Raw genomic sequence first — 54769 nt, 5'->3', positions numbered from 1 at the left:
CATTGCATCATTTATTTTAGAGATATGCTCTAATTGTATCGCCCCAGACATGCAGAATGGAAACCCTGATTACAGCGCAGGGCTGATTGACTCATTGATTGATCTTTTTGCTGTGTACACTTGTAAAAATAGTGATTTAGGAACGTATTCAGGGATCGTGATTGCTGGTTTTGGTGAAGATGAGTATTACCCTGTAGTTCAGTCACATCATGTTTATGGTATTTTCAATAACAAATTAATGATACCTGCAACATCCAATCAAAATAACTCTGGCACTCTTAGTGGAATCATGCCGTTTGCTCAGGATGATGAAGTACATACTTTTATGAGAGGATGTAGCAAAGGAATAACTGGGTGCATACATGATTCGCTAAATAATGCTTTCTCTAATATGAAAGTTGAAGTGACTAACATTATAGCAAGCCAAAATCCAGCAATGAGCAGAGTAAGTATCGAAGCAGCTTTTGATGCTGTTATTCCTAGTCAAATTGCGTACACCAATACAATGATAGATAACCATGCCACACAAAATCATATCCAAAAGGTTTTATCTATTCTTGACTCCTTAGCTAAAGTAGACTTAGGTTACATGGCAGAGTCCTTGGTCAACCTGACTGCTTTCAAGCGCAAAGTCTCAAATGACAGTGATAGCGTTGGCGGCCCAATTGATGTTGCTGTATTATCTAAGGGTGATGGACTTGTATGGTTAAAAAGAAAGCATTATTTTGATAAAGAATTAAATTATAGATTCTTTAATAGAAAATGAGAGGGTGATTAATGAGTTTACAACAAGTGGTTGATAATGCTTACAAGGCGCTTGCAGCAGCACGTTTCCCTATTCAAAATGGCTCAGCTCATCAACAGGCAGCATTAACGCAAACTAAGAAATGATGTTTAACCCGGCCAACGAGCCGGGTTTTTAATGCCCGCTACTTAATCGCCTTACTACCTTTCCTCACTATCTCTGCCGCATCCCTGTTAACTCCCTTACCTATCACGTTCCCTGTTTCCTTACGGCATTTTTCCAGCTTGTCGATGATGGACTCCTGCGTTACTGGCTGATTAGCTAACGATAATTCCATTACCGCCTTACCCATAGCACTAACCATCATGTTTACGCGCTCTTCATCCAGATCCATTGCCAATCCCTCGCTTAAATTTCGACCACTCAAACCTATCACATAGCCATTGATTTGGCATTTACAAAAATAAAAACCATCTAAAAACATACGCATATGTATACATTTCAATTTTATGTATACATAACGTATTGCATCAAATGAATACGATACGTATACTTCATTCCATCAGCAGGACGCTGGTAAGCCACAAGGAACAGAGTGGCATGCTCTTTAACTTAACTGGAGCGCTGTTGAAGCGCGAAAACAACAACCAAACGAGATGGGTTTGGGGTGAAGCGGCGTGGAAAGTCGAAGACACGCAACGTGGCACACGAACACAAGCAATTCGTGATTGGGTAGGAAGGTGGCCCAGGGTAACGGCTTCATCCGTTCCTAAACACATCGCCGGTGTAGCGCCCGGCCTTCACCACCAAAACCATTTCAGGAGGCAAATATGACAACTATCACCTACGGCCAGTCTGTATTTGCTGGCAACGCTAAAACACGTCGCCATGAGCGCCGCAGAGCAGCAGCAATCGAGCGCGACACCATCGGCAATATCATCGACACAGTTTTCGGTATCAGCGCTCCAGAGGCTTCTGAGGAGCCTGGTATTACAGGCTGCAAGAACAGAGTTGAGCAAGCTCTTCGCGCTCCAAACTGGCGTGAGCCTAAAGAGACGGCATTCGTAACGCTTGAGTGCCAGGAGTATCGCAAGGTGCGCAATCCAGACGGTCAGCAGGTTAATGCCCGCCAGAAGATGCGCGGTCACAGCATTCCATTAATTTGAGGTGAAGCATGGAAACGTTAATTGCACTGATCAAAGAAATTGCAGATGAAAAAGGCATCAGTTTTAGTGATGCCTGCAAAGAAGCTGTGCGTGAGATAAACCAGTATCAGACTAGCAGCCCGAAGAAGGTAGAAACCGGAACGAGCTCGGCATCAAGCCTTCGGTAAAGTCCACGCCCAGCGCACAGTTTCAGACACCAGTACATGCGGGTCGATATTGTGCTGATTTGCAATGCGCAAGACTTCGTCATGAACCTGCTGAACTGTTGCATTTTTTTCTGCTGCATATTCAGCATCTGGTAACTGGAAGATGACGCCATTATCTCCGGTAACACGACGGTAATAACCAACCGTGTTCATGCTTTCATGTAAGCGGTTATAAGTCTCCCAATCGGCACCGCGAAGTTCAATGCGCACTGTAAATAAAGCCATTTAATAAATCCTTATTTTGACTGTGGAAACATCAGTCTATCCATTTCCTTTGACTGTGGAAAGCAGGGAAACCACGCGCCGGGCGTGGATAAATATCCCGGCATAAATTACTGGAGAGCCATGATGGATAACGTAGTGCTGGCGATAAAGATGATCGCCATGTTTTACATTTTTATGCTTCTGCTTCCCGCCGCCATAAACATGGCAGACACGAAAGCAAACCGCCCTCCCTGGAAGCGGGTGTACGCAACAACATTCAGGATGCTTGCATGCATGACGGTGCTGGCACTCGTATGCGCGGCAATCTCATATGTGATTTTTTAACGCCAGCCTAAAGAAGAGTCAGGCGGTGCTTGCTTGCCACAGGTGGCGATTTTTAGCGCCGGGCATCGCAAGTCAGAGAACATTACAGCGAGGTAGAAGATGAGTTTGGATATTAGTGCATACAGCAAGATTAAGAAGCTGGACGCTGTTCTTGATGAGAATGGCGAAGCAGTAAACCCGGAAACTAACGAGCCAATTGAAAGCCCGCATTGGTTTTCAGTCTGGAAGAATCCCGACTTCCCTGGTCGCGCCGATGACATTGAAGATGATGCCATTTATGCATACGACGATAGTACCGGTCATCGCACTGGTTATGGCGGTCACTTCTTCTGGCGTGAGCAACTATCGAAAATGGCTGGCTACCCAATGGCTGAACTAGACATGGGATATCGAAAAGAAAAGAACCACTTCGCTGGAGCGCTGAATTCTGGTGGCGGCCCATTCTACGAACTGATTAATTTCAGTGATAGCGAAGGAGTAATTGGAACTAAGGTCAGCCAAAAATTGCTCTCAGACTTTAAGGAGCATGACTCGAAAGCATCTGCAATTGGCGGCCAATTTTACGAGCAGTTCCAGCACTGGAAGGCAGCATTTGAAATGGCATCCGATAACGGCTGCGTGATATTCCATTAGGTCTCCTATCTGCTTTCAGCTTTCCCTGAGAACAGATACTGAAAGCCCTCGTTGTCCTTATTGCCGTCCATTGTGGCGGCATTTTTTTAACTGGAGAAAAGTATGAAATTCGGAAAAACAAAATCTAACCCTGGAACTGATTCTGGTGAAGCAACAAGCGTAACGATTGGCGAGTTCACAATTAGCCAATTTGGTGATGGCAGCGTGTGGATTGAGGATGGCGAAGAAGATGCCGGCTCATTCGACGAAGCGCTGCTGATTCAGGCGCTGCGAAAGTTCTACGACGAAAATTTCTAAACAACTCAGCCACCTTCGGGTGGTTTTTTATTGTGCCCATCCCTGAGCGTCAACGCTGATGAATGAACACAAACCTAACAGGAGTTAACCCATGATGTACGCCATCGCGGGTAGCGGCATCATGTCCGCTTATTACCCGCCAGAATCCGAACTATCCCGTCGTTTCAAACAAATCGTTAAAGCAGCCCGCAAGCACCTGGAGGCTTTATGCAGAGTTCACTGAGCATCAACCACAACAAGCTTAAAGCAGCGCAGAACAAAGCTGTTATAGCTCGCTATCTCGGCGACGGGCGCATGTGGTTACAGGCCAACGAAGAAATGAAGTCGGCAATTAACCACCCGTGGTACCGGAGGGGTAAATGAGCCAGCAAGCCCCATCCAAACAATGGTCAGACGAACAGTTTGTCCGACTCATGAAAGACATGGGCGTACCGGTTAAGTTGCCAGAGCCGCAGAAGGAGGAGGCATGATCCCCGTTGAGTTAGCTAAAACACCAGAACTTAGCCGGTTAAAGCGTAAGTACCACGTGATTGAGGCGTTGTACTGGCGCAAGGATGGCAACAAGCGAATGAAGAATCATTGCCTGTCTATGGCGAAGGTTGAACGCATCAACAAGTGTGAATTTCTCGGCGACGAACTGCCGTTCTGAGGTGATCGATGGAAATGAAACCAACTTTGCCAAGCAAGAGGAAATCACTCAAAGATAGGCTGCTTGCCGGATGCGTCAAAACGGGTGAGTGCTGGGTGTGGAATAAATCAGTGGCCTCTAGTGGATATGGTCAGATCAGACTGAACTATAAAAATCTGAGAGCCAACCGAGCATCCTACATGGTCTTTAAAGGTGAAATAGCGGACGGGATGGTTATCAGACACACCTGCGATAACAAGCTATGCATTAATCCTGAGCATCTCATTTTGGGTAGTTGCAAGCAGAACTCACAAGATATGGTGGAAAGGGATAGGCAGGCAAAGGGCGAGCGTAATGGACGCTGCAAGTTATCGGAATCTGACGTGCAAGCGATTAAGGATTCAAAGCTTTCCTATAGCCAATTGGCTAAACAATTTGGAATCAGTAAAGGCCATGCTCATCGAGTTAAAAATGGTGTCGCTTGGTCTTTTTTGAAATGAGGGCATAGCTATGAGTAAAGAATTTTACGCAAAACTGGCAGAGATTCAGCGAACATTGAACGCGCCAAAGAATCAGTTTAACTCGTTTGGGAAATACAAATACCGGAGCTGCGAGGACATCCTCGAAGGTGTTAAGCCGCTTCTCGGCGGTCTGTTCCTGTCGATTAGCGATGAAATCGTGCTGATTGGTACACGTCACTACGTGAAAGCCACAGCGCGGATTACAGACGGCGAAAGCATTCATGAAGCGACAGCGCTGGCCAGGGAGGAGGAATCTAAGAAAGGGATGGATGCCGCACAGGTTACAGGAGCAACAAGCTCATACGCTCGCAAATACTGCCTGAATGGGTTGTTTGGTATTGATGACTCGAAGGATGCAGACAGTGACGAGCATAAGCATCAACAAAACTCTGCTCAGCCGCAGAAGCAGGAAAAGCCGAAGCCAACACCAGATCAGGTGTTAAAGGCATTCACCGAGGCAGCGGGACAGAAAACAACTCAGGAAGAGTTGAAGCAGGCATTCGCTAAGGCGTGGTCAATGCTCGAAGGAACGCCGCAGCAAGCAACCGCTAAGGATGTGTATGACATCAGAAAATCAGAACTTGAAGGAGTGGCAGCGTAATGGCGAGTCGTGGGGTAAATAAAGTAATTCTCGTGGGCAATCTTGGGCAAGACCCGGAGGTGCGCTACCTGCCGAATGGTGGCGCGGTCGCCAACATCACGCTGGCCACATCGGAATCGTGGCGTGATAAGCAAACAGGCGAGACAAAGGAAAAAACTGAGTGGCACCGAGTGGTGCTGTTCGGGAAGCTGGCAGAAGTCGCCGGTGAGTATCTGCGTAAAGGATCGCAAATCTACATTGAAGGGAAGCTGAATACTCGCAAATGGACTGATCAGGCTGGCGTCGAGAAGTACACCACGGAGATTCACGTCAATGTGGGAGGCACCATGCAGATGTTGGGCGGTAAGCAGGATGGTGCGGCACAAAATGGCGGTCAGGGTAACAAGCAGCAGCATCAAGGCCGCCAGCCTCAGCAAGGTCAGGCCGCTCCACCACAGAACGAGCCTCCAATGGACTTCGATGACGATATACCTTTTGCACCGGTAACGCTTCCCTTCCCTCGTCACGCTATCCACTCGATTTAAACATCTAGCAGGAACCCATCATGTTATCACCTGAGCAGATACTCGCTGCTTTACGGCGGGATAGTCGCAACCACATCACGGCATTCCACCGATTCATGGACGATATATCCAGCGTTGCCGCAGGTTGCGGAACGGTAGGCGTGACACTTAATTACCACGATTCGTATTACTCAGGATGGGCTCCTGCACTCGAGGTGCAATCGGAGTTCATTCACTTGAACTCAGTTCTGCAAATTCAGCAATACCTGGACGCCGAGACGTGGGAAGAAAAGAGCCTACATTGCGGCGGAACAATTTATCGACTTAAGGCCGAATATCGAGCCGCACAAGTGAGCAATTAACCATGAAACTCAATATCGAAATCAGTGGCAAATACGTTGTCACTGGGACTGCTAACGACCTCGTTTTGCGTGAAAAGGTAATTATTAAGACAGGCGATAACGCCGGAAATGAAACTCTTAGCGCGCCGCGTTACTACTCCAAATTTGAACACCTGGTGAAGGAGTTATGTCACCGCGAAATCCTCATCTCAGACGCGCAGACATTGCAGGCGCTCGTTCTGCACATCGAAAACCTCAGCCAGACAGTGAGCAAATCCATATCTGAATTCGTGGAGCGTGAGCATGCGCAGCAATCAGTATGACCCGGATATTACGCCGGGAGACTTAGCCATACGCCGCAGACAGCGCCCAATGCCATCACGGAATGAGCTGATGAAGCGCTGCAGCTTTCCATCGGTGAACGATAACCGGTTTCTGAATCGTATTTTACCGCGCAGAGCAGAGGTGACTGGTGAGCAATGAATCCAGAAAGGCGAAGATACAAGTTGTTAGCTTCTCAGGAGGACGCACCTCTGCATATCTCGTTCACCTGATGGAGCAGTTGCGAGTAAGCGCTGAAATGGATGTGCGTTACATATTCATGGATACCGGCGCGGAGCACCCTGCCACCTACCAGTTCATTCGCGATGTCGTTAGCCACTGGGGAATTGAACTTACATGCCTTCGGGTAAAGGTTAATCCAGAGCTTGGCCAGGGGAATAGCTATCAAATAATTCCACTTGAAAGCATTGGCCCAGACTTGCAGCCGTGGATTGATGTGACAGAAAAGTACGGCACGCCTTATTTCGGTGGCGCGTTCTGCACCCGCACAATGAAAATTGAAGTCTGCGAACGCTACTGCAAAGACAATTTCGACACATACGATTCGTGGTTAGGAATGCGGCTTGATGAACAAGGGCGTATCTGGGGTGAGCGGCTATTCCCACTACTGCGACGTCTTGGGTTTGAAGATATGGAAATGCGCGGGCTTTACGCTGAATTGCGTGAAATGGAAGATGAGAAATCATCACTGCAAATGCTCGAGCAGCGATATTTGCTGGATACAGCCACGGCGCAGCGAATCTGCGATCGAGTTAAGAAGGTCGTCAAATCGAATCAGCGCTTCATGTCTGAGATATCCGACTACCAGAAAGAGGATGTGCTGACATGGTGGAAGTCACAGTCATTTGACTTGCAGCTTGAGGAACACCTGGGGAATTGCGTTTTCTGCATCAAAAAGGGAATAAACAAAGTTGCCCTGGCTATGCGTGACGAGCCAGAAATGGCGGCCCAGTTTCGTGAAGTCATCATGTCTGAATCTGTGCGAGTAGTAGAACGCCGCCAGCAGGAAAACAAAGTCATGTACCGGAAAAGCCTTTCACTGGATGCGATTGCTGAAATGTATTCCGGCCACTCCAGGGAGGAAATAGCAGCAACGATTCGTGGCAACAAAGCTTACGAGTCCGGTTCATGCTCTGAAAGTTGCGAGGCATTTATCGTTGATAACGGGCAGATGGACCTGTTCGATTCGATTTAAGAGACGGTCTCCATGAACGCAACAGAGAGCAATGCAATACGAGCCACTGCGCGTAAATGCTGGGGAGATGTTGAATCGGCATGGAAGAAAGAAGGCGCAAGGAACGCGCAAGAACGAAAGGAAATCTATCTCCGCATCCTCAGCAAGTACGAAACGAAATACCACCCAATCTATACCAGGCGGCAACTCATTTACTGGATGGCGTCGCTAACGGAACTCTGGAGGATCGCCATTGAAACAGCGAGTAGACCGCCAAAAGCCGGTTATCGGCATCCATAAGCAGACAGGTGAGCAAGTCTATTTTCCGTCGCCATATTACGCGCCTGGATTTAAACGTGCAGGCATTAACAAAGCCATCAGTGGTCGCGCTAAGTCACATCGCGGCTACCTGTGGCGATATGCGAATAAACACGAACGCGAGCAATTTGCTCAGCATTGAGGGAAGAGAGATGACAGTACAGCGATACCACTCATGGGATTCTGAAGATGACGAAGACGGGCACTATGTTGCCCATGATGACTACGCCGCGCTACTGAAAGAGCGTGATGCTATGGCTGCGGAGAATGCCCGCCTTAAGCAGAGCATTGACGAAATATCAGAAGCATTTGAAACCGGAACTGATGGCGCGCTTGCTACAGCTGTTAATGAGGCAGTGAATCTGACCACCCCAGCTACTGATGGGGTACTGAAAAGGATTCAAGCTCAGGGAGTGGATAATTTAGCGACATTTGCGGGCAAGGAATATCAACGCTTTGTTGGCGATAAGACATTGCAAAGAAAGTGGAAAGGCATCGTCCTGCTGTGCACTGATTTCGCCGCGCAGCTGCGCAAGGAGGCCAGCAATGGATAAGGGAATAGAAGCGCTAATTGCGGATATGAAGGAGGCGGCTTTGAGGGCGACCCCTGGACCATGGCGCAGAACATCGACGCAGTTCAATGGAATTACTCACGGGCCATTTTCTTTCACTAAGGAGGATGTACTGGGGCATTTCGCTGAGAAGTGTAATGCCGAGTTTGTTTCTGGATGCGACCCTAAAAACGTCCTTGCACTGATAGCGGCGCTGGAGCGAGCGCAGCGCGCGAATGCGGCACAAGATACCCACATTAACCAACAGGCTGACCGTATCGAATCTCTGGAATCGAAAAATGCTGGATTGGGCAAATCGCTGGCTTCAGCACATAAGCACATCGCAGAACTCGAAGCCGCACCCAACGGCATGATGCAGCTATCCAATGAACTGGCAGAGATGAAGCGGAAGTGTGTTGAGCTTACTGTTTGGTATGGTGCTATGCCGGAGTCGAACGGGAAAACAAACTGGACGGCAATATTACACCGTAATGGTGAATGCCTTTCCACTGGCATCACAATATACCGCTCCGAGTATCCTGACCGCGTACGCTATGAAGCCGATCGCATGAGCCATATGATCGGAGAGTTAACCAAAGAGCCGGATATTCTGGCTTATGACGCAAACAAGCACAGTGGATATACAGCGAGTAAGGAGCATCTATGACTACCAATCGCATGGGATTAGAGCAGACACTGAGTGATGACAACCTCAAAGATTTGAGCGCATTCCTGATGGAATCGTACACCGGCTCTCTTGATACATTACGTTATGCATATGCGGCTGAAGCTATTAACGAGTTGCTGGCTTGCCGGAAGGCGAGCAAGGATCCGGCATATTTCATCAATAAAGTGACTTATGGAGATGATGTTGAGCTTAGAATTTATTGTTATGAGCTTGATGCTATGAAATCTAAAGACGATTTCGGCGGCGTTGTAATCCCGCTCTACGCAGCCCCACCACTCCAGGCTGTGACGGTGCCGGATGAGGTTACATTCGAACAGGCGAGGCTAATGGCTTATGGACTAACACCCGCGGAAGCATTTCAGAAAGCATGGAGCCATTTGCGTGGAATCATCCTGAAAAGTGCCACAAATGAACCATAACCACCAACTTACACGCAAATAAGCTCATATGTGAGCCATTACACCCGTAACGGTTTATACATGAGCTATTTCGATTAAATTTCATGATAAAAGACCATATATGACCTACCGCCGAGTGCGGTTTTTTTACGCCTGGAGAAAGCTATGAGCGAATTAATTCAACTGGTTCCAAATAAGTGGGTAACAGAAGAAAAGCTGATCCAAGTTACCGGCCTGCGCGAAGGCACGATTCGCCGCGCGCGCAAAACATCCTGGATGCAGGGGCGTCAGTATCTGCACGTGTCGCCAGAGGGTGAGCCGAAACCTACCAGCGAGTGCATGTATAACCTGTCAGAAATAAATGTGTGGATTGAACGCCAGGCATCAAATCAGCCAGGTGCCGTTGGACGTAAAAAGGCTTAACCTGTCACCCCGCTTAATCAACAGGAGTCGCCATGGGAAAGATAGTGTATCCACCAGGCGTAGAGAACCACGGAGGTTTTCTGCGTATCTGGTTTATGTATCAGGGCAAGCGCGTCCGGGAAAAGCTGAGCATTCCTGACACGCCAAAAAACAGGAAGTCAGCTGGCGAATTACGGTCGTCAGTGGCGTTCGCAATTAAAACAGGCACATTCAATTACGCAGCGCAGTTCCCTAGCTCCTCCAACCTCATGAAGTTTGGCGAGGAACGGAATGACATCACAGTTAAGGATCTTGCAGAGAAATGGATATCGTTGAAGGAAATGGATATCTGCAATAACACGATGGGCCGCTATCAGTCTGCGTTAAGAAACACGATCCCAATGATTGGTGCCAGCACTCTGATCACATCAGTTAACCAGGAGAGGATGCTTTCACTCAGGAAGGAGTTGCTAACAGGAGTGCAGAACCCAAAGCGTGGCCACAAATCTGTTGTGACCGGGCGATCGGTTGCCACCGTTAACTTTTATATGGGCGTGCTGTATGGAATGCTCTGTTTCGCAAAATCTAATGGCTATGTGAAAGAAAACCCAATGGAAGGCATGGCGCCAATGCGCCGATCTAAAGTCGAACCGGATCCGCTCACTCGCGATGAGTTTGTCCGGCTGATTGATGCATGCGCTAATCGCCAGGTGAAAAACTTCTGGTCACTAGCGGTATATACCGGACTACGGCATGGTGAATTATGTGCATTATCCTGGGAGGATATCGACCTGAAGGCCGGAACTCTTACCGTTCGCCGTAACCACACGCTGAAGAAGGAGTTCACCCTTCCAAAAACTGACGCGGGCACGGATCGGGTGATTGCGCTTATTGATGCGGCAAAGGACATACTTCGTGATCAGGCCGAGATGACCAGATTAGGAAAACAGTATGAGATTGATGTGCTGCTCAGGGAGTACAGAAAGAAGGAAGTCCACAAATGCACCTTTGTGTTTAACCCTTCCCTGCATGCGAAGAACGGTCGCTCAGGACATCACTATGCAGTTGGCTCAGTAAATCAGAGCTGGGAAGCTGCAATGCGCCGGGCAGGATTACGCTATCGGAAAGCGTATCAGTCCAGGCACACATATGCTTGTTGGTCTTTAACGGCTGGAGCGAATCCAAACTTTATCGCTTCACAAATGGGCCATTCAAATGCACAGATGGTTTATCAGGTTTATGGAAAGTGGATGGCTGATAGTGACAGCGACCAGATTGCCATTCTTAACCAGAAATTATCGTCATTTGTCCCATCCATGCCCCACGCAAAAGCGGTTTGATGATAATTTCTTTATATATCAAATAGCTTAAACCACTAAACCTGCATGTTCATTACTTCCTGGTAGGCGGACACCATCTTGTTACGCACCTGAATCCCCATTTGTAACGAAACTGACGATTTTTGCAGATCGACCATCACATCATTTAGCGCAACACCGGGAGTTCCCAGGGCAAATTTTTCAGCCTGGGTACGCGCAGCGGTTTGGGTTTCGCTGATGCGACCAAGTGCTGCCTGCAACTCACCAGCAAAACTCACTTTAGGCTCGTTATTCTGAACCGGATTCCCCGCCGACAGCGCGGTTGCCTGCAACTGCTGAAGAACGCCTTCAATGCCCTGAATTGCCATTTCCCTGCCCCAATGATTTTTAACGCGGCAAGATTAACACCTTGTCAATAGGACAAAGGCGGTAATTAGCGTCAATAAATAGAGCTAATTCAGCCATCGAAAGTTTTGAGAAAGAAAATAATGACGGTGCCATCTATGTGGAACTTTTGTTGTGGGAGCTCGTTTTGTTCACTCTTTATAGTAAAAATGATGTCTATGTTCAGCTGCGAGGTGCTCAATGACCGCAGCGGACCAGGCACAAACGTCACAAAACAAACCCCAGGAGTGGCTGACCCGCGTTCGCGCGAATCCTAAAATCCCACTGATGGTCGCAGGTGCGGCGGCGATCGCCGTTATTATCGCGCTGGTACTGTGGGCCAAAACACCTGATTACAAAGTGCTATACAGCAATCTGGCCGATCAGGACGGTGGCGCCATCGTCACGCAACTGACCCAAATGAATGTGCCTTACCGCTTCTCCGATAACGGTAGTGCCATTGAAGTTCCAGCCGATAAAGTCTACGACCTGCGTCTGCGCCTCGCCCAACAAGGGTTGCCGAAAGGTGGCGCAGTCGGCTTTGAGCTGCTGGACCAGGAAAAATTTGGTATTAGCCAATTTAGCGAGCAAGTGAACTACCAGCGTGCACTGGAAGGTGAACTGGCGCGAACAATCGAAACACTCGGCCCGGTAAAAAATGCGCGTGTGCATCTCGCCATGCCAAAGCCGTCTCTCTTTGTTCGCGAGCAAAAATCCCCTTCTGCTTCCGTAACGCTCAGCCTCGAACCTGGCCGCGCTTTAGATGAAGGGCAAATCAGCGCCGTTGTCCATATGGTTTCCAGCGCGGTTGCAGGGCTGCCACCAGGTAATGTAACGCTTGTTGATCAAGGCGGGCATCTGCTCACGCAGTCCAATACCGCAGGCCGCGACTTAAACGATGCCCAGCTGAAATATGCGATGGATGTTGAAAGCCGCTTCCAGCGCCGTATCGAATCAATCCTTGCACCTATCGTGGGTAGCGGGAATGTCCATGCTCAGGTCACCGCCCAGATAGATTTCGCCAATAAAGAAAAAACTGAAGAGCAGTATCGCCCGAATAGCGATCCTTCTCAGGCCGCCGTGCGTTCACGCCAGCTAAACCAAAGTGAGCAGGTTAATGGCCGTAACCCAGGTGGTGTTCCGGGTGCTCTTTCAAACCAACCGGCTCCGCCGAACAATGCCCCTATTGCCAACGCACCACAAAACAATGCGGCAAATGCACCTCAACAAAATCAAACGACGTCGATGGGTGGGTCTACCCCAACCGGCTCAAGCAATACTCAGCGCGACGAAACAACCAACTACGAAGTTGACCGCACTATTTTGCATACCAAGCTGAACGTCGGTGATATTCAACGCCTGTCTGTCGCAGTCGTCGTGAATTACCGCCAGCTAACCGATGGCAAACCGCTGCCGTTGACCGCCGAGCAGATGAAGCAAATTGAAAACCTGACGCGTGAAGCGATGGGCTATTCCGATACACGTGGCGATACGCTCAATGTTGTGAACTCACCATTTAGTGCAACAGAAGAAACCAGCCTTGAGCTGCCGTTCTGGAAGCAACAAGCCTTCTTCGAAATGTTGATGTCCGCAGGCCGTTGGTTGGTGGTGCTGATTGTTGCATGGCTGCTGTGGCGCAAACTGGTGCGCCCACTTATTCAACGTAAGGTCGAGGTGCAACAAACGCAGGTGGCAGCACAACGCCAGCGTGCGGAAGAGGAAGATGCAGTTTCAGTTCGTCTGACGAAAGACGAACAGCAGCAGCAACGCAAAGTGAATCAAAAACTGAGCGCTGAAGTGATGAGCCAGCGTATTCGCGAGATGTCTGATAACGATCCGCGCGTCGTTGCGCTGGTGATACGCCAATGGATGAGTAACGAACTATGAGTATTAGCGGAACAGAGAAAAGCGCAATTCTGTTGATGACCATTGGCGAAGACCGTGCGGCAGAGGTGTTCAAGCACCTTAGTCCACGTGAAGTCCAGCATCTTAGTGCGGCCATGGCCAGCATTCGCCAGATTTCCAACAAACAGCTGACCGAGGTGTTAGCTGAATTTGAACAAGAAGCCGAGCAATATGCGGCGCTGTCGATTAACGCCAACGACTACCTGCGCTCTGTGTTGATCAAAGCATTGGGTGAAGAGCGTGCTTCCAGCCTGCTGGAAGATATTCTGGAAACCCGCGAAACCACCTCGGGTATGGAAACGCTCAACTTTATGGAACCACAGAGTGCCGCCGACCTTATTCGCGACGAGCACCCGCAGATCATCGCCACCATTTTGGTTCATCTCAAACGCGCTCAGGCGGCCGATATTCTGGCGCTGTTCGACGAACGTCTACGCCACGATGTGATGCTGCGTATCGCCACCTTCGGCGGCGTGCAGCCTGCGGCCCTGGCAGAGTTGACCGAAGTGCTTAACAACTTGCTCGATGGCCAGAACCTCAAGCGCAGCAAAATGGGCGGCGTGAGAACGGCAGCAGAAATTATCAACCTGATGAAAACGCAGCAGGAAGAAGCGGTTATCTCCGCTGTTCGCGACTTCGACGGCGAACTGGCACAGAAAATTATCGACGAAATGTTCCTGTTCGAAAACCTGGTCGAAGTGGACGATCGCAGTATCCAGCGCCTGTTGCAGGAAGTGGAATCCGAATCGCTGCTTATCGCCCTCAAAGGTGCCGAGCAACCGCTGCGCGAGAAATTCCTGCGCAACATGTCGCAGCGTGCAGCAGATATTCTGCGCGATGACCTCTCCAACCGTGGCCCGGTGCGCCTGTCGCAAGTGGAAAACGAACAGAAAGCCATTCTGCTTATTGTTCGTCGCCTGGCAGAAACCGGCGAGATGGTAATTGGCACCAGCGAGGATACTTATGTCTAACTCGCTGCCATGGAAAATCTGGACACCAGACGACCTGGCCCCACCATCACAGACCTTCGAGCCGATGTTCCAGTCGGAATCGGATGGCGATGAGCCTGACCAGGCTCAGGAAAGCGTGCCTGATTTACAGCAACAACTTGCTCAAATGCAGATGCAGGCTCATGAGCAAGGCCATCAACTGGGCTATGCCGAAGGGCAAAAAATTGGCGTGGAAGAGGGTCGTAAAACAGGTTTTCAGCAAGGACTTGAACAAGGTCTTGCTGAGGCTAAGCAGCAACAAGCGCCGGTACATGCGCGAATGCAGCAACTGGTGAGCGAGTTCCAGTACACGCTCGACGCGCTCGACAGCGTAATCGCTTCACGTTTGATGCAGATGGCACTGGAGGCGGCTCGCCAGGTTATCGGCGAAACCAAAGGCATTGATAACAATGCGCTGATTAAGCAGATTCAGTCGCTTTTGCAGCAAGAACCATTATTCAGCGGCAAACCGCAGTTGCGCGTTCACCCGGATGATTTGCAACGTGTTGAAGAGATGTTGGGCGCAACCCTCAGCCTGCATGGCTGGCGTTTGCGTGGCGACCCAAGTCTGCATCAGGGCGGCTGCAAAGTCTCCGCCGATGAAGGTGACCTCGACGCAAGCGTTGCAACGCGCTGGCAAGAACTCTGCCGCCTTGCAGCGCCAGGAGTGTTGTGATGACTGCGCGTCTGACTCGCTGGCTTAATTCGCTCGATACTTTTGAGGCGAAAATGTCTCAACTGCCGACCGTGCGTCGTTATGGTCGTTTGACTCGCGCAACCGGTCTGGTACTGGAAGCCACAGGTCTGCAATTACCGCTTGGTGCAACCTGCATCATCGAGCAGCACTCCCGAGATATCGAGTGTGAGGTCGTCGGCTTTAACGGTCAAAGACTGTTTCTGATGCCACTTGAGGAAGTCGAAGGCATTCTGCCCGGTGCGCGTGTTTATGCCCGCGCCACCAGCGAAGGTGGCCTGCATAGTGGCAAACAACTGCCCCTCGGCCCGGCGCTTCTGGGCCGTGTACTGGATGGCAGTGGTCGCCCACTCGACAGCCTTCCGGCACCGGAAACCACCACGCTTGGCGCATTGGGTGCCGCCCCGTTCAACCCTTTACAACGCACCCCCATTGAACACGTGCTCGATGTTGGTGTGCGCCCTATCAACGCACTGCTAACCGTGGGTCGCGGCCAGCGTATGGGCCTGTTTGCCGGTTCTGGTGTGGGGAAAAGTGTGCTGTTGGGCATGATGGCACGTTATACCCAGGCCGATGTAATCGTCGTGGGGTTAATCGGCGAACGTGGGCGAGAAGTAAAAGACTTTATTGAAAACATTCTTGGCCCTGAAGGGCGTGCCCGTTCAGTGGTGATTGCCGCCCCTGCTGACGTTTCACCGCTGTTACGTATGCAGGGTGCCGCGTACGCCACGCGTATCGCTGAAGACTTCCGCGACCGTGGCCAGCATGTGTTGCTGATTATGGACTCCCTCACCCGTTATGCGATGGCGCAACGTGAAATTGCTCTGGCGATTGGCGAGCCGCCTGCAACCAAAGGTTACCCACCATCGGTGTTTGCCAAGCTGCCTGCGCTGGTTGAACGTGCGGGTAACGGCATTTCTGGCGGCGGTTCGATTACCGCGTTTTATACCGTTTTGACCGAGGGTGACGATCAACAAGATCCGATTGCCGATTCCGCGCGCGCCATTCTTGACGGCCACATTGTGTTATCGCGCCGTCTGGCCGAAGGCGGTCACTACCCGGCAATCGATATTGAAGCGTCTATCAGTCGTGCCATGACTTCGTTAATTACCGATCAGCACTACGCACGCGTGCGCCATTTCAAACAGCTGTTATCCAGTTTCCAGCGCAACCGCGATTTGGTGAGCGTCGGTGCGTATGCCAAAGGCAGCGATCCGCAGCTTGATAAAGCCATTTTGCTGTGGCCACAACTGGAAGCCTTTTTACAGCAAGGGATTTTTGAGCGCAGCGGCTGGGAAGAAGCTTGCCAGTCACTGGAGATTATTTTTCCAACGGTTTGATAAGCCATCGTAGGTCGGATAAGCATCAGCGCCATCCGACATAAGCTTGACGAGAGGTAACAATGAACCAAAGCACAGCACTGGATACCCTGCACGATCTGGCAGAAAAAGAGGTCGAGGACGCAGCAGTACGCTTAGGGGAAATGCGCCGCGGCTGCCAGGCGGCAGAAGAACAGCTCAACATGCTGATTAACTATCAATTTGAATATAGCTCCAGCCTCAACGACAGCATGAGTCAGGGCATTGCCAGTAACCGTTGGCAGAATTATCAGCAATTTATACAAACGCTTGAGAAAGCTATCGATCAGCATCGCCAACAGTTGATGCAGTGGAACGGAAAGGTCACTCAGGCGCTGAATGTATGGCAAGAGAAGCAGAAGAGATTGCAGGCCTGGAGCACGTTACAGCAGCGCAAAGCAGCGCAAGTCCTGTTGGCTGAGAACAAGCTTGATCAAAAACTGATGGATGAATACGCCCAGCGGGCAACACTGAGGAAAGCAGAATGATTATGCAGCCCCTGATTACAACCTCTCCCGATGTCGCAAGTACTGCGTCTGCTCCGGGTAGTGTAGTTCCTGGCGATAAAGACTTCAGTGAGGATTTCCTGAGCCTGCTGAGCAAAGCGCTGCCAGGTGAAGTCACTCTGGCAGATGGTAAAACCGTGTCTCTGGAAGCCGCTCTGGGTAAAACAGCAGGCAAAGACGCACCTGCTATTGCTGCTGATACCGCTGATGAAAAAACCACGCTTGCCGCGCTGTTAAATAAACTCGATGCACCACAGGCATTATCTGCCCTGCTCTCTAATGTGAAGAAAAGCAGCAACGATGAAAAAACGGCGCAGGTCGATGCGCAACATGAGCAAACCCACACGCTCAGCAATGCTGACATGCAGGCATTAAGCGCGTTGTTTGCCATGCTGCCACAGCAATTACCAGCAGCAAGCACACTTACCCACCAGCCAGATGGTGAGAGCAGCGCGGCGGTTAGCCTGAATACTTTGCTTTCCAGTAGCGGCATAAAAAATGCGCCGACGGTTGATGCACAAACCAACAGCACCATCGCGACAGATAACACCTTGGCTCTGGATAGCGCAGCTACAGCAAAAAATGCACCCGCAACAACCGACTCACCGGTTGAATCAAAAGCTTTCACCATAAGTAGCACTGAAAATGGCAACCGTGATGCCGCAGCGAACAACACCAGCACGGCTTCGGCACTAACCACGCCAACTTTCAGTACCGCAACGGTGGCGACACCTGCTTCGGCGCAAATTGCTGTGCCAGTCGCACCACAAATTAGCGCCCAACTTGGCAGCCAGGAGTGGCAGCAGGCAGTTAGCCAGCACATCACCCTATTCACTCGCCAGGGCCAGCAAAGTGCCGAGCTACGTTTACACCCTGAAGATTTAGGACAGATTCAAATCAGCATGAAGCTTGATGACAACCAGGCGCAGTTGCAGATGGTTTCAGCCCACAGCCACGTTCGCGCAGCACTTGAAGCGACTTTACCAAACCTGCGTATTGCGCTGGCAGAAAGTGGTATTCAGCTTGGGCAGAGCAGTATCAGTAGCGAAAGTTCTGCCGGGCAGCAGCAACAGCAATCAGGCCAACAGCAGCAACAAGCATCACGATCGGGCGCTACTTTCCCATCAATGGGTGATGCTGATTCGCTGGCAGTTCCTGCCAGCGTACAACGTTTAGCGTCGGGTAATAACGCGGTGGATATTTTCGCCTGAGCCACGTTCCCTAAGCTAAACGTCAGAGGTAACAACAAATATCACCTGTTTTCGGGCCTTTGAACGCCCGCCGACACGCGATAATTAACCGATACCCAAGCTACTTCAAGGTGCTGGTAGGCGGCAATCGAATGAATCCCGATGAGCTTACTTGTGTAAGTGATTCGGGTGAATGAGAGCAGCCAACACCCATGCAACTTGAAGGGCGATGGGTATATATGCAGTACCGATACAGGAAAGATTCATTTTATGACTGACAACGCTTTGCCAAAAAGCCGCAAGCGCTCCATCTGGATGCCATTACTGGTCCTGATTACACTTGCCGCGTGTGCTACCGCTGGTTACAGCTACTGGCGTATGCAGCAGCAACCTGCTGCCGCACAGGCGAAGGCACCAGAGCCACCGCCAGCACCGGTATTTTTCGCACTGGACACCTTCACCGTTAACCTCGGTGATGCTGACCGCGTCTTGTATATCGGTGTCACATTGCGCCTGAAGGATGAAGCCACGCGTCAACGTCTGAGTGAATTCCTGCCAGAAGTACGTAGTCGTCTATTGCTGCTGTTTTCCCGCCAGGACAGTGCAGCCCTTGCGACCGATGAAGGTAAACAGAAACTGGTTGAAGCGATAAAGAATACGCTGGCACCGCCTCTGGTCGCCGGACAACCTCAACAGGCAGTCAGCGATGTGCTGTATACCGCCTTTATTTTGCGGTAATCCCATGGGCGACAGCATTCTTTCTCAGGCCGAAATTGACGCACTGTTAAATGGCGACAGTGACAACTCCGACGAACCCAAGACCAGTGTCGTTAATGAAACCGACATTCGTCCTTATGACCCCAATACCCAACGTCGTGTGGTGCGCGAGCGCTTACAGGCTCTGGAAATTATTAACGAGCGTTTTGCTCGTCAATTCCGTATGGGGTTATTTAACCTGTTACGTCGCAGCCCGGACATTACCGTCGGGGCTATCCGCATTCAGCCGTACCACGAGTTTGCCCGTAACTTGCCCGTGCCTACCAACCTCAACTTAATGCATCTGAAACCGCTGCGCGGCACAGGTTTGTTCGTATTCTCCCCAAGCCTTGTGTTTATCGCCGTGGACAACCTGTTTGGTGGTGACGGACGTTTCCCAACTAAAGTTGAAGGCCGGGAGTTTACCCATACCGAGCAGCGCGTGATTAACCGCATGTTGAAACTGGCGCTGGAATCTTATAGCGACGCGTGGAAAGCCATTTATCCACTAGAAGTGGAGTATGTGCGTTCCGAAATGCAGGTGAAATTTACCAACATTACGACGTCGCCCAACGACATCGTGGTGAATACGCCATTCCATGTGGAAATCGGCAACCTGACCGGCGAGTTTAATATCTGCCTGCCGTTTAGCATGATTGAGCCTTTGCGCGAGCTGCTGGTGAATCCGCCGCTGGAAAACTCCCGTCAGGAAGACCAAAGCTGGCGCGATACCCTGGTACGTCAGGTTCAGCATTCTGAGCTTGAGCTAATTGCCAATTTCGCTGACATCCCGCTACGCCTGTCGCAAATTTTAAAATTGAAACCTGGTGACGTGTTGCCGATTGATAAACCGGACAGGATTCTGGCGCACGTTGACGGTGTCCCGGTACTGACTAGTCAGTACGGTACGCTTAACGGCCAGTACGCTCTGCGCGTCGAACATTTGATCAACCCGATACTGAATTCGCTGAACGAGGAACAGCCCAAATGAGTGATATTAATCAACCGTCCGACGACAATGCAGACTCCGTGGACGATCTGTGGGCTGACGCGTTAAACGAACAGAAAGTTACGACCAACAAAAGCACCGCAGACAGCGTATTCCGTGCGCTTGAAGGCAATGACATAGCGGGCGCGATGCAAGACATCGACCTGATTATGGACATCCCCGTCAAACTGACTGTGGAGCTGGGCCGTACCCGTATGACTATCAAAGAGCTGCTGCGTTTGTCGCAAGGTTCAGTGGTAGCGCTGGATGGCTTAGCAGGTGAACCGCTGGATATTTTGATCAACGGTTATCTGATTGCTCAGGGCGAAGTCGTGGTAGTGGCTGACAAATACGGTGTTCGTATCACCGACATTATCACGCCATCTGAGCGTATGCGTCGTTTGAGCCGCTAACACCATGAAAACCCAGGCAACTGTTCAGTCACAACCCACTGCCAGCACCGGCTCTCCGTTGGTGCAAGTGAGCGGCGCGTTAACGGCGATTATCATTTTTATTTTACTCGCGGCCTGGGTGGCAAAACGTTTTGGCTTCACGCCGAAAACTGGATCCAGCAAAGAGATGAAAGTCAGCGCCAGTTGTAGCGTTGGCCCGCGTGAACGTGTGGTGATTGTCGATGTGCAAGATGCGCGTCTGGTGCTCGGCGTGACTGCCGGGCAAATCACTCATTTGCATACGCTCCCCGCCGCGATAGTGAGCGAAACTGTGTCTCCAGCAGCACCTGCTGATTTCCGCGAATTGATGAAAAACAGTCTGATGAAAAATCTGCTTAAACGTAACGGGAAAGATTGATGAAACGTTGGCTCCCTTTCTCGTTGCTTGGCCTGTTGTTAGTCATGCCAGCCGCTTTTGCACAACTACCCGGCCTTATCAGCCAGCCGATGTCTAACGGCGGCCAAAGCTGGTCGCTGCCGGTTCAGACGCTGGTATTTATTACTTCGCTGACATTTTTGCCGGCGATTCTACTAATGATGACAAGCTTCACACGCATCATCATTGTTTTTGGCCTGCTGCGTAGCGCATTGGGCACACCGTCTGCACCACCCAACCAAGTATTGTTGGGACTTGCGCTGTTTCTGACCTTTTTCATTATGGCCCCGGTATTCGACAAAATTTATACCGACGCTTACCAGCCATTTAGTGAAAACAAAATCCAGATGGACGAAGCCCTCGAGCGAGGTTCGAAGCCGCTGCGTGAGTTTATGTTGCGTCAAACCCGTGAGGCGGATCTGGCACTGTTTGCACGCCTGGCAGATACACCGCCGCTGGAAGGGCCTGAAGTGGTTCCAATGCGCATATTGTTGCCGGCATACGTGACCAGCGAGCTGAAAACCGCATTCCAGATTGGCTTTACAGTCTTCATTCCGTTTTTGATTATCGACCTGGTTATCGCAAGCGTACTGATGGCGCTGGGGATGATGATGGTGCCACCGGCAACTATCGCCCTGCCCTTTAAATTAATGCTGTTTGTGTTGGTGGATGGCTGGCAGTTGTTGGTCGGCTCACTTGCGCAAAGTTTCTACAGTTAGAGGGGAAAAAGATGACTCCTGAGTCGGTCATGATGATGGGCACCGAAGCCATGAAAGTGGCTTTGGCGCTCGCAGCCCCATTATTGATGGTGGCACTGGTGACAGGTCTGGTGATCAGTATGCTGCAGGCCGCGACCCAGATAAACGAAATGACCCTATCGTTTATCCCGAAAATTCTTGCGGTGTTCGTCACTATTATCGTTGCAGGGCCGTGGATGCTTAATCTGCTGCTGGATTATATGCGCACGCTGCTAACGAACATCCCGATGAACATTGGATGATTCACATTGATAGCGGGCAGTGGCTCACGTTATTAAGTATGGGGTTCTGGCCATTTATTCGTATTCTGGCCCTGATTTCAACTGCACCAATACTCAGTGAACGCGCGATTTCAAAGAAGGTAAAAATTGGCCTCGCGTTGATGATTACCTGGATAGTGGCACCGACCCTTCCGGCAACTGAGGTCACTATTTTCTCGGCGGCCGGGTTCTGGCTCGCAGCACAACAAATTCTGATTGGCATTGCGCTTGGCTTCACCATGCAGTTTGCCTTTGCCGCCATTCGTACTGCAGGTGAGATAATCGGCCTGCAGATGGGGCTCTCATTCGCTACCTTCTTTGACCCTGGTAGCCGCCTGAATATGCCAGTCCTTGCCCGTTTTATGGACATGCTGGCCATGTTACTTTTTTTGGTGTTTAACGGCCATTTATGGCTGATATCGATGCTGGTCGACACTTTTCACACCCTGCCAATCGGTGGCAATCCGATTAACAGTAACGCGTTTATGGCGCTGACTCGAGCAGGCGGCATGATCTTCCTCAATGGCTTAATGCTGGCCCTCCCACTCATCACTTTGTTGCTCACGCTAAACATTGCCCTTGGTCTGCTAAACCGTATGTCACCACAACTGTCTGTGTTTGTTATCGGTTTTCCGCTGACACTTGCTGTGGGCATGTTGGTGATGACGGCATTAATTCCCTTAATGGCTCCTTTCGCCGAACACTTATTTAGTGAAGTATTTAATTTACTCTCAGATATTGTGAGTGAAATTCCCGCGAATTAATCCCCAGGTTTTGTGGAGTCTTACTGAGGATATTCCTAAAAGCTTTCTTGAATAACATCCACCAGGATATAACTGGCGCGGCTTATATGCTTTTAGCTATCTCACATAATGTAACATTCACTTTACTTTGAGAGCATTCTTAACAAATTATACATAACTTTACTAGATAGTTGTAACCGAAATAATCCGAGCTGAATCGCGGCTGCAAGAAAATAAGTGCCGATGAGCTTACATCAGTAAGTGATTCTGGCGAGTCAGTGCGGTCAACAAAGATGCAGTTTGAAATATGCAGGTTAGTACGCCTAAAAATACTTAATTACGGGTGGGGGGTGTTATGTCAACGATCATTATGGACTTATGCAGTTATACCCGGTTGGGGTTAACAGGTTATTTAACCAGCCGTGGCATCCGAAAACGACAGATGACCAATGTGGAGACGATTGAGGATTTAGCGCTCGCTTGTGAGTCCCAGACACCCAATGTGGTGTTTATTAATGAGGACTGTTTTATCCATGACGCTCAAAGTAGCGAGCGAATTAAGCAGATCATTAATCAGCATCCCAGTACTTTATTCCTGGTCTTTATGGCAATTGCTAATATTCATTTCGATGAATATCTTTTGGTGCGTAGTAATCTGTTGATCAGTTCTAAATCTATAAAGCCAGAGTCACTGGACGAAATACTTTCAGAATATTTAGCAAAAAATGCTCATTGCATCGGGCATATTAATTTACCCACGTTATCATTAAGCCGAACTGAGTCCAGCATGCTTAAAATGTGGATGTCTGGACAAGGCACAATTCAAATATCCGACCAGATGAATATCAAAGCAAAAACGGTTTCGTCGCACAAAGGGAATATAAAACGCAAGATAAAGACACATAATAAACAAGTAATTTATCATGTGGTGCGCCTTACCGATAATGTCACCAACGGTATCTTCGTAAATTTGCGTTAAGCCGACCAGGATGGTTTTAGGGTGGATTAGCGCAAGCGATATCCACCGCAAATATATTACTCAGAGCGTTCAACAAAAACGCCATCCGGGTGCCCCAGTTCGTTAAAGAACCAGATCCCCAACGGATACTCTTCCAGCGATACGAGGTACATCGTCCCCTCGCTAAATTGCTCGACAGCTAATACCACGCCAGGCCGACGCGGGCCGCCATCGGTTTTGACTGTCACGCGATCGTTGATATTCATAACAAAAATCTCCAAGTTTCTTTGTGCCAGTGTAGATCAAAAACGACTCATTCGCATCGCATGATGCGCAACGTTATGCATTTTGTTAAGCGTCTATACTTAAACACGGGTACAGCCTGGAGGACGATTGCATGAAGACCGCGAAAGAGCTTAATGAAACCACACGTATCGATGTCGATGCGCTATTGGCGGCCATCAATGAGATTAGCGAAAGTGAAGTGACACGTGCGAGTGACGATCCGCATCGAGTCAGTATCGATGGGCGCACATGGCACACCTATTCCGAATTAGCGGAAGCCTTTGAACTGGATATACACGATTTTAGTGTTAATGAAGTGAACCGCTGAGCTGAATAAAAGAATCCCGGCAGGAAAGCCGGGATTAAACTTGCGTTAGCAAGAAGCAATTGAAAAATTCGTTACACCAGGAAATCTGATGTGCATCCACCATACATCAGATTTATTTCAAAACAATGAAATGATTCGTTCTATGAATATTCAATTTTTCGCAACGACTTAGCTGAATCGTGCCGCCATTCCTTATTCTTAGCGGTTTCCAGCAATAATACGGATACTCATTAATGATTAGGCTGCGAATTTAATTGAGATTTATCCTACTCAACCAATCATTTAGCCTTTGGATTTCAGGAGAAGTACCATGCTGCATCTGCACGATCCGCTATTAATCATTTCAGATCTCGATGGCACACTGCTGGAACACCATTCCTACCGTTGGGAGGCCGCAAGTCCCTGGATTAACATTTTGCGCCAGAACGAGATCCCACTGATTTTGTGTAGTGCGAAAAGTGCTGCGGAAATCATTGAGTGGCAAAATGAGTTTTCATTAACCGGACAGGCGTTTATTGCTGAAAACGGGGCGGTTATCCAGCTTGATTCACGCTGGAGTGACAGCGACGATTACCCTCGTCTGATGACGGGTATTCGTCATGAAGAGCTGTTTTCTGTTCTGGATAAGTTACGGCAGAAATTTGGTTTTAAATTCACCTGCTTTGCCGACGTCGATGAGAATACCCTCTGTGAATTAACTGGCCTTACACGCAAACAGGCAGCCCTTGCAAAGCTCAGTGAAGCATCGGAAACCTTAATATGGCGCGATAGCGAAGAAATGATGGCCGCATTTAACGACCAGTTGGCAAGCCTGGGTTTAATGATGCTGCAAGGCGGGCGGTTCTGGCATGTATTAGATATGCAGGCCGGCAAAGATAAGGCGCTACACTGGCTTCAGGAGCAGTTTCAACAACGCGAAGGGAAAACCCACATCACAATAGGTCTGGGGGACAGCCCGAGCGATGCATTACTGCTTGATAGCGTCGATTACGCCGTGGTTGTCAAAGGCTACAGCCGCCAGACAGTGACGCTGCAACGGGACGACCCACAGCGCGTGTATCGCAGCCAGAACTACGGTCCTGAAGGGTGGAAAGAAGGTCTCAATCATTTCATCACCCCTGAGTAATCGGTTTAATCGTGATTACAGACCTGATTACGACCACCCTGCTTCGCTTTATACAGCCGATGGTCAGCGTAAGTTTGCAGGCGTTCGAAATCGTAATCGCTAAATTCAAACGAACTACTCACACCAAATGAGGCACTGATCCTTACCGTATTGCCTTGCTTGATGAGTAATTCCTTAGTGTTAATGCGCACTCGGATGCGTTCAGCCACTTTTGTCGCCTCTTCCAGCGTTGTTTCAGGCAGCACGATACAGAACTCCTCACCGCCGACGCGTCCGGCAATATCGCCCGTACGAAACGCATCACTGAGCATCGCTGCCGCATGGATAAGTACTTTGTCGCCACAGCTATGGCCAAACCTGTCGTTTATGCTTTTGAAGAGATCAAGGTCCATCTGAATCACCGAGAAAGGTAATCCTTGCTGCTCGCACTCCTGCGACAATTTACGCGCAATCTCGAAGAAGGCACCGCGATTGTACAAACGAGTTAGCGTGTCGTAGTTAGCCCGCCAGGTCAGGGTTTGTTGCAAGCTGAACATGTTATTGACCAGGCGGCGAATCACCATCCATGAAGCAAACAGCATAAGCGTAAACAGCATCCACAGAATGCTCAGGACAATACTGATCCGTCCAAATTCGCCCTGAACCCCTTCTTCCAGGGTATGGACTTTAACCAGCAAACCATCAAAGTTATTCAGCTTCGCCCAGGTGATAAAACGGCTATCCATACGCAACTCACCCTCTTCCCCCTGTTTTGCAGCAGTGACCACGTTGGCAATTCGCGCCAATTGGGGGGCGGTAAACAGCTCATGCTGCGGCAAACTCCTGGCCGAAGTCGCTATAGGATTTAATTCGTTATCGTAGAGCAGCACCGTGCCTTCATGGTCATCATATTTGGCTTCCCGCAAGAAGTTATGGAGTGATTCGATAGGATAATCGAGAGCCAGTACGCCATACCAACGCCCGTTAAAATCAAGCGGGACCGAAGCGGTAACAATCTGCCCTGATGTATAGTTGCCATTAAAAGTATGTGTCCACTTCAAAGACCGCTGTGGGTTATTTTGCAGCGACTGAGAGGAAAAATAGGGTCTGGCGATCAAGCGGTAGTAAAGCGAGACGATATTCGGATCGTTGGCGGGCGGCGTGTTCGTCAAAAAGAACCCGCTGCGCGAGGCATAGAACATGCGCTGTGGCATTTTCCCGGAACTGTCGGATAAGCGCATGATATAACTTAATTCCAGCGCCGAGCTTAATTCTGAGTGAAGCGTATGCTCATCTCGGTCGAGCAATGGGCTTTTGTTTACAAATTCATCAGATACGCCACTCATCGGCAAACTGCGGCTTAAATCGAGGCGCAATTGCCAGAAAGGCTGGGTACGCAAGGTATCAAAATCGGCCAGGGATTTGCGGGTTCTATCCGTTGAGATCGGGGATTGCAGCGCATACAGCATCGCATTGCGATAAAACAGCAGATTGTCGATGCTGTGCTGGAGCTGTCGGTCAAGCAAAGTGGCAACGCTATCGAGACTATTACGCTGGTTGGCGACATAAGCCCCTTCTAGTACCACTGCCTCTCGCCATGTCAACACGGTGGAGAACAAAAATACGAAGATAAAACAAAGGTTAACGACCTTTTGCGGATTTTTGAAGCGGCCGATCACGCGTTGTAATGCATTGCCTAACACTAACACTCTCCCTGAAACCGCAGTCATCTAAAATCTGTCAACACTGCCGGTGCCATGACACCCAGGTCATGGGTCGGTTCTAATATGTAGAGAATACATGACCACGCAGGATTATTACTAAGGGTAAATATATTCATGGGAATTATATTACCCTCAAAACGAAAGGTAATCAGGAAATAAAAATGCCCTATCAATGACAGGGCATTTGAGGCTTATCCTTGCGAGCCGCCCCCTGTTGCCAGTGGGGCCAAATCATCCTCTCGGAAGGCCTCGCGCTTTACACCAAAACCATCATACCAACGACACTCCACCATACCGCTGGAAAACCCGGTAACAATCATCCTTGGGCCACCATTCTTAGGTTGGACTTCATCGCTGACCATAAAGACCATAACTGCCTCCTGTATCAGGGGTGAAAACTTCTACAGTTATAGACAATGACCTGGTGTTTTGCCTGGCAAACCAGGCAAATTTACGCAAAAAATTAGTGAACTGTGCGCCCGCGCAGGCGGCTTATACCGTTAACGACTACCAGCACAATGGCGCCAATGACAAAACCGATAACCAGGTTTGCTACGGTTGGCCCAAGTAAATGAACGGCTCCACCCACCTTCTGCGCCCAGTTTTCAATGGCATGATGAAGGACCGGAATACCGTGAACCAGAATGCCGCCGCCGACCAAAAACATAGCCAGAGTTCCGACAACAGAGAGGAATTTCATCAGCCACGGTGCCAGCACTAATAACCCTTTGCCAATCCCGCGTGCGATAACCGAGGTTTTTTCAACCAGCCAAAAACCAAGATCGTCGAGCTTAACGATGATCCCTACCAGGCCATACACCCCGATCGTCACGACCAGCGCTATCCCCGATAGCACCAACACCTGGTTGAGCAAAGGCGCGTCGGCGACAATGCCTAACGTAATCGCTACGATTTCAGCCGAGAGAATAAAGTCGGTACGAATCGCACCTTTCACTTTGTCTTTTTCGTAAACCATCGGGTCTTGCGCGGCAATATCATCTAACCGCTTCTGGCGCTCTTCCGGTGTTTCCTTGTGCTTACGGGCCTGAAGCGTATGAACGACTTTTTCCACGCCTTCATAACACAAGAAAGCGCCGCCAATCATTAATAACGGCGTGATAGCCCACGGTGCAAAAGCGCTAATAATAAGAGCCAGAGGAACGAGGATCAGCTTATTGATGGCCGACCCTTTCGCGACTTGCCACACCACCGGCAATTCACGGTTTGCCCGTACACCTGAAACTTGTTGTGCGTTAAGCGATAAATCGTCTCCCAATACCCCGGCAGTTTTCTTCGCCGCCAGTTTCCCCATCATCGAGATATCGTCCAGCAAAGTGGCGATATCATCCAGCAACGTTAGTAAGCTACTTCCAGCCAAAATGAGCATCCTTTTTTGTTTGTCTACTCAATAGTATGGAACAAAACTTAGCTGGCGAAAATCAAACTCATCTGTCAATAAAAATTAACATTCTACAAACAAGTAAAATCCTCGCCAGAAAGATAGTTTTGACGTTAACTATTAGCTCTATTAGCGTTAGTTACCCTGAATAATTCGAGTTGCAGGAAGGGTAAAGAGAGGAAACATGCGCGTTCGTTCTGGTCAGTTATTGCCGCTGGTTGCTGCATTATTTGCGTTGTACATCATCTGGGGCTCCACCTATTTTGCTATCGCCGTAGGCGTGAAAAGCTGGCCGCCATTTATGATGGCTGGCGTGCGATTTATGGTTGCTGGTGTGTTGTTGATGAGCGTTTTATTACTGCGGGGCCATAAGTTACCCGCCATGCGCCCAATGCTTAATGCCGCGTTAATTGGCGTGTTGTTGCTGGCCGTTGGCAATGGTTTTGTGACCGTCGCAGAACATCAGCATGTTCCATCGGGTATTGCCGCAGTCATGGTCGCAACGGTTCCGCTCTTTACCTTGTGCTTTAGCCGACTGTTCGGCATTCAAACGCGCAAACTAGAATGGCTAGGCATTGCCATTGGGCTTGCTGGCATTGTGTTACTTAATAGCGGTGGAAACCTGAGTGGCAATCCCTGGGGCGCGTTGTTAATTCTGATTGGCTCCTTAAGTTGGGCGTTTGGTTCGGTATACGGGTCGCGTATTGAATTGCCAACCGGCTTGATGGCAGGCGCGGTTGAAATGCTTGCGGCAGGTGTCGTGTTGCTGGTCGCTTCCGCGTTAACCGGTGAACGCCTGACTGCAATGCCTACACCAGCAGGTTTTATAGCGGTAGCTTATCTCTCACTATTTGGTTCTATTATTGCGATCAGCGCTTATATGTACCTGATTCGTAATGTGGCACCTGCGGTGGCAACCAGTTATGCCTACGTCAACCCAGTAGTGGCAGTGCTTTTAGGTACGGGTTTTGCCGGGGAAAGCTTGTCGCCAGTAGAATGGCTGGCGCTGGGGGTGATTATTTTTGCGGTGGTGCTGGTGACGTTGGGGAAATATCTGTTGCCCCCAAAGCCGGTAGTAACGGCGTGTGAAATAGAGAAGTGATCTCTCATTCGGGTGGCGCTTGCCACCCGCTTTCATTTAATGCATGTATTCCCTGCGTATCAATTTGCGCGTGATTGCCACCACTACAGACCCACTCTTCAAGCCGTTCGCAAAGCGCGCTATCACTGAGTTTTTCGCGCCCACGCAATGAGCATTCCCAGACTAAAAGCACCCGCCAACCTTCGTTCAATAAAAGCTGTATATCTCGCTTATCGCGCTGCACATTTTTACCTATCTTCTCAAGCCAGAACTCGGTGCGGGTTGCCGGAACCTTGAACAGATAACAGTCGTGGTGATGCCAGAAACAGCCATGAGCAAAAATAACGCAGCGATACTCATCAATAACAAAATCCGGACAACCAGCAAGCGAGTCATCCTGCACGCGAAACGCAAAGCCACAATCGCTCAATAAACCAGACAATCGTTTTTCAATAGCCGTGTCACGCGTTGCAATGGCGCGCATGTTTTTGCTGCGAATCGCCTTACTATGCACATCAACCATTAGCGGCTCTCTTACTCGTTATTAATATACTCAGACCAATATTAGCAACAACCACATAACATACGTTATAAAAAAGAAGGGCTCCGCTGCGAATAATTAAAAATGATTTAATAGGAAAATTATTTTCGCTGCCGAAAATGAATATCGCTGAATTTAATTATGTATACTTTTGGACATTCCACGACAGCAACTATTCTCCTAACATCATGTATCAACTAAAAATACACCAATTCCCGCTCATCATTTAGCCACTTTTGAAATAATTTCAACTTTGATCTGTAGAATTAAAATGGCAATCTATATTCCGTAGCACCCATTATGAAGAAGAAAAACTCAAGTTGTTAACATCAGTGGCATTATTTTGTTGGCATGTAACAGCTCTTCATTATATCAAATATTCTAATTAACTTTTTTATGCCCGGACTGGGCTTTTTTAAGACGATAACATGAAGCTATACAAAGCATTATTCATCCCAACTTTGTTGTTGAGTGGCGTATTCAGCACATGGGCTGGGGACGTGGAAAATAATATTACTCTGGATTATATGGCTCACTGGAATGAAGCCATGGATGGACAGGCCAATCCTATCTCACAGGCCGCAATCCTCGATGCTGATATTGTGAAGAGTTGCAAAACTGTAGCGCCAAAGACTTATCGCAATGCAATGGTCAATTTGTGGCAACATAAAACCGGCTCGAAAATGACAGAGACGGCATTTCTGTCCGAAGATTTACAGCTATTTGACCGCCTGGCGACAATATCCTGCATTGAAGGTGCGAGCTATGAGCACAAAGGAAATGGCGAGTTGTTAGTTAAAACGCTAAGTGCACAGCTTCTGGATATGGATGTTAAAGATGGCAACGATGCCTTTGAGCAAATAAAAACGATGGAATTCCAGACTGGCATCGTGACCGCCAGATATGGAGTCAGCATTGAGAAACAGAGACAGAATCGCGCAAATTAATTTTCGGTGCCTAAGAAATTTGGGGTCGTATTATTGCCATATGACCCCAAAGTTAATCACTTATTATAAGTGCGATTTTTAACCGCCAATTTTATTGTGCTCTCAAGCAGTTTGGCGACCGCAGCAAACGCAGGCACCACCACTGAATTACCAAACTGTCGGTAAGCCTGAGTATCCGAAACCGGAATACGGAATGCATTGCCTTGAACCGCTTCAAAACCCATTAAACGCGCACATTCGCGGGGCGTTAAACGACGGGGGCGGTTAACCTGATTATCTGCGTTGTCAAAGTCCGCTTCCCCAAGAGATTTATCCCATCCCCGGTCGATAAGTATTTCAGCGCCATCTTTGTAATACCGGGCTGATAATGTGCGGGCCACACTTGCGGGGTTCTGGGGATCAACTAGTCCATAACCAAATCCATTACCCTTCGCCTGATGTTTTTTGGCGTAATAATAAAGATACTTCCACAGCGTTGGCGTCAGAATATATTTACTATCGACAGAAGGTTCCAGTAATTCACCAAAGGTTGGGCGGCGTTGAGGATATAGTTCACTGAGTTTAGTTAATGTGAAATCTTTATGCAGATTGAGGTCGCGTCGAAAACCTACCAGCACAATACGTTCACGGTGTTGTGGCAGGAAGTTTTTACCATCAATAATTTTTGGATCCCCCGCCCCCATTATTGCGGCATCAGCCACCTCATAACCCAGGCTATCGAGGGTTTCCATAATAATACGGAAGGTGTTGCCTTTATCATGGCTTTTGAGGTTTTTAACGTTTTCGAGCACAAAAATTGCCGGACGTTTCGCATCAATAATGCGCGCGACATCGAAGAACAATGTGCCCTGCGTTTCACAAGCAAACCCATGTGCTCGCCCTAATGCATTCTTCTTCGACACCCCAGCCAGAGAGAAAGGTTGGCATGGGAAACCCGCCAGCAAAACATCGTGATCGGGCATCGTTGCCTGAATATGTGCCGCAGCTTCTTCATCACTGACATCGTCACGATGGCTCAAAGTGACATCGCGGATATCCTGATTGAACTGATGATTCTCCGGGCTGCAATACCAATTGGCTTTATAGGTACGCACCGCGTGCTTGTTCCACTCGCTGGTAAATACACATTCGCCGCCAATTGCTTCGAAGCCGCTACGAATACCGCCAATCCCGGCAAATAAATCGACAAATTTAAATGCGTATTTCCCATGATGCGCTGGCAATGGCGGCAACATGTTTTGTAGCATTTCGCTTTCAGCAGGCGTCAAGGTACGCGGAGACGATTTACGGTTAAACCAGCGGTTTAACGATTCGCGAGTCCAGTCACCGCTCACCTGACGCAAATGGTGCGCCACTGTCTTCTGGTCATAGATTTCCAGAATGTGGCTCACGAGTGCGTAGTCTTCTTCTAGTTGTTGCTGCTGCTGGCGGAGGGATTGTTGTGAGATTTGCACGGCAATAGTGTCGAAGTCGTTCATCATGAACCATAGCAGGGAAAATAGAGTGTCACTCTATCACTGATTTGACCCAGAGAGAATCAGAACAGCCCGCAACCATTGCGGGCATCTATTTAATTTTAAGAGGGAATTTTTTGGGAAGAAAATTGATGCACAACGTCCTGCTCAATACCGCAGTAATCACCTTTCAACTCAGCACAAAGTTTGGCCATGTAATTCACCAAGAAATCTGCATTAAGAAGAGCCAGCGCACGCCCTGCCTCGGTTTGCATGGTATCAGGTAATTTCAGTAACTTTTTCTGGAAGTGATCAAGGGCATAAGTGGCATCATCCAGCTCGCGATGGCATGCCAGTGGATCTTCGCTGTCAAACAGTGGTCGTCCTAACGCACCAGAAGTATAGAAAACCCTCGCAAGTCCTATTGCTCCTAAAGACTCCAGACGATCGGCATCTTGCACAATTTTCGCTTCAAGTGTTTGAGGTGCAATCCCGGCGCTAAAGCTATGAGCGCGCACAGCATGTGCAACGGCATCGTATAACGGATGCGGAAAGTCGGGAAAGTGAGCATCCAGAATACGTAAAGTCTCTTGAGCGGCCTGTGTGGAAGCAAGATGACGTTCAGGATGGTTCTTCGGCAAGTTGACAATATCATGGAAGTAACACGCGGTTAGCACCACCAGCCTATCGGCCTCTGTGGTTTCCATGATCTGCTGCGATGTTTTCCATACACGACGAAAATGTGCCACATCATGGGCTTTATCGTCCTGCAACCAGTTGTGTTGCAAATACTCATCAAAACGTTCTTGCCAGTGGGCTATCGGCATACGTACTCCTCACTTCGCAGCTGGACCCGGTACTTAATATGAGTACAAGATCACAAAATAAGCAAGTAAAGCGCTGACAACAGACCACATTGGCACGATTTTATTCACCTGGCCCGCGTATACCAGGCCAAAGCACCTAATAATGCAGCAACCGATCCCAGAACCAATAACCCCATTAAGGCGCCAAGCAACTTTCCACCGAGCGATCCCATATCGCCACCGGTTACGTCACTGACAACCCAAAAGTAACGTACCACAGCCCAAACCGTGTACAGGCAAAATCCATAAAACAACCACAGCGCCAATTTTCCGCCCGGAGTACGAGTCGGTTTTTCGTCCATAACCTCTGACATATGTCCCTCAATTAATTAGCTGATGTATTGCGATAGGTGGAGCATCTCCATGGGTGTGATTTTTATCACATTTTCATTGTTTTTTAACAGCATGAAATAGCTGTTTTTAATCAGGATAATTCCTAAAATTGTAATATATCATGTCATTTCTCACCAAATTAACAACCCGCAAACATAAGGTCACTTATTGAACGATTTTATAAATATGTAATTTTAGACATTGTTAACTTAATATCCAGCCAGTTTTAAGCACAAACACCAAAACAATACCCAACTGAATTAAAGTCCAGTAAAAACAACAACAAAAATCATGAATGCATTCAAAAATATTAGCTCTTAGTTTATCCGGTTAGATTAAATTAGAGATATAAGACAAAAAGACATTTTGGATTATAAAAATGCAGGCAATAGATATCGATAATAATACTAATTAGACTTCGAATACCTGCGGGCTCCCCTGTCAAATGCTCAGACTATAGATGCAGTCTGGCAACTCGCACCCCCCCTACCCCAGGATCTCCCCGGAACGTGCGTTCATATAGCTGATACATATATTTCTACTGCAAACATTGAGGGGTGAAATAATTTTTTGGCTTCCCGCCCAAGCTGTGACCCGCGTCGTTGAAAGAAAAAGTGGTAAGTGTTTGAATAATGGCACAGAGATTTAGGGTGCAACCCATCTCTCGGCGGTCCTGTTCTGGTCGCTGCCATGTGCCCCACTAGTGCGGCATTTTCACAGTCACGGTATAGTAGTTTTCCGTTCAAGAGATGACTTTGCGAGCGAGTAACATGATTAAGTGGCCCTGGAAATCAAATGATTCATCCGCTGTCACGGTACTGCCGTGGGAGCAGGCTTTAGCCATTCCGGTCCTGGGAACGCTCACGACTGCTGAGCAAAAAAAACTGGTCCTTCTGGCTGACCGGTTTTTACAGCAAAAACGGCTGGTGCCTTTGCAGGGGTTTGAGCTTGATGAACTAAAAAGCGCGCGGATTGCGTTACTGTTTTGTTTGCCAGTGCTTGAGCTTGGTATCGAATGGCTGGACGGTTTTCATGAAGTCCTCATCTACCCTGCTCCATTCGTAGTGGATGATGAATGGGAAGATGACATTGGCCTGGTACATAACCAACGCGTTGTTCAGTCTGGTCAAAGCTGGCAGCAAGGTCCCATCATTCTTAACTGGCTTGATGTGCAGGACTCATTTGACGCTTCTGGCTTTAACCTGGTGTTCCACGAAGTGGCGCATAAACTGGATATGCGTAATGGCGATCGTGCCAGCGGCGTTCCGTTGATAGCGCTGCGCGATGTTGCGGGCTGGGAACACGATCTCCAGGCGGCAATGGGTAACATCCAGGACGAAATTGATATGGTGGGAGAAAACGCCGCCAGTATTGATGCCTATGCGGCATCTGAACCGGCAGAATGTTTTGCCGTGCTCTCAGAGTATTTTTTCAGTGCCCCAGAGCTTTTGGCGCCTCGTTTCCCTTCACTTTATCAGCGTTTTTGCCAGTTTTATGGTCAGGACCCGTTATTACGGTTACGTGAGAGTGAAAACTTCGAGTCATCCAATGGAAATACGGTGCATTAATTCAGCAAGCTGGGTTTAATTTAATCACTTGAATCAATGTGTTATTTTTATCATTGACTCTTTTGGAACCTGAAGCTACTATTTGCCTCGTTCAAACGATTCCTCTGTAGTTCAGTCGGTAGAACGGCGGACTGTTAATCCGTATGTCACTGGTTCGAGTCCAGTCAGAGGAGCCAATTCTAGTTCTTTGGTATTCCAGCGAATACCATAGATGTTTGAAAATCAACACATTATATAAAAATCGGGTTCTTCTCGGTTCCATATAGTGTGGTTGACTGCCAACTCATTTGGGGGCTTTATTAGGGCCTGTCCGGTTCGATTTAGTCGAGATCCCCAATGTCCCTGAATGATACTTCTATTCGTAATGCCAAACCCTGCACTAAGCCATTCAAAATGGCAGATGGTCAAGGGTTGTACCTTCTTGTTAAACCCAACGGTTCAAAACTTTGGTATCTCAAATACCGCTATGCGGGGAAAGAGAAGAAGCTCGCTTTCGGAGCATACCCCACAGTATCTCTTGCTCAGGCCTGAAAACGGCGTGACGATTCCCGTACCCATCTAAGCCTGAGTGCTGACCCCAGCAAACTGCGCCTCACTGAAAAACAAGCCCGAAAGTTGGGAGACCCGCTGGAAGAAGCCGCACGTAACTGGCACAAGAGCAATCGCACCTGGTCTGCTCATCATACGAACCGCATACTCAGAAATCTCGAAATCTATCTCTTTCCGTACCCTGGACAACAGGCTATCACCACGGCTGCTCTGATCGCGGTTTTGAAAAATGTTGAAGAGAGAGAATTTCTTGAGGTGGCACTGCGTTTAGAGCAACGGCTTGTCAGTATCATGCGCTACGCGGTTCAGAACCAGATAATCAAATACAACCCGGCTGGCCGTGCTGTTTAATCTCTATATCTTTGTGCGCTCCAGTGAGTTGCGCTTTGCGCGCTGGGATGAAATAGATTTTGATAATGCCCTGTGGACCATACCGAGTATCCGTGAATCCCTCCACGGAGTCCGCTATTCCGAGCGAGGTTCAAAAATGATGCAGTGCTGGGTAGATTATCTCGATGCTAATCAGCTGACTCACGTTGCGCCCTACCATTTCAAAAATAACTGACGTGATATCCAGAGCGTGTCATATGCAGGTCTGACTATTTTTATTTATCGCTTTGCAGGCCAGTTGAACGACCCCCTCGCTGAATATGTAAGATTTATTCTGTAAATCCAAGTGGTTAAACCAACGCACAGCAAAAACGTCCGATGCGGCAACTGGCATACCACTCTGATACATGCACAGCAGCGGTATCATAAGATAGTGGTAACGAAGATAACCGGCCCATCGTAGTCAAAAGCTTCAAGCAGGGCTTCCCTCGACTGGCTCACCACTTCCAGTCCGGTTTCTTCGTATACTTCACGGACTGCGGCCTCTTCGATAGTTTCACCTGCATCAATTTTCCCACCCGGCCCCCCCACAGTCCAGCATCAGGCGGATTGGAACGCCTGACGAGTTTCCTACTGATGTTCAAACCAACGGGATGATTAGGTTATTGGCCTAAGTAACGGCAAGCACCAGAACCTGTCGATGACGAAGGATGAAGTTGCAGTGATAGATGCACAGCTACACCGCAAGCACCCCAGCGGCCTGAATATCTGGATGTGTGACGTCACCGGACCACGTAAATCACGACAGTTGCATGGGTATTTGTTGCAGGATCCATTGGTGATATTTACAGAGCTGCCGCTTCGCAGTTACGCTGCATCCCACCCTCGCCACGCAAAACAAATGACCGTGTAATTTTACACTTGAAAACAACGAAAAACCCACACCACAACCACTAACTACAAGAAAACGTTACAATAACCACTAAATTCAATCCATCTACTCAATTTTATAAAATGATCTAAAAACCAAACATATGTCACATCATGGTTTACACATGACAAGATATAGTCAGCGCATGTAAGGAGCACAAGCAGCGAAGCGAATTATCAAAGCATCTTGAGAAAAGAAAGGAGATCTATCATGTCGAACGCTATACCCGCAGGTTACAAACCGCAGACGAATGAAACATTGCCCGATTATCTCGCCAGAAAGCTTCCCGGCGCACTTAAGCTTGGAGGAACACCCGACCAGTGGCAGGTGGAAGAAGTCGGTGATGGAAACCTGAATATGGTTTTCATTGTGAAAGGTTTAGAGAAAACCATCATTGTGAAGCAAGCTCTGCCCTGGCTACGGGCCGGAGGAGAAGACTGGCCGTTATCCCTGACCCGTGCAGGCTTCGAATACAACGTACTCTGTAATGAAGCGCAATTCGCCGGCCACGACCTGGTGCCCGAAGTGTATTTCTACGATCAGGAAATGGCCCTTTTTGCCATGGAATACCTGACTCCGCACGTCATCCTGCGTAAGGAGCTGATCGCCGGGAAAAAATTCCCGAATCTCGCACGGGATGTCGGCACTTTCATCGCCAGAACGCTTTTTTATACCTCCGATATCGGAATGGCGGCGGAGAAGAAAAAAGCGCTTACCGCTAAATTCTCCCTTAATCACGAACTGTGCAAGATCACTGAAGATCTGATTTTCACTGAGCCGTACTACCCAGCAAAACGAAACGACTGGACGTCACCACAACTTGACGCTGACATGAAGAAAGTCTGGAACGACAAAGAAATGATTCAAGTCGCGATGCGTTACAAATTCAAGTTTATGACTGAAGCGCAGGCACTGTTACATGGCGACTTGCACTCTGGCTCAATTATGGTAACCGAAAGCGATACCAAAATTATCGACCCAGAATTTGGCTTTATGGGGCCAATGGCGTTCGATATCGGAAACTATATCGGCAACCTGTTGCTCGCCTTCTTCTCACGGCCGGGTTGGGATGCCACAGCACAGGCGTGTGAAGAATATCAACACTGGTTAATCGGCCAGATGGAAGAAACCTGGGCTGTTTTTGCCACTCACTTCCGCCAGCTATGGAATGAAAAAACACAGGGTGAAGCCTGGCCTGTCGAAATCTATCAGCAGTGCCCGGATAACGACCTGGATCATAACGCACGGGAAATAGCGCAGGACCAATTCCTCGCGACACTCTTTGAAGACACCCTGGTCAATGCCGGTATGGAAATGAACCGCCGGATTATTGGTTTCGCCGGTGTAGCCGATTTCAAACTGATTGATGACGCTGATTTACGTGCGCAATGCGAACGCCGCGCACTTGCAATGGCACGCGAACTTATTGTTAACGCCCGCCTGTTTAAAAATATGTCTTCTGTTGGTCAATTTGCTAAAGCACGTTAAGAGGGAATTATGAATATAAGTGGTAAACACTACCGAACGGTCTGGGTTTCCGATAATGGAGAAGCGGTAGAAATCATCGATCAGACCAAACTTCCTTTCAAATTTGAGGTGGTAGCGCTTACTTCCGTTGAACTGGCGGCCACTGCAATTAAGGAGATGTGGGTACGTGGTGCACCTCTGATTGGCGTGCTGGCAGCTTACGGTATGGCATTGGGCATGAAAGTAGACACCAGCGATGAAAACCTGCAGCGCTGTTATGACCTGCTGATCAAAACCCGTCCTACGGCCATTAATCTCAAGTGGGCCCTGGATAGAACACTTGCCATATTGCAAAGCACACCGCCAGCAGCACGTGTGAAAACCGCCTGGCAACTGGCGGCAGAAATTGCTGATGAAGACGTCGGCCTGTGTGAAAAAATCGGGCAAAACGGTGCCGACATTATTCGCGCTATTGCTCAGAAGAAACCCGCAGGCAGCGTGGTGAATATTCTGACGCACTGCAATGCGGGGTGGCTGGCCACTGTGGACTGGGGTACGGCACTCTCTCCCATCTACAAGGCGCACGAATCGGGGATTAACGTTCACGTTTGGGTGGATGAAACACGGCCACGTAATCAGGGCGGACTGACTGCTTTTGAGCTGGGTTCACATGGCGTACCGCACACGCTGATTGCCGATAACGCCGGCGGGCACCTGATGCAACATGGTGAAGTCGACCTGTGTATCGTGGGTACCGACCGCACCACAACCCGCGGCGATGTTTGCAATAAAATCGGCACTTACCTGAAGGCGCTGGCGGCTCATGACAATAATGTACCGTTCTACGTAGCCTTACCTTCCCCCACCATCGACTGGACCATTAAGGACGGATTAAAGGAAATCCCAATCGAGCAACGCAGCGGAAAAGAGCAGTCGCATGTTTACGGCATTAATCCGCAAGGTGAATTGAGCTGGGTCGATACGGCACCGAAAGGCACGGCATGCGGGAATTACGCCTTTGATGTCACCCCTGCCAGATACATCACCGGTTTAATCACCGAACGGGGCGTGTGTACCGCCAGTGAAACCGCGCTGGCTGATATGTTTGGCGACCTGAAATCGAATTTTGCATAACAGACCAGCAGTGGGGAATTCCCCACTGCTGTAAGGATCTCAAATGGAAAGAAATTCGTTAGCGCAAAATATTATTGATACCTGTCTGGAAATGAATGCCACAGGTCTCAATCAGGGCACCTCAGGAAATGTCAGTGTCCGCTATCAGGACGGTATGCTGATCACGCCCAGCGGTATTCCATACGTCAAACTCACACCAGAAATGATTGTGTATGTGGATGAGAATGGTGTATCTGAACCCGGCAAAGTAGCGTCCAGTGAATGGTTGTTTCATCTGGCCTGCTACCGGGCCAGAGGTGAACTCAATGCCGTGATCCACACGCATGCCGTCAATTCAACAGCGGTAGCAATAATGAACCACGCTATTCCAGCGATTCATTACATGGTAGCGGTAACCGGTACCGATCATATTCCATGCATTCCTTATGATACGTTTGGTACTAAAGAACTGGCAGAAAGTGTATTTAGCGGAATAAAAGAAAGCAAATCAATATTAATGCAACACCATGGCATGCTGGCCATGGAAATTAATCTGGAAAAAGCACTGTGGCTTGCTGGCGAAACTGAAACGCTCGCCGAACTGTATTTAAAAGTAGGTGGGTTACACGCCCCTCCTCCCGTACTCCCGGCTGACGAAATGAAAAAGGTTATCGGAAAATTTAAAAATTACGGTTTAAAAACTGAGAAGTAAAATTTTAAAACTTCTATGAAGACACGACGACCACCTTAAATGGCGGATGTCACAGTTTTTATCCATAGGAAATCATTACGACTGCCACAGGGAGTTATTTATGTTTGTCGTGGGGTCTTATACCGTTGCAATAATCATGTGTTTCATCACCATGATTTGCTGGGGATCGTGGGCAAATACCACGAAACTCGTCAGCAATAAAAACTGGGCATTTCCACTTTTCTACTGGGATTATTCGATTGGCCTGTTACTGTGCTCCCTGCTTTTCGCTTTTACTCTCGGGTCGATGGGAGAGTCTGGTCGCAGTTTTATAACAGATATTCAGCAGGCGGGTGCCGGTAGTCTGTTCGCTGCATTGCTCGCCGGTATCATCTTTAATATCTCGAATATCCTGCTGGTTGCATCAATCAACCTGGCCGGTATGGCGGTTGCCTTCCCGGTGGGTGTGGGTCTGGCCTTGGCACTTGGTGTTATCACCACGTATATCGGCAACCCTCAGGGGGATGCCCAAATCCTCTTTCTGGGCGTTGCCTGTATTGTTGTCGCCATTATCCTGACCGCTATCGCCTATGGTCGTGTTACGCAGGAATCAGACAAATCCCGTCGAAACAAGGGGCTTATCACCGCAATTCTCGCGGGGATCATTATGGGCTGGTTTTTCCGCTTCCTGGCCGCGTCCATGTCGGACAACTTCAGTGAACCGGTTGCTGGTTTAATGACGCCTTATTCAGCACTGGTGTTGTTTGCTGTGGGGCTGTTTTTATCCAACTTTGTTTTCAACACGCTGGTGATGAAAAAGCCAATAACCGGTGAACCGGTCAATGGAAAAATGTATTTTTCGGGTAGCTTCCGGGATCACCTCTGCGGTGGAATTGGTGGAATTATCTGGTGTGTGGGTCTGGGCTTTAGTCTGATTGCCTCCGGCCAGGCAGGATACGCCGTGTCCTATGGACTTGGGCAAGGCGCCACCATGATAGCCGTCATCTGGGGCGTCTTTATCTGGCGCGAGTTTGCCAAAGCGCCAGCCGGTACCAATAAGCTGATCTTTGCCATGTTTATCTTATATATCATCGGGATTATCCTTATCATCGCCGCCAATCAGTAAGCATTCGGCCCCACCCTCACGGTGGGGCATCATTCAGGATTTCGCAGAGGGCAATTCACACGTCAGTAAAAATTCGGCGGTACCTTCGTCAACAATCAAGTCGGTAACATAACCGCCAAGCAATGCGCCCAACGTGGCGGCGTATCCCCGCTCACCACCCGCCAGGAAGATTTTTCGTTCAATTAACCGCAACTGAGCAAGACTGATCCCGAGTATTCGTTGATCAACATCCATCACAATCGGCATGCCGTTTTTATCGTAAAACCGCCCGCAAATCACGCCCACAGCACCTGAATCACGATAGGCTTGCATCTCTTTGGTACTTAACACGCCGACGCGAATCAGGGGGTTTTCATCCAGTGCGTTTCCAACAACAAAAAATGCTTTGGTACAATGGGTTAACACATCAAAGTTAGAGCAGATGATTGGCTCTGCCTGCAATTCCATAGCAAGCCTGGCACTCGATACCACGGCAGGCACGTGCAAAGACGCAACACGACCAGAAAGCTTATAAGCAATCTGGGAAGAGGATTCGATAATGGTGAGATCGGGCTGCGAAGGCATAGACCCCAACATCTGGATGACCGTAACGCCTTTACACGATTTTGGCGTCATGGTTTTGCTCATCTGGTGGATAGTTCTCCCCCAGGCAACACCGAGCACATCATTGTTTTCTATCACCTGATTAAGGTACATCCCCCCGGCACGTGAGAGCCTCTCTCGCATGAGCTGTGCATCGTCACGCTTACCGACGTGCTCGCCGTCTGGCACAATAATAACCTGATGCAGACCAAATTTTTCGCGGATGCGCAAAGAGGCATCGATAGACCCGAAGACATTCATATCAAGGTTAATTTGCACCAGACCGCTCTCTCTTGCTGTCTGCAGGTACTTAACCACCGTCACTCTGGACACACCTATCAATGCCGCGACTTCACTCTGGCTCTTCCCTTCTTGATAGTACAGCCACGTCGCATGCAGTACAGGGTCATCTTTGAACAAGCTGCCGTTTTGCAGTCCGATATCCACTTTTGTTATCCCAGTTTGTCTTTACTTCATCACAGCAGCGCCGGACAAAGTGCTTTCAAATATTAACCACTACTTTACAGCTGCAAACCGATTATTGGAACGCCTAATCCCCTAAAGAATGTGCATCCCGGCGGGGTTACTAACATTATTATCGACTGTTTTAAAAGGACTTTTAACGGCATCGCTATCTGAAAATTTTCTACAACGTTGCCGCCTTGATACCTCAGCAACACGGAAACAGCAATGATGAAGTGTCACTCTCTGCTGACGCAACAAAATAATATTCTAAAATTACTTTATAAAACTCATAAATATATTAATTCCGCATCGTTAATTTTAATATTAAAATATATTTTATAGAATAAGAAACAGTTATTTAACTATTAATTACACTAGTTAACCTTACTAAAACCAATGGTAATAATATAAATTATGTTACATAATGTACTATGAAGGAATAAAAGTAATATTTTAAATATATATTTAAAACTGACTCCCGGATGAGCCCATTAAAATATGTCACGAAAACAGAACACCCTAAGCATAGGTTTATTTCCTCTGGCATTGATTCTTTATGAATTTGCTGCATATCTGAGTACCGACATGATCCAACCCGGAATTATTGATGTGGTCCGGGATTTCAATGCCGATGTCAGGCTTGCTCCCGCTTCCGTTAGTTTGTACATGGCTGGCGGTATGGTATTGCAGTGGCTGCTTGGGCCACTGTCCGATCGCGTTGGCCGTCGACCGGTACTACTCACCGGGGCAATGATTTTTACCCTGGCCTGTTTTGCCACACTGTTTACCACCTCAATGACGCAATATCTGATAGCAAGATTCATTCAGGGAACCAGCATCTGCTTCATCGCCACCGTTGGATACGTATCCGTGCAGGAGATCTTTGGTGAAAAAAAGGGCATTCAACTCATGGCTATCATCACATCGGTGGTGCTCATCGCCCCTATTATAGGTCCGTTGGCAGGGGCTACGTTGATGCATTTCGTTCACTGGAAAGCGTTGTTTGGGATCACGGGGTTAATGGGGCTCATCGCATGGACAGGATTACTGTTTAACATGCCAGATACGGTAGGCGCAAAAAGCACGCCATTCAGCGTATCTGGCGTACTCCATGATTTTAGAAAGGTGTTTCGCAACAGCATTTTCCTCAACGGTGTAGTCACCATCTCGTTATGTTACATACCGATAATGAGCTGGGTGGCAGTATCCCCCGTGATACTCATCGAACATGGGGGGCTTACAACTTCACAATTTGCCTGGACTCAGATACCGGTTTTTAGTGCCGTGATCCTGGCGAATATGGTCGTGGTTAAGTTTATCGACGATCCTACCTCTGCGCGTTTTATCTGGAAGGCAGTCCCCATCCAGTTGCTCGGCCTGGCCACATTGATTATCGGCAATATCGTTTATCCGCACGTCTGGTTATGGTCAGCAGGCGGAACCAGTATCTATGCTTTTGGTATCGGGCTCATCTTCCCGACACTCTTTCGTTTTACTTTATTCTCAAACGAGCTTCCGAAAGGAACGGTATCAGCATCACTCAACATTGTTGTGTTGAGCATTTGCGCCGCGTCCGTTGAACTGGCTCGCTGGCTGTGGTTTGAAGCCGGAGGGCGTATCCCTTTTCATCTGCTGGCAGTGGTCGCGGGTGTTACGGGGGTCTTATTCCTGTCACGGTTGCTGCGTTATCAACACCTGCATAAAACTTATCTGCAAGGCGACTAAAATGGATAACGGAGCAGTTTTAAATGCGGAGCGAGCGAGGATTTCTCGCTTCAGTTACCCCTGGTAAGGAGGAGATATGTTTTCTTATATCATGCTGGGCACCAATGACCTGCCAGCCACTTTCCCTTTTCGGATCACGCATCTCTACACGCATCTCTAAGGGATAACCAAATTAAATAACCCAGTAAAAGGAACTCTGAAATGGACATCCCACGTATTTTCAACATTAGTGAAAGTGCTCACCGTATTCATAACCCGTTCACGCCCGAAAAATTCGCCACGCTCGGCAACGTGCTACGCATGGAGCCAGGTACCCGGGTGCTCGACCTCGGCAGTGGTTCAGGTGAAATGCTCTGTACCTGGGCACGTGATTTCGGGATCACCGGTATCGGCATAGACATGAGCCAGTTATTCAGCACGCAAGCCAAAAAACGCGCAGAAGAACTTGGCGTCACCGGTAGTGTCGATTTTATTCATAACGACGCCACTGGCTACGTAGCCGAAGAAAAATGCGACGTAGCAGCCTGCGTGGGTGCTACCTGGATTGGTGGAGGCGTCACCGGCACTATTGAGCTTCTGACCAAGAGCCTAAAACCTAATGGGATTATCCTCATCGGCGAGCCCTGGTGGCGTCAGTTACCGCCGACGGAAGAGATAGCCAAATCATGCGGAGCCACTTCTATCTCCGATTTTCTCACCCTTCCTGAATTTGTCAGCTCTTTCGACAAGCTCGGCTATGACATTGTAGAAATGGTCCTGGCCGACCAGGAAGGCTGGGACAGATACGAAGCGGCCAAGTGGCTTACGATGCGCCGCTGGCTTGAAGCCAACCCTAACGATGACTTTGCGAAAGAAGTCAGGACACAATTAACAATATGGCCTGAACGCCACGTCACCTATACGCGTGAATACCTGGGATGGGGCGTATTCGCCCTGATGGCACGGTAATGTCAATACTGGCGTTTATTTTCTGAACTGAGGTTTTCCTCCGGGTGGCTAACGCCACCCGCTTTCCTTTGGCGGATCACACTTTTCAGACTCCCTCATTCCTGCATAAAAATCCTGTGATAGAATTAACCGGTAAATACCTTTCAACTCAATCCGAGGCTTTGATGCTGGAGAATGTAATCATCAGATAATCAGCTTCCCGACCTTTTCAGGCCGGACTGATTATCAATGCGCCGAAATCGAATGCGGACACCGCTGTGTGTTTGCACGTTTTGCACATGATGATTAACAGGGTTTTCCAGTATGAATTTATCCCGTCAGGAACAACGCACCTTACACGTTCTCGCCAAAGGTGGACGTATTGCGCACATCCGCGATACTTCAGGCCGCATCACTTCCGTTGAATGCTACACCCGCGAAGGGCTATTGCTCAGCGACTGCACACTCGTCGTGTTCAAAAAACTTAAAACCAAGAAGCTTATCAAGTCCGTGAATGGTCAGCCGTATCGTATTAACACCACGGGGCTGAACAACGTTCGCGCCCAACTGGACAACCGTTAAGGAAAATATATGGATATCAGCTGTTGACGCAACACGGTTGGGATGACGCCACGCAAACAAGCTCAACATTATTCTGGGCCGTAGAAGAAAATGGCGCGGTAACGCGCTTCGGTAGCCAAATGACGGCATGGCAGGATAACGGATACCAGCAGCTACTGACAGAATGTGGCTTTCAAAAACCACAGCGGATAGAGACTTCAGCCTGGCCCACAAGTGACACGTTTGAAGGCAAGCTGTATACGCTTTTAGCGCATACCCAGCAGTAATCCTTCCCTTAACGCCCTCTCCCTACTGTGGAGGGAGAGGGCGAGGTGATTGCACCTGCATCTTTAAAGTGTTCGGGTACATACATCATCTGGAACAATAATTTCAGGGCAGACTAAATAAAACAATCAAGCACTTACGCAAGAAATGAATCTTTTAATTTCAGCCAGTTGGTAAGGCTCGTAAACACATTGCCCGACTTCAATTTTTGGCTTGTTACGCCCATGAAAGTCACTGCCACAGGTAACATATGCCGAACGGCTAACGGTAAAATCATATAACTGATCGGTCAGTTCCGGTGAATGGTAGCTTGAGAACACCTCAACGCCCATCACACCAATTTTCAGCATCTCTTCAATAACCTGCGTATGATCTTGCTTAACGTTAGCGCCGATATGGGCCAAAATCGGTATCCCGCCATTATGGCGAATCACATCAACCATCTCGCTCATTGGAGGAAACGTAACCGGTAAATGGCAGGCTTTGCCTGGGCCAAAGAAATCCCAGAAAAAATTAATCAGCGGCATATCCGCCCGGGCACCGCCAGTGCGATATGGCAACAGCAATGGGTGGCCGTCATTGCGTTCATCTTCGAGAATCACCTCCCCCATCTGTTCTTCTTGAGGAATGGTATCGCCACAAACCTCTGCTAAACGTGTTTCATCAAGAAAAAAATTCAACTCGCGCAGCTTTGCGAGTTTTTTCGGCGTCAATTCCCGTTGAATTGCGTTGAAATTGTTGTGGATCTCAACAAAATCATCACTGGGAGTGAAACCATAGCCCAACAAATGGTAGTTATTCCCGGCAAAGGTACAATCAATCTCAATACCGGATATCACATTCAGATCGGATGATAGCCATGCCTTAGCTTCTGCCACCGAGTGAGCGCTGTTATGGTCAGTGACTGCCAGAGTACTCACGCCATTCGCCTTACAGCGCGCGATTAACACATCAACGGGAAAATCCGCATCATCGCTATAACGGGAATGCATATGTAGGTCGATCTTTTCCATGAGTTACCTCTTCTTGATATGATCAATTACTTTCTTTATTGCATGCTGGTTTTTTTCGCAGCATTTTGCTTAGCAATCTCCAGAACCTCACCCAGCCTATCGGCTTTTGAGATTGCTTTTATTACTTTTTCGTCTGTCATAGCAAGCTGTCCATTAGAAACTCGCAGCGTATAGATTTTAAATTTCCGACCATCGAGCTTAAATTGGCAACTTACCAGTGACGTGCCCCTCAGCTGTTTACCATTATTGGTTCTTATGTCAGTAATCTTAGAAACATCGACAAGGAAAAATTGTGTCGGATTATATTTCCACACAACACCAAGGCGACCATCAATATCAATGTAGAAAACTGCATTATTGGAAACGTACTTCTGTTGATAGATGAATCCTTGTGAGGGAAATTCCTTTTCCAACGCGATAGCACTCTTCTTCATTATATTCCCCATGACCGCAGGGATAATCACTATTGCCAAAGCAAAGGAGATAGCCACTATCAAGAGCAACAAATTCATATTAATCATTTCGAAAACGAAAAAAATAATAACCGCCAACACAGCAATCGCAATGACTAAAAACCCAACAACCCATTTAACAACATAAGCAACATCAACTCTCTTCATTTCAACATCCTCTTTGACTAACATTCATTATCAACCGCAAAGACGCATTCTTACCGCGAAACAATCGTAACAGTCTGCTTTGCTTTCCGATTCTTAAAATAATACAACCCACCAAAAACGCACAAATAGAAGGCACTCGCAGAGAAAAATAAAATATATTTTAAGCGAGCACGGTTTGTATAATTCACCGTTGTTTCTTCTGACCCTACCGTAATAAAATCCTTGGTGTTTTTAAGTGAGAAAATTTTTCTTTGGATAGCAACGTGCTCACGCACAAGGTTCTGCCCGTCAGTTTTTGAATCTACTTTCACGAGATGACGATAACCGTCTTTATGCGCGCGATATTCCACGACATTCACCGATCTGGAACGTTCCTGCCAACTGCGAGAAATTTTAATTTTATATTTCTCCTGCATGGTGTAGGTTCGTGATGGCATAAAGGTATAGATTCCTTTATCCACATAGTCATCTGCAGACGGTAATGAATAATATCCTTTCACTGCAAAAAAGATAACAATCAGAGAAATAACAGCCCCCATAATGCTGATTACTTTCACGATATTTCGCAGCGAACGTAACACTCCCGCTGTTCCGATAGCCGCCCGCTGCTCTTTTCGTAGCGTAATCACATCGGTTGCCATCTTAGTCCTCTGTTGCATCTTATTCCCTTTTCTATTTTCGTCAGTAAAAACGGCACCAGGATAACAATCCCCTGATGCCTTTTTTCCACTACTTTTTATTTACCTTAATAGAAAGTAGTGCCTCACGCCCTACAGCCAAAAATGTTGAAGCCTGCACTTCAGGGGTATTAAATGTGACCATCAACAAATTTCCGTCGACGGACATTGCCAATATAAGAGAGTGTACATTTAAGCCATCTGTTGCAGGTGCGACATAGTCAATGAGCTGTGCTTGTTGGCCATTTATTTTTAACTTACTCACTTTTGGAGAATGCTTTGCCAACATCTGATTCATTTTCTCCGCAAAAGCATCAAGTTGATTGTCAGCAACCTTTCTCGTGGTGTAGCTAAAAACAAAATTAGCAGCATTTTTTACGTGAGTGTAAGCTTCCGGAGGAAGTTTATAGGTTGAACTTTTGATATCTGATTCGGGTATTTTCGTCGCCTTGAATGTCGCAGGCATCTCTATTGACACTAACTTATCTAATACCTCCACCCTTTGCGTTTTACCTTGCCCCGCCATTGCAGATGCAGCAAAAACAAGCGCAAACACTCCAAATAAAACATTTTTTAAACTGATCTTCATTTCCAACTTCCTTACTGGTTTTATAGTTGAACACAAACATTACAAATATCTTTAACCTGCAACACTTTACGCCGGGGTGAGGATGGCATCCTTAATCAAACAGGATATACACCGTACTTAAAACGTAACTATCCTTCCCAAACAAGAAAACGCTTATTGGGTTTATTTAAAAACGGGTAAAAAAATAGTATTCTTTATTTCTTCCCGGATTTCACCTTCGCCGCAGAATCAATAACCTGAATATCAACAAAGTACTCCTTACCCATAATTTTTCCGTTTCCTAACCAGTCAACCCCACGTGATACCAAAAGTGACTCCATGCTATTTTGAATAAGCCGACGACCATTACTGTCTTGTACATCATAACCACCGACGGTAATGTCCCGCGGGGTGTACGTCGCCTGATTAGCAGCAAAAATTCGCTTTATAGAACGTAAATACTCAGGCGCGTAGTCTGCGGTAATACTGGCTACATCCTTCTGATAATCTACCCACGTCATATTCTTTTCTTTTTTCAGGTTATTGGCGATCACGGCATAAAATTGTGCTGTCGCTTGGGCAATCGACATCCTCACTTTCATTTCCCGGGCAAACCCCGCCGAATCCAGTGTCGTGACGTCCTTACCCTTCTCATCTTTTTTCGTTTCAAAAAGCACACTATTATCCACAGGGAAGAATAATGATGTTGCTATAAAACTGGCGCAGGCGGCTTGCTGCTGGGGTTTATCATTGTTTACCAGCAGTGACAACGAACTGCCCTTTGCAGGAATGCTCTCTGGATTAAGGTTGTTTTCCGTGAGTATCGCATTAACCGCCTCCTGACTTTTACTGTCACGCGCCAGATCGCACACTAACTGCATCATAAACTCATTGCGCTCACCTTTTATCCGCGGCGTAATATCAATCAATGTCTCGGTAATTAAATTATAAACGGGCACACTGATGGTTTTTACGCGCAAATCTGCTGGCGCTGAAAACACCTGGTGGCTACTTAGCCATATAAGACCGCCAATGACGGCCTTTAAAACATTACCGAACGCCTTCATGATAAAACTCACTCGCCTTTAACGCTTTCAACATCCACGGTGATACGTCTGTTCGGTGCCAGGCACTCGATAACCGCTGGGGTTTTACTGCCAGGGCAATAAACACGTGGTTCGTTGGCTCCCAAACCGCGGGTATCAATCATCGAGGCGGGAATACCATTAACCACCATCTGCTGCTTTACAGAATTTGCCCGCGCCAGTGACAAACGCTGATTACTCGCGGCAGGACCAAAACGGTCTGTATGACCAACGACAGTCACACGTTTACCTGCCAGCGGTTGTGTTTGCAGATTGGCAGACAGCGCCTGAATCTGGGCAACCCCACCCGGCAGCAGCATTGCACTGCCAAAAGCAAATAACCCTTCACCGCTTAGCTCCTGATGTTGGCGCACCACTGAAGGTCTGGCAGGTTTCACGTCCAACTGCGATAAACAGTTTTCTGGTAAAAAGTAGAAACTCTGCGCTGTCATTTTGCTATCAAACAGCACTTTATACTGGCAGGTTAAAACCGACTTATCGGCTTTCGTAAAGTGGAAAATGTAGTTCCACTCTTTGACCTTTAACACACCTTCAGAGAAGTGCGGCGTACCCAGCATTTCATAAATCTGTGCTTTGGTATTACCTTTCCTCACCTGTTGCAAGTTATCCAGATTAACAAAGCTGCCTTCACGTTTAACCGCACAGTCAGGGTTTGGGAACACCGGGATCGCTGTTGTGCCGTTGTCTGCCACATCGCTTACGGAACGGGTACACCCCGACAACAACAACACGCCACCCAGTATTAATGCCCAATGTATTTGCTTCGATTTCACTAACATGATTATTCTCACTTCAATAGATTTACGGGATACCCCCGGCGAATGCCGGGGATATCGCCTGCCGATACTACGACGTTTGACGAATTACCACTGGTAGCCCACACCGACAGACACACCGAGATCATTCTGGGTATTGGTACTCCCTGAGAACTTAGTTACCCACTTGCCGTTATCAGAGATAGTGGAGACGCCTAACGCAACAGAGGACTGATTCTGGAAAGTCGCCCCGCCCATGCTCACCATGCTTGCACCTGGTGAATAAGGTTGTGGCAAACTGGCCATCGCCATGGCACCCGCAACACCGGCGCTCATTTTGTCCTTGTTATCGTCAATCATATTTTTCAGTGAGCTGAACTTGTTATCCGTGTAGTTATTCGCATTGCTAATACTGCTATTGAGTTGAGTCACGTTGACCGCATCGGTGCCCTGAGTCCCTGCTGCCACATTTGCTATCTGACGTTCTGAACCAACAGAACCAACAGAAATGGTATTTTCACGATCCGCTACAGAGTTAGCCCCCAATGCCACCGAGTTTTTCGCGGTTGCATAAGAAGAATTCCCCAGTGCGACTGAATCTACCCCGCTCGATTTCGCGCTAGTCCCAACCGCCATACTGTTATCACCGCTGGCTGCAGAACCGGCACCACCGGCCAATGCGTTTTTGCCCTCCACAACAGGTTTTGGTAAGCCATCGGTATTGTTCACCTGGAACATGCCGTCGGTACCGCTAGAGATATTGTTCACCGTATTATCGATGTTGGTGATATCTCCGGTCACCTTATTCAACTGGGCCAGGTTTACTGCATCGGTATCCCTGGTCCCTGCTGCCACGTTGACAATCTGGCGCTCTTTACCTGCCGCACCAACCGACACGCTATCAGCACGATCCGCCACCGAGTTGGCACCCAAGGCAACGGCGTTGGAGGCTGTGGCATTCGCACTGTTACCTATTGCCACGCTATCCAGGCCAGATGCTTTGGCATGATTACCGGTAGCAATACTGCCATCGGCACTGGCATTGGCTTCCGTACCCATCGCAATAGAACTCAGACCTGAAGATTGAGCACCTTTACCAGAAGCGATAGAACTGTTCCCGGAGGCAACCGCATCCGGCCCAATGGCTATCGCTTCAGACCCCGTAGCCACCGATGCGGTGCTGCTGGAGTTCACCTTCAGGTACTTCACATCTGTCGGCCTCAGATTGTTGATAACGTTTTCCAGATTGGTCACGTTATTGTTAACCGCATACAGTTGCGCACCGTTTACTGCGTCAGTACTGGTTTCACTCAAGGTCCCCTTAGCCACATTGGTGATCTTATTTGGTCCACTTCCTGTATGGTTGGCACTGAACGCACCCAGCGAGGTATCCCACAGCAGTGCATCTTGTTTCAGCCCTCTGATATCGACAGTGTGATTCACAATGTTAGTGGTATTGATATCCACCTGATCATTGGTGGACTTCAGCTGTGCACCGTTGACCGCATCAGTACTGGTACTGGTCAGTGCCCCAGCCGCCACGTTAGTCAGCGCCACCGGTGCCGTTGCCCTGCTGCCGCCCAGCGTCACGCGGTTGTGCGCACTGCTGTCATACATCACCGCATCGGCCACCGATCCTGCAGTCACCTCTCTGAGCTGAGCCACGTTCACCGCATCCGCATCTTCCGCACCGGCAGACAGCCCGGTGATCCGGCGATTGCCGACGTTCACTTCACCTGTTGCCGTACCGCCCACCAGATACGCCTGATGAGACAAGGTGCTACCATCCGCCAGTGAACCCGCCCCCAGCGCCACGCTATTGTTTGCACTGGCAAGGGCACCCATACCAATCGCCACCGCATCCTGCCCGGTCGCCGATGCAAGGGCGCCGGTGGAGTTGGCATGGAAGTACTTGATGCCCTGCCCGAAGATATTGGTCACCTCATCGCCCAGGTTGGTGATGTCATCGCCCAGGTTGCTGATATCGGTGGTGTTGATATCCACCTGGCTGTTGGTGGCAAACAACTGCGAGCCATTGACCGCATCGGTGCTGTTGCCACTCAGCCGTCCGGCCGCCACGTGGGTCAGGGTGCGCTCGGCACCCACATCGCCCACGCTGACGGTGCTGGTCGGCGCCGTCCCGGCAAAGAGGTAGTCGTTGCCGCCGATGGTGGCCCCGGCCGTGCCGACCGCCGCCGCAGTCTGTGAACCGGCGCCCAGTGCCACGCTGTTGCTGTGGCTGGCAACCGCACCCATGCCGATGGCCACCGCGTCCTGCCCGGTCGCCGATGCCAGGGCACCGGTGGAGTTGGCGTGGAAGTATTTGATGCCACGGCCGTAGATAGTGGTGATGTCATCACCCAGGTTGGTGATGTTATCGCCCAGGTTAGTGATACTGTTGTTGGTTTCCGTCAACTGCGAGAAGTTCACCGCATCACTCGGCGCAACACCGTTCGCCACGTTAGTTATCCGGGTACCGCCAGTTTTCGTTACGCTGTTGTAGGTGTCGCCACCCAGCGTCACGCTGTTGTGGTTCGTGGTGCGATCTACGTGCGTGTCGTAAAGCACGCTGCCAGTTTGCAGACCGTCGATTGCCTGGTTGGTGGCAAACAGTTGCGAACCGTTTACCGCATCGGTACTGATACCACTCAAACGACCTGCCGCCACGTTGGTAATAGTACGTTCTGCCCCAAGGCTGCCTACACTGACCGAGCTGGTCGGGGCAACACCGGCAAACAGATAGTCAGTGCCGTTGAGCGTAATGCCCGACGTTGCCACAGCAGCGTTGACGGAAGACCCATCACCCAAAACCACCGATCCGTCTAATCCTGCGCCAACCGTAACGTTATTGCCCATGACAAAGACTTTGTTGGAATCGATTCGGTTTTCGTTGCCCAGGGAGTAACTGTCATCACCATTAACCACTGTTGGATCACCAATTGCTGCTGAACGCGCCCCATTAACGGTGGTGCCATAGCCCAGACTGATAGAGTGATCACCGTTTGCTTCTGCATTCACACCAGTCGCAACAGCCGCTTCGCCTGTCGCTGCAGCATTGATACCTGCAGCAATGGAGTTAACGCCTGAGGCTCCCTCGTTGTCGTAGTTAAAACCACGGTTTTCCGCATCGTTGAAACTGTAGTAATGGTTCTTAAGCGTGCTCAACTGCGCCACATTCACCGCATCTGTATCATCTGCACCTGCAGCCAGCCCGGTAATACGACGTTCGCCGACGTTCACTTCACCCGTCGCGGTGCCGCCTACCAGATATGCCTGATGAGACAGCGTACTGCCGTCCGCCAGCGAGCCAGCACCCAGTGCCACACTGTTATCGGCACTGGCAATGGCGCCCATGCCGATCGCCACCGCATCCTGCCCGGTGGCCGACGAGTCGGTGCCGGTGGAGTTGGCGTGGAAGTATTTGGTACCGGTGTTGGTCAGCGCCGTCAGCTGCGAGACGTTGACCGCATCGCTTGCCGCCACGCCGTTCGCCACGTTGGTGATCGTCGTGCCGCCGGTCTGGGTGGTGGCGTTATAACTGTCGCCGCCCAGGGTGACGCTGCTGTAGTCAGGGCTGCCGTCCGGGTTTGTGTCATACAGCACGCTGCCGGTCTGCAGACCGTCGATGGCCTGGTTGGTGGCGAACAGCTGTGAACCATTCACCGCATCGGTACTGGTGGTGGTCAGCGCGCCGGCCGCCACGTTGGTCAGCGCCACCGGTGCCGTTGCCCCGGTGGTGCCCAGTGTCACCCGGTTGTGCGCCGTGCTGTCATACATCACCGCATCCGCCACCGAGCCGGTGGCCACTTCCATCAGCTGGGCGACGTTGACCGCATCGGTGCCCGCAGCACCGGCAGACAGCCCGGTGATCCGGCGATCGCCGACGTTCACTTCACCTGTTGCCGTGCCGCCCACCAGATACGCCTGCTGAGACAGCGTGCTGCCGTC

General features: G+C 49.0%; 71 protein-coding genes and 1 tRNA gene (1 of these 72 cut by a window edge). 52 read left to right on the top strand and 20 right to left on the bottom strand.

The features are described from left to right. Window positions 1-766, top strand: the 3' portion of a protein-coding gene (locus EDF88_RS19315) for a hypothetical protein (protein WP_134186547.1). The gene continues 539 nt to the left of window position 1, outside the view; only the last 766 of its 1305 coding nucleotides appear in the window; its start codon lies beyond the left edge, outside the window; the stop codon is at window positions 764-766. A 163-nt stretch (window positions 767-929) separates the two neighbouring features. Here the strand turns inward: EDF88_RS19315 and EDF88_RS19310 are convergent, their stop codons facing one another. After that, window positions 930-1235: a hypothetical protein gene (locus EDF88_RS19310; RefSeq protein WP_243839641.1), complete on the bottom strand. Its 306-nt coding sequence runs from the start codon at window positions 1233-1235 to the stop codon at window positions 930-932. A 340-nt stretch (window positions 1236-1575) separates the two neighbouring features. Between EDF88_RS19310 and EDF88_RS19305 the strand changes: the two genes are divergently transcribed. Further along, window positions 1576-1911 carry a hypothetical protein gene (locus EDF88_RS19305; protein WP_134186545.1) on the top strand — a complete coding sequence of 112 codons (336 nt, stop codon included), beginning with the start codon at window positions 1576-1578 and terminating at the stop codon, window positions 1909-1911. Between the two features lie 8 nt (window positions 1912-1919). Continuing rightward, window positions 1920-2078 (top strand): hypothetical protein, encoded by a 159-nt coding sequence (locus EDF88_RS24720; protein ID WP_166671995.1) that lies wholly within the window; start codon window positions 1920-1922, stop codon window positions 2076-2078. On the opposite strand, the gene EDF88_RS19300 is transcribed toward EDF88_RS24720, so the two are convergent. Continuing rightward, entirely contained in the window at window positions 2064-2342 is a 279-nt protein-coding gene (locus EDF88_RS19300) for a hypothetical protein (RefSeq protein WP_134186543.1), read from the bottom strand. The two genes, EDF88_RS24720 and EDF88_RS19300, sit on opposite strands and share 15 nt — an antisense overlap. Window positions 2343-2462: 120 nt before the next feature. Between EDF88_RS19300 and EDF88_RS19295 the strand changes: the two genes are divergently transcribed. From EDF88_RS19295 to EDF88_RS19205, 19 genes are all read left to right on the top strand, one after another. Continuing rightward, window positions 2463-2666: a hypothetical protein gene (locus tag EDF88_RS19295; RefSeq protein WP_134186541.1), complete on the top strand. Its 204-nt coding sequence runs from the start codon at window positions 2463-2465 to the stop codon at window positions 2664-2666. 99 nt (window positions 2667-2765) lie between these two features. Further along, window positions 2766-3299, top strand: a complete 534-nt coding sequence (locus EDF88_RS19290; protein ID WP_134186539.1) for a hypothetical protein — start codon at window positions 2766-2768, stop codon at window positions 3297-3299. Between the two features lie 102 nt (window positions 3300-3401). Next, on the top strand, window positions 3402-3596 hold the full coding sequence (locus EDF88_RS19285) for a hypothetical protein (protein WP_134186537.1): 195 nt from the start codon (window positions 3402-3404) through the stop codon (window positions 3594-3596). 91 nt (window positions 3597-3687) lie between these two features. After that, complete coding sequence (locus tag EDF88_RS25065) at window positions 3688-3819, top strand: hypothetical protein (RefSeq protein WP_134186535.1); 132 nt, start codon at window positions 3688-3690, stop codon at window positions 3817-3819. Further along, window positions 3804-3959, top strand: coding sequence for a host cell division inhibitory peptide Kil (locus EDF88_RS19275; RefSeq protein ID WP_133521794.1), 156 nt, complete (start codon window positions 3804-3806; stop codon window positions 3957-3959). Before EDF88_RS25065 ends, EDF88_RS19275 begins: the two co-directional genes overlap by 16 nt. 103 nt (window positions 3960-4062) lie before the next feature. Continuing rightward, window positions 4063-4245 carry a hypothetical protein gene (locus EDF88_RS19270; RefSeq protein ID WP_134186533.1) on the top strand — a complete coding sequence of 61 codons (183 nt, stop codon included), beginning with the start codon at window positions 4063-4065 and terminating at the stop codon, window positions 4243-4245. A gap of 8 nt (window positions 4246-4253) precedes the next feature. After that, window positions 4254-4724, top strand: a complete 471-nt coding sequence (locus EDF88_RS19265; RefSeq protein WP_134186531.1) for an HNH endonuclease — start codon at window positions 4254-4256, stop codon at window positions 4722-4724. 10 nt (window positions 4725-4734) lie between these two features. Next, window positions 4735-5346: an ERF family protein gene (locus tag EDF88_RS19260; protein WP_134186529.1), complete on the top strand. Its 612-nt coding sequence runs from the start codon at window positions 4735-4737 to the stop codon at window positions 5344-5346. Further along, window positions 5346-5870 (top strand): single-stranded DNA-binding protein, encoded by a 525-nt coding sequence (locus tag EDF88_RS19255; RefSeq protein WP_134186527.1) that lies wholly within the window; start codon window positions 5346-5348, stop codon window positions 5868-5870. Before EDF88_RS19260 ends, EDF88_RS19255 begins: the two co-directional genes overlap by 1 nt. A gap of 20 nt (window positions 5871-5890) precedes the next feature. Then, window positions 5891-6211: a hypothetical protein gene (locus tag EDF88_RS19250; protein WP_134186524.1), complete on the top strand. Its 321-nt coding sequence runs from the start codon at window positions 5891-5893 to the stop codon at window positions 6209-6211. 2 nt (window positions 6212-6213) lie between these two features. Next, the gene (locus tag EDF88_RS19245; RefSeq protein WP_134186523.1) at window positions 6214-6513 is read left to right on the top strand and encodes a hypothetical protein; all 300 of its coding nucleotides are present in this window, start codon (window positions 6214-6216) and stop codon (window positions 6511-6513) included. After that, window positions 6494-6673, top strand: coding sequence for a DUF2737 family protein (locus tag EDF88_RS19240; RefSeq protein WP_134186520.1), 180 nt, complete (start codon window positions 6494-6496; stop codon window positions 6671-6673). The genes EDF88_RS19245 and EDF88_RS19240 overlap by 20 nt, the downstream gene beginning before the upstream one ends. Continuing rightward, window positions 6663-7727, top strand: a complete 1065-nt coding sequence (locus tag EDF88_RS24980) for a phosphoadenosine phosphosulfate reductase family protein (protein WP_243839640.1) — start codon at window positions 6663-6665, stop codon at window positions 7725-7727. Before EDF88_RS19240 ends, EDF88_RS24980 begins: the two co-directional genes overlap by 11 nt. 232 nt (window positions 7728-7959) lie before the next feature. Next, entirely contained in the window at window positions 7960-8166 is a 207-nt protein-coding gene (locus EDF88_RS19230; protein ID WP_134186518.1) for a hypothetical protein, read from the top strand. 10 nt (window positions 8167-8176) lie between these two features. Next, complete coding sequence (locus EDF88_RS19225; RefSeq protein WP_134186516.1) at window positions 8177-8578, top strand: hypothetical protein; 402 nt, start codon at window positions 8177-8179, stop codon at window positions 8576-8578. Next, window positions 8571-9242, top strand: a complete 672-nt coding sequence (locus tag EDF88_RS19220; protein WP_134186514.1) for an ead/Ea22-like family protein — start codon at window positions 8571-8573, stop codon at window positions 9240-9242. Before EDF88_RS19225 ends, EDF88_RS19220 begins: the two co-directional genes overlap by 8 nt. Then, the gene (locus EDF88_RS19215) at window positions 9239-9682 is read left to right on the top strand and encodes a hypothetical protein (protein ID WP_134186512.1); all 444 of its coding nucleotides are present in this window, start codon (window positions 9239-9241) and stop codon (window positions 9680-9682) included. The genes EDF88_RS19220 and EDF88_RS19215 overlap by 4 nt, the downstream gene beginning before the upstream one ends. A 144-nt stretch (window positions 9683-9826) precedes the next feature. Next, window positions 9827-10084 (top strand): excisionase family protein, encoded by a 258-nt coding sequence (locus EDF88_RS19210; RefSeq protein ID WP_134186510.1) that lies wholly within the window; start codon window positions 9827-9829, stop codon window positions 10082-10084. A gap of 32 nt (window positions 10085-10116) precedes the next feature. Further along, window positions 10117-11403, top strand: coding sequence for a DUF3596 domain-containing protein (locus tag EDF88_RS19205; protein ID WP_134186508.1), 1287 nt, complete (start codon window positions 10117-10119; stop codon window positions 11401-11403). Between the two features lie 35 nt (window positions 11404-11438). Here EDF88_RS19205 and fliE read toward each other — a convergent pair whose 3' ends face one another. Next, entirely contained in the window at window positions 11439-11750 is a 312-nt protein-coding gene (fliE, locus tag EDF88_RS19200) for a flagellar hook-basal body complex protein FliE (protein WP_134186506.1), read from the bottom strand. A gap of 217 nt (window positions 11751-11967) precedes the next feature. Here fliE and fliF point away from each other — a divergent pair, with 217 nt between their 5' ends. The 14 genes from fliF to rcsA all read left to right on the top strand — a co-directional run bounded on the left by fliF (window position 11968) and on the right by rcsA (window position 23720). Next, window positions 11968-13653, top strand: coding sequence for a flagellar basal-body MS-ring/collar protein FliF (fliF, locus tag EDF88_RS19195; protein ID WP_134186504.1), 1686 nt, complete (start codon window positions 11968-11970; stop codon window positions 13651-13653). After that, the gene (fliG, locus tag EDF88_RS19190) at window positions 13650-14642 is read left to right on the top strand and encodes a flagellar motor switch protein FliG (RefSeq protein ID WP_064512055.1); all 993 of its coding nucleotides are present in this window, start codon (window positions 13650-13652) and stop codon (window positions 14640-14642) included. The genes fliF and fliG overlap by 4 nt, the downstream gene beginning before the upstream one ends. Further along, window positions 14635-15336: a flagellar assembly protein FliH gene (fliH, locus tag EDF88_RS19185; RefSeq protein WP_134186502.1), complete on the top strand. Its 702-nt coding sequence runs from the start codon at window positions 14635-14637 to the stop codon at window positions 15334-15336. Before fliG ends, fliH begins: the two co-directional genes overlap by 8 nt. Then, on the top strand, window positions 15336-16694 hold the full coding sequence (gene fliI, locus EDF88_RS19180) for a flagellar protein export ATPase FliI (protein WP_064559259.1): 1359 nt from the start codon (window positions 15336-15338) through the stop codon (window positions 16692-16694). Before fliH ends, fliI begins: the two co-directional genes overlap by 1 nt. Window positions 16695-16756: 62 nt before the next feature. After that, complete coding sequence (fliJ, locus tag EDF88_RS19175) at window positions 16757-17200, top strand: flagellar export protein FliJ (RefSeq protein WP_134186500.1); 444 nt, start codon at window positions 16757-16759, stop codon at window positions 17198-17200. After that, complete coding sequence (locus EDF88_RS19170) at window positions 17197-18429, top strand: flagellar hook-length control protein FliK (RefSeq protein WP_134186498.1); 1233 nt, start codon at window positions 17197-17199, stop codon at window positions 18427-18429. The genes fliJ and EDF88_RS19170 overlap by 4 nt, the downstream gene beginning before the upstream one ends. Window positions 18430-18678: 249 nt before the next feature. Beyond that, a complete protein-coding gene (gene fliL, locus EDF88_RS19165) occupies window positions 18679-19146 on the top strand; it encodes a flagellar basal body-associated protein FliL (protein ID WP_064512062.1) in 468 nt (155 codons plus the stop codon). A 4-nt stretch (window positions 19147-19150) separates the two neighbouring features. Then, window positions 19151-20155: a flagellar motor switch protein FliM gene (gene fliM, locus EDF88_RS19160; protein ID WP_034458217.1), complete on the top strand. Its 1005-nt coding sequence runs from the start codon at window positions 19151-19153 to the stop codon at window positions 20153-20155. Beyond that, window positions 20152-20565, top strand: coding sequence for a flagellar motor switch protein FliN (gene fliN / locus EDF88_RS19155; protein WP_134186496.1), 414 nt, complete (start codon window positions 20152-20154; stop codon window positions 20563-20565). The genes fliM and fliN overlap by 4 nt, the downstream gene beginning before the upstream one ends. A gap of 4 nt (window positions 20566-20569) precedes the next feature. Next, a complete protein-coding gene (fliO, locus tag EDF88_RS19150) occupies window positions 20570-20962 on the top strand; it encodes a flagellar biosynthetic protein FliO (protein WP_064512064.1) in 393 nt (130 codons plus the stop codon). Continuing rightward, window positions 20962-21699: a flagellar type III secretion system pore protein FliP gene (fliP, locus tag EDF88_RS19145; RefSeq protein ID WP_134186494.1), complete on the top strand. Its 738-nt coding sequence runs from the start codon at window positions 20962-20964 to the stop codon at window positions 21697-21699. Before fliO ends, fliP begins: the two co-directional genes overlap by 1 nt. Before the next feature lie 11 nt (window positions 21700-21710). Beyond that, window positions 21711-21980, top strand: a complete 270-nt coding sequence (gene fliQ, locus EDF88_RS19140) for a flagellar biosynthesis protein FliQ (protein ID WP_034458225.1) — start codon at window positions 21711-21713, stop codon at window positions 21978-21980. Further along, window positions 21977-22762, top strand: a complete 786-nt coding sequence (fliR, locus tag EDF88_RS19135) for a flagellar biosynthetic protein FliR (RefSeq protein WP_064512066.1) — start codon at window positions 21977-21979, stop codon at window positions 22760-22762. Before fliQ ends, fliR begins: the two co-directional genes overlap by 4 nt. A 334-nt stretch (window positions 22763-23096) precedes the next feature. Continuing rightward, entirely contained in the window at window positions 23097-23720 is a 624-nt protein-coding gene (gene rcsA / locus EDF88_RS19130; RefSeq protein ID WP_134186492.1) for a transcriptional regulator RcsA, read from the top strand. 56 nt (window positions 23721-23776) lie between these two features. Here the strand turns inward: rcsA and dsrB are convergent, their stop codons facing one another. Beyond that, a complete protein-coding gene (dsrB, locus tag EDF88_RS19125) occupies window positions 23777-23965 on the bottom strand; it encodes a protein DsrB (protein ID WP_064512068.1) in 189 nt (62 codons plus the stop codon). A gap of 131 nt (window positions 23966-24096) precedes the next feature. On the opposite strand from dsrB, the gene yodD reads away from it, so the two are divergent. Both yodD and EDF88_RS19115 read left to right on the top strand, forming a co-directional pair. Beyond that, window positions 24097-24312, top strand: coding sequence for a YodD family peroxide/acid resistance protein (yodD, locus tag EDF88_RS19120; protein ID WP_064512069.1), 216 nt, complete (start codon window positions 24097-24099; stop codon window positions 24310-24312). A gap of 310 nt (window positions 24313-24622) precedes the next feature. After that, entirely contained in the window at window positions 24623-25438 is an 816-nt protein-coding gene (locus EDF88_RS19115) for a mannosyl-3-phosphoglycerate phosphatase-related protein (RefSeq protein WP_134186490.1), read from the top strand. A gap of 5 nt (window positions 25439-25443) precedes the next feature. Here EDF88_RS19115 and dgcQ read toward each other — a convergent pair whose 3' ends face one another. The 3 genes from dgcQ to EDF88_RS19100 all read right to left on the bottom strand — a co-directional run bounded on the left by dgcQ (window position 25444) and on the right by EDF88_RS19100 (window position 28519). Further along, entirely contained in the window at window positions 25444-27120 is a 1677-nt protein-coding gene (gene dgcQ, locus EDF88_RS19110) for a cellulose biosynthesis regulator diguanylate cyclase DgcQ (RefSeq protein WP_347876566.1), read from the bottom strand. A gap of 212 nt (window positions 27121-27332) precedes the next feature. Further along, entirely contained in the window at window positions 27333-27512 is a 180-nt protein-coding gene (locus EDF88_RS19105; protein WP_134186486.1) for a DUF2158 domain-containing protein, read from the bottom strand. 92 nt (window positions 27513-27604) lie between these two features. Then, a complete protein-coding gene (locus EDF88_RS19100; protein ID WP_134186484.1) occupies window positions 27605-28519 on the bottom strand; it encodes a DUF808 family protein in 915 nt (304 codons plus the stop codon). 205 nt (window positions 28520-28724) lie between these two features. Here EDF88_RS19100 and yedA point away from each other — a divergent pair, with 205 nt between their 5' ends. Then, window positions 28725-29642, top strand: coding sequence for a drug/metabolite exporter YedA (gene yedA / locus EDF88_RS19095; RefSeq protein WP_064512074.1), 918 nt, complete (start codon window positions 28725-28727; stop codon window positions 29640-29642). A gap of 4 nt (window positions 29643-29646) precedes the next feature. Here yedA and EDF88_RS19090 read toward each other — a convergent pair whose 3' ends face one another. Then, window positions 29647-30144 carry a very short patch repair endonuclease gene (locus tag EDF88_RS19090; protein WP_134186482.1) on the bottom strand — a complete coding sequence of 166 codons (498 nt, stop codon included), beginning with the start codon at window positions 30142-30144 and terminating at the stop codon, window positions 29647-29649. A gap of 446 nt (window positions 30145-30590) precedes the next feature. Here EDF88_RS19090 and EDF88_RS19085 point away from each other — a divergent pair, with 446 nt between their 5' ends. After that, a complete protein-coding gene (locus EDF88_RS19085) occupies window positions 30591-31109 on the top strand; it encodes a hypothetical protein (protein WP_134186480.1) in 519 nt (172 codons plus the stop codon). A gap of 56 nt (window positions 31110-31165) precedes the next feature. On the opposite strand, the gene EDF88_RS19080 is transcribed toward EDF88_RS19085, so the two are convergent. The 3 genes from EDF88_RS19080 to drpB form a co-directional block, all read right to left on the bottom strand. Further along, the gene (locus tag EDF88_RS19080) at window positions 31166-32587 is read right to left on the bottom strand and encodes a DNA cytosine methyltransferase (protein WP_134186938.1); all 1422 of its coding nucleotides are present in this window, start codon (window positions 32585-32587) and stop codon (window positions 31166-31168) included. A gap of 98 nt (window positions 32588-32685) precedes the next feature. After that, window positions 32686-33390 (bottom strand): phosphohydrolase, encoded by a 705-nt coding sequence (locus EDF88_RS19075; protein WP_064512078.1) that lies wholly within the window; start codon window positions 33388-33390, stop codon window positions 32686-32688. Between the two features lie 104 nt (window positions 33391-33494). Beyond that, window positions 33495-33731, bottom strand: a complete 237-nt coding sequence (gene drpB, locus EDF88_RS19070) for a cell division protein DrpB (RefSeq protein WP_134186936.1) — start codon at window positions 33729-33731, stop codon at window positions 33495-33497. Window positions 33732-34532: 801 nt separating this feature from the next. On the opposite strand from drpB, the gene mtfA reads away from it, so the two are divergent. From mtfA to EDF88_RS19050, 3 genes are all read left to right on the top strand, one after another. Then, the gene (gene mtfA, locus EDF88_RS19065; RefSeq protein ID WP_134186478.1) at window positions 34533-35330 is read left to right on the top strand and encodes a DgsA anti-repressor MtfA; all 798 of its coding nucleotides are present in this window, start codon (window positions 34533-34535) and stop codon (window positions 35328-35330) included. A gap of 100 nt (window positions 35331-35430) precedes the next feature. Further along, window positions 35431-35506, top strand: a tRNA-Asn gene (locus EDF88_RS19060). A 439-nt stretch (window positions 35507-35945) separates the two neighbouring features. Further along, the gene (locus tag EDF88_RS19050) at window positions 35946-36230 is read left to right on the top strand and encodes a hypothetical protein (protein WP_134186474.1); all 285 of its coding nucleotides are present in this window, start codon (window positions 35946-35948) and stop codon (window positions 36228-36230) included. A 402-nt stretch (window positions 36231-36632) separates the two neighbouring features. On the opposite strand, the gene EDF88_RS25060 is transcribed toward EDF88_RS19050, so the two are convergent. Continuing rightward, window positions 36633-36800, bottom strand: a complete 168-nt coding sequence (locus EDF88_RS25060; protein WP_134186472.1) for an NUDIX domain-containing protein — start codon at window positions 36798-36800, stop codon at window positions 36633-36635. Between the two features lie 130 nt (window positions 36801-36930). Between EDF88_RS25060 and EDF88_RS19035 the strand changes: the two genes are divergently transcribed. The 5 genes from EDF88_RS19035 to EDF88_RS19015 all read left to right on the top strand — a co-directional run bounded on the left by EDF88_RS19035 (window position 36931) and on the right by EDF88_RS19015 (window position 41537). Then, entirely contained in the window at window positions 36931-37122 is a 192-nt protein-coding gene (locus EDF88_RS19035; protein ID WP_279586348.1) for a DNA-binding domain-containing protein, read from the top strand. A 228-nt stretch (window positions 37123-37350) separates the two neighbouring features. Next, window positions 37351-38628: an S-methyl-5-thioribose kinase gene (gene mtnK, locus EDF88_RS19030; protein ID WP_134186470.1), complete on the top strand. Its 1278-nt coding sequence runs from the start codon at window positions 37351-37353 to the stop codon at window positions 38626-38628. A 9-nt stretch (window positions 38629-38637) separates the two neighbouring features. Beyond that, window positions 38638-39741: an S-methyl-5-thioribose-1-phosphate isomerase gene (gene mtnA, locus EDF88_RS19025; protein ID WP_134186468.1), complete on the top strand. Its 1104-nt coding sequence runs from the start codon at window positions 38638-38640 to the stop codon at window positions 39739-39741. 43 nt (window positions 39742-39784) lie between these two features. Beyond that, window positions 39785-40432 (top strand): L-fuculose-phosphate aldolase, encoded by a 648-nt coding sequence (locus tag EDF88_RS19020; protein ID WP_134186466.1) that lies wholly within the window; start codon window positions 39785-39787, stop codon window positions 40430-40432. Window positions 40433-40532: 100 nt separating this feature from the next. Then, a complete protein-coding gene (locus tag EDF88_RS19015; protein ID WP_134186464.1) occupies window positions 40533-41537 on the top strand; it encodes a GRP family sugar transporter in 1005 nt (334 codons plus the stop codon). A 33-nt stretch (window positions 41538-41570) separates the two neighbouring features. On the opposite strand, the gene EDF88_RS19010 is transcribed toward EDF88_RS19015, so the two are convergent. Continuing rightward, window positions 41571-42380, bottom strand: a complete 810-nt coding sequence (locus EDF88_RS19010) for a sugar-binding domain-containing protein (protein WP_243839646.1) — start codon at window positions 42378-42380, stop codon at window positions 41571-41573. Between the two features lie 702 nt (window positions 42381-43082). On the opposite strand from EDF88_RS19010, the gene mdtM reads away from it, so the two are divergent. The 4 genes from mdtM (at window position 43083) to EDF88_RS18990 (ending at window position 46084) form a co-directional block, all read left to right on the top strand. Continuing rightward, window positions 43083-44309, top strand: coding sequence for a multidrug efflux MFS transporter MdtM (gene mdtM / locus EDF88_RS19005; RefSeq protein ID WP_134186460.1), 1227 nt, complete (start codon window positions 43083-43085; stop codon window positions 44307-44309). A 201-nt stretch (window positions 44310-44510) separates the two neighbouring features. Continuing rightward, window positions 44511-45257: a class I SAM-dependent methyltransferase gene (locus tag EDF88_RS19000; RefSeq protein ID WP_134186458.1), complete on the top strand. Its 747-nt coding sequence runs from the start codon at window positions 44511-44513 to the stop codon at window positions 45255-45257. Window positions 45258-45560: 303 nt separating this feature from the next. Continuing rightward, window positions 45561-45818 (top strand): YjhX family toxin, encoded by a 258-nt coding sequence (locus EDF88_RS18995; protein WP_134186456.1) that lies wholly within the window; start codon window positions 45561-45563, stop codon window positions 45816-45818. Window positions 45819-45841: 23 nt separating this feature from the next. After that, window positions 45842-46084: a hypothetical protein gene (locus EDF88_RS18990; RefSeq protein WP_208326157.1), complete on the top strand. Its 243-nt coding sequence runs from the start codon at window positions 45842-45844 to the stop codon at window positions 46082-46084. A gap of 126 nt (window positions 46085-46210) precedes the next feature. Here the strand turns inward: EDF88_RS18990 and EDF88_RS18985 are convergent, their stop codons facing one another. From EDF88_RS18985 to EDF88_RS18955, 7 genes are all read right to left on the bottom strand, one after another. Next, window positions 46211-47095 carry a PHP domain-containing protein gene (locus tag EDF88_RS18985; protein ID WP_134186454.1) on the bottom strand — a complete coding sequence of 295 codons (885 nt, stop codon included), beginning with the start codon at window positions 47093-47095 and terminating at the stop codon, window positions 46211-46213. 35 nt (window positions 47096-47130) lie between these two features. Continuing rightward, window positions 47131-47715 (bottom strand): hypothetical protein, encoded by a 585-nt coding sequence (locus EDF88_RS18980; protein WP_134186452.1) that lies wholly within the window; start codon window positions 47713-47715, stop codon window positions 47131-47133. A 50-nt stretch (window positions 47716-47765) separates the two neighbouring features. Further along, window positions 47766-48356 carry a hypothetical protein gene (locus EDF88_RS18975; protein ID WP_134186450.1) on the bottom strand — a complete coding sequence of 197 codons (591 nt, stop codon included), beginning with the start codon at window positions 48354-48356 and terminating at the stop codon, window positions 47766-47768. 88 nt (window positions 48357-48444) lie between these two features. Beyond that, a complete protein-coding gene (locus EDF88_RS18970; RefSeq protein ID WP_134186448.1) occupies window positions 48445-48981 on the bottom strand; it encodes a hypothetical protein in 537 nt (178 codons plus the stop codon). Window positions 48982-49175: 194 nt separating this feature from the next. Then, a complete protein-coding gene (locus EDF88_RS18965) occupies window positions 49176-50027 on the bottom strand; it encodes a hypothetical protein (RefSeq protein WP_134186446.1) in 852 nt (283 codons plus the stop codon). Window positions 50028-50035: 8 nt separating this feature from the next. Continuing rightward, window positions 50036-50845: an OmpA family protein gene (locus EDF88_RS18960; protein WP_243839639.1), complete on the bottom strand. Its 810-nt coding sequence runs from the start codon at window positions 50843-50845 to the stop codon at window positions 50036-50038. 84 nt (window positions 50846-50929) lie between these two features. Then, window positions 50930-54769, bottom strand: a 3840-nt coding sequence (locus tag EDF88_RS18955; RefSeq protein ID WP_134186442.1) for a YadA-like family protein, incomplete at its 5' end; no start/stop codon positions are given.

The organism is Buttiauxella sp. BIGb0552 (assembly GCF_004366275.1).
Taxonomy (GTDB): domain Bacteria; phylum Pseudomonadota; class Gammaproteobacteria; order Enterobacterales; family Enterobacteriaceae; genus Buttiauxella; species Buttiauxella gaviniae.
Note: the sequence above shows the minus strand (reverse complement) of the source record. Positions and strands in the feature narration are given on the sequence as shown.

Coding starts and splice junctions, on each gene's coding strand:
- EDF88_RS19310 (WP_243839641.1), bottom strand. CDS start 1,235: ATGCGTATGTTTTTAGATGGTTTTTATTTTTGTAAATGCCAAATCAAT.
- EDF88_RS19305 (WP_134186545.1), top strand. CDS start 1,576: ATGACAACTATCACCTACGGCCAGTCTGTATTTGCTGGCAACGCTAAA.
- EDF88_RS24720 (WP_166671995.1), top strand. CDS start 1,920: ATGGAAACGTTAATTGCACTGATCAAAGAAATTGCAGATGAAAAAGGC.
- EDF88_RS19300 (WP_134186543.1), bottom strand. CDS start 2,342: ATGGCTTTATTTACAGTGCGCATTGAACTTCGCGGTGCCGATTGGGAG.
- EDF88_RS19295 (WP_134186541.1), top strand. CDS start 2,463: ATGATGGATAACGTAGTGCTGGCGATAAAGATGATCGCCATGTTTTAC.
- EDF88_RS19290 (WP_134186539.1), top strand. CDS start 2,766: ATGAGTTTGGATATTAGTGCATACAGCAAGATTAAGAAGCTGGACGCT.
- EDF88_RS19285 (WP_134186537.1), top strand. CDS start 3,402: ATGAAATTCGGAAAAACAAAATCTAACCCTGGAACTGATTCTGGTGAA.
- EDF88_RS25065 (WP_134186535.1), top strand. CDS start 3,688: ATGATGTACGCCATCGCGGGTAGCGGCATCATGTCCGCTTATTACCCG.
- EDF88_RS19275 (WP_133521794.1), top strand. CDS start 3,804: ATGCAGAGTTCACTGAGCATCAACCACAACAAGCTTAAAGCAGCGCAG.
- EDF88_RS19270 (WP_134186533.1), top strand. CDS start 4,063: ATGATCCCCGTTGAGTTAGCTAAAACACCAGAACTTAGCCGGTTAAAG.
- EDF88_RS19265 (WP_134186531.1), top strand. CDS start 4,254: ATGGAAATGAAACCAACTTTGCCAAGCAAGAGGAAATCACTCAAAGAT.
- EDF88_RS19260 (WP_134186529.1), top strand. CDS start 4,735: ATGAGTAAAGAATTTTACGCAAAACTGGCAGAGATTCAGCGAACATTG.
- EDF88_RS19255 (WP_134186527.1), top strand. CDS start 5,346: ATGGCGAGTCGTGGGGTAAATAAAGTAATTCTCGTGGGCAATCTTGGG.
- EDF88_RS19250 (WP_134186524.1), top strand. CDS start 5,891: ATGTTATCACCTGAGCAGATACTCGCTGCTTTACGGCGGGATAGTCGC.
- EDF88_RS19245 (WP_134186523.1), top strand. CDS start 6,214: ATGAAACTCAATATCGAAATCAGTGGCAAATACGTTGTCACTGGGACT.
- EDF88_RS19240 (WP_134186520.1), top strand. CDS start 6,494: ATGCGCAGCAATCAGTATGACCCGGATATTACGCCGGGAGACTTAGCC.
- EDF88_RS19225 (WP_134186516.1), top strand. CDS start 8,177: ATGACAGTACAGCGATACCACTCATGGGATTCTGAAGATGACGAAGAC.
- EDF88_RS19220 (WP_134186514.1), top strand. CDS start 8,571: ATGGATAAGGGAATAGAAGCGCTAATTGCGGATATGAAGGAGGCGGCT.
- EDF88_RS19215 (WP_134186512.1), top strand. CDS start 9,239: ATGACTACCAATCGCATGGGATTAGAGCAGACACTGAGTGATGACAAC.
- EDF88_RS19210 (WP_134186510.1), top strand. CDS start 9,827: ATGAGCGAATTAATTCAACTGGTTCCAAATAAGTGGGTAACAGAAGAA.
- EDF88_RS19205 (WP_134186508.1), top strand. CDS start 10,117: ATGGGAAAGATAGTGTATCCACCAGGCGTAGAGAACCACGGAGGTTTT.
- fliE (WP_134186506.1), bottom strand. CDS start 11,750: ATGGCAATTCAGGGCATTGAAGGCGTTCTTCAGCAGTTGCAGGCAACC.
- fliF (WP_134186504.1), top strand. CDS start 11,968: ATGACCGCAGCGGACCAGGCACAAACGTCACAAAACAAACCCCAGGAG.
- fliG (WP_064512055.1), top strand. CDS start 13,650: ATGAGTATTAGCGGAACAGAGAAAAGCGCAATTCTGTTGATGACCATT.
- fliH (WP_134186502.1), top strand. CDS start 14,635: ATGTCTAACTCGCTGCCATGGAAAATCTGGACACCAGACGACCTGGCC.
- fliI (WP_064559259.1), top strand. CDS start 15,336: ATGACTGCGCGTCTGACTCGCTGGCTTAATTCGCTCGATACTTTTGAG.
- fliJ (WP_134186500.1), top strand. CDS start 16,757: ATGAACCAAAGCACAGCACTGGATACCCTGCACGATCTGGCAGAAAAA.
- EDF88_RS19170 (WP_134186498.1), top strand. CDS start 17,197: ATGATTATGCAGCCCCTGATTACAACCTCTCCCGATGTCGCAAGTACT.
- fliL (WP_064512062.1), top strand. CDS start 18,679: ATGACTGACAACGCTTTGCCAAAAAGCCGCAAGCGCTCCATCTGGATG.
- fliM (WP_034458217.1), top strand. CDS start 19,151: ATGGGCGACAGCATTCTTTCTCAGGCCGAAATTGACGCACTGTTAAAT.
- fliN (WP_134186496.1), top strand. CDS start 20,152: ATGAGTGATATTAATCAACCGTCCGACGACAATGCAGACTCCGTGGAC.
- fliO (WP_064512064.1), top strand. CDS start 20,570: ATGAAAACCCAGGCAACTGTTCAGTCACAACCCACTGCCAGCACCGGC.
- fliP (WP_134186494.1), top strand. CDS start 20,962: ATGAAACGTTGGCTCCCTTTCTCGTTGCTTGGCCTGTTGTTAGTCATG.
- fliQ (WP_034458225.1), top strand. CDS start 21,711: ATGACTCCTGAGTCGGTCATGATGATGGGCACCGAAGCCATGAAAGTG.
- fliR (WP_064512066.1), top strand. CDS start 21,977: ATGATTCACATTGATAGCGGGCAGTGGCTCACGTTATTAAGTATGGGG.
- rcsA (WP_134186492.1), top strand. CDS start 23,097: ATGTCAACGATCATTATGGACTTATGCAGTTATACCCGGTTGGGGTTA.
- dsrB (WP_064512068.1), bottom strand. CDS start 23,965: ATGAATATCAACGATCGCGTGACAGTCAAAACCGATGGCGGCCCGCGT.
- yodD (WP_064512069.1), top strand. CDS start 24,097: ATGAAGACCGCGAAAGAGCTTAATGAAACCACACGTATCGATGTCGAT.
- EDF88_RS19115 (WP_134186490.1), top strand. CDS start 24,623: ATGCTGCATCTGCACGATCCGCTATTAATCATTTCAGATCTCGATGGC.
- EDF88_RS19105 (WP_134186486.1), bottom strand. CDS start 27,512: ATGGTCTTTATGGTCAGCGATGAAGTCCAACCTAAGAATGGTGGCCCA.
- yedA (WP_064512074.1), top strand. CDS start 28,725: ATGCGCGTTCGTTCTGGTCAGTTATTGCCGCTGGTTGCTGCATTATTT.
- EDF88_RS19090 (WP_134186482.1), bottom strand. CDS start 30,144: ATGGTTGATGTGCATAGTAAGGCGATTCGCAGCAAAAACATGCGCGCC.
- EDF88_RS19085 (WP_134186480.1), top strand. CDS start 30,591: ATGAAGCTATACAAAGCATTATTCATCCCAACTTTGTTGTTGAGTGGC.
- EDF88_RS19080 (WP_134186938.1), bottom strand. CDS start 32,587: ATGAACGACTTCGACACTATTGCCGTGCAAATCTCACAACAATCCCTC.
- EDF88_RS19075 (WP_064512078.1), bottom strand. CDS start 33,390: ATGCCGATAGCCCACTGGCAAGAACGTTTTGATGAGTATTTGCAACAC.
- drpB (WP_134186936.1), bottom strand. CDS start 33,731: ATGGACGAAAAACCGACTCGTACTCCGGGCGGAAAATTGGCGCTGTGG.
- mtfA (WP_134186478.1), top strand. CDS start 34,533: ATGATTAAGTGGCCCTGGAAATCAAATGATTCATCCGCTGTCACGGTA.
- mtnK (WP_134186470.1), top strand. CDS start 37,351: ATGTCGAACGCTATACCCGCAGGTTACAAACCGCAGACGAATGAAACA.
- mtnA (WP_134186468.1), top strand. CDS start 38,638: ATGAATATAAGTGGTAAACACTACCGAACGGTCTGGGTTTCCGATAAT.
- EDF88_RS19020 (WP_134186466.1), top strand. CDS start 39,785: ATGGAAAGAAATTCGTTAGCGCAAAATATTATTGATACCTGTCTGGAA.
- EDF88_RS19015 (WP_134186464.1), top strand. CDS start 40,533: ATGTTTGTCGTGGGGTCTTATACCGTTGCAATAATCATGTGTTTCATC.
- EDF88_RS19010 (WP_243839646.1), bottom strand. CDS start 42,380: ATGAATGTCTTCGGGTCTATCGATGCCTCTTTGCGCATCCGCGAAAAA.
- mdtM (WP_134186460.1), top strand. CDS start 43,083: ATGTCACGAAAACAGAACACCCTAAGCATAGGTTTATTTCCTCTGGCA.
- EDF88_RS19000 (WP_134186458.1), top strand. CDS start 44,511: ATGGACATCCCACGTATTTTCAACATTAGTGAAAGTGCTCACCGTATT.
- EDF88_RS18995 (WP_134186456.1), top strand. CDS start 45,561: ATGAATTTATCCCGTCAGGAACAACGCACCTTACACGTTCTCGCCAAA.
- EDF88_RS18985 (WP_134186454.1), bottom strand. CDS start 47,095: ATGGAAAAGATCGACCTACATATGCATTCCCGTTATAGCGATGATGCG.
- EDF88_RS18980 (WP_134186452.1), bottom strand. CDS start 47,715: ATGAAGAGAGTTGATGTTGCTTATGTTGTTAAATGGGTTGTTGGGTTT.
- EDF88_RS18975 (WP_134186450.1), bottom strand. CDS start 48,356: ATGGCAACCGATGTGATTACGCTACGAAAAGAGCAGCGGGCGGCTATC.
- EDF88_RS18970 (WP_134186448.1), bottom strand. CDS start 48,981: ATGAAGATCAGTTTAAAAAATGTTTTATTTGGAGTGTTTGCGCTTGTT.
- EDF88_RS18965 (WP_134186446.1), bottom strand. CDS start 50,027: ATGAAGGCGTTCGGTAATGTTTTAAAGGCCGTCATTGGCGGTCTTATA.
- EDF88_RS18960 (WP_243839639.1), bottom strand. CDS start 50,845: ATGTTAGTGAAATCGAAGCAAATACATTGGGCATTAATACTGGGTGGC.